Source organism: Sphingomonas sp. NCPPB 2930, from assembly GCF_042867205.1.
In the GTDB taxonomy this organism is placed as follows: Bacteria; Pseudomonadota; Alphaproteobacteria; order Sphingomonadales; family Sphingomonadaceae; genus Sphingomonas.
In genome coordinates, this window is record NZ_JBHZQU010000011.1 from 1 (window position 1) to 57,671 (window position 57,671).

General features: G+C 67.6%; 46 protein-coding genes and 1 tRNA gene (1 of these 47 running past the window's edge). 28 read left to right on the forward strand and 19 right to left on the reverse strand.

Annotated elements, in window-relative coordinates:
* Positions 1-344: 344 nt before the first annotated feature.
* Positions 345-863: a metallophosphoesterase gene (locus tag ACFX59_RS12965; protein WP_387432692.1), complete on the reverse strand. Its 519-nt coding sequence runs from the start codon at positions 861-863 to the stop codon at positions 345-347.
* The gene (locus ACFX59_RS12970) at positions 860-1,948 is read right to left on the reverse strand and encodes a radical SAM protein (protein ID WP_387432693.1); all 1,089 of its coding nucleotides are present in this window, start codon (positions 1,946-1,948) and stop codon (positions 860-862) included. Before ACFX59_RS12970 ends, ACFX59_RS12965 begins: the two co-directional genes overlap by 4 nt.
* A gap of 118 nt (positions 1,949-2,066) precedes the next feature.
* Here ACFX59_RS12970 and ACFX59_RS12975 point away from each other — a divergent pair, with 118 nt between their 5' ends.
* On the forward strand, positions 2,067-2,909 hold the full coding sequence (locus ACFX59_RS12975; RefSeq protein ID WP_387432694.1) for a type 1 glutamine amidotransferase: 843 nt from the start codon (positions 2,067-2,069) through the stop codon (positions 2,907-2,909).
* A 13-nt stretch (positions 2,910-2,922) separates the two neighbouring features.
* Here the strand turns inward: ACFX59_RS12975 and ACFX59_RS12980 are convergent, their stop codons facing one another.
* Together ACFX59_RS12980 and ACFX59_RS12985 are read right to left on the reverse strand one after the other, a co-directional pair.
* Positions 2,923-3,843 (reverse strand): DUF1080 domain-containing protein, encoded by a 921-nt coding sequence (locus ACFX59_RS12980; protein WP_387432696.1) that lies wholly within the window; start codon positions 3,841-3,843, stop codon positions 2,923-2,925.
* A gap of 136 nt (positions 3,844-3,979) precedes the next feature.
* Entirely contained in the window at positions 3,980-5,410 is a 1,431-nt protein-coding gene (locus ACFX59_RS12985) for a L,D-transpeptidase family protein (RefSeq protein ID WP_387432697.1), read from the reverse strand.
* Positions 5,411-5,609: 199 nt separating this feature from the next.
* Here ACFX59_RS12985 and ACFX59_RS12990 point away from each other — a divergent pair, with 199 nt between their 5' ends.
* From ACFX59_RS12990 to ACFX59_RS13010, 5 genes are all read left to right on the forward strand, one after another.
* Positions 5,610-6,125: a DUF882 domain-containing protein gene (locus ACFX59_RS12990; protein ID WP_373424649.1), complete on the forward strand. Its 516-nt coding sequence runs from the start codon at positions 5,610-5,612 to the stop codon at positions 6,123-6,125.
* Positions 6,126-6,284: 159 nt separating this feature from the next.
* A complete protein-coding gene (locus ACFX59_RS12995) occupies positions 6,285-6,998 on the forward strand; it encodes a bacteriorhodopsin (protein WP_387432698.1) in 714 nt (237 codons plus the stop codon).
* Positions 6,995-7,906, forward strand: coding sequence for a Brp/Blh family beta-carotene 15,15'-dioxygenase (locus ACFX59_RS13000; protein ID WP_387432699.1), 912 nt, complete (start codon positions 6,995-6,997; stop codon positions 7,904-7,906). Before ACFX59_RS12995 ends, ACFX59_RS13000 begins: the two co-directional genes overlap by 4 nt.
* On the forward strand, positions 7,903-8,676 hold the full coding sequence (locus ACFX59_RS13005) for an SDR family oxidoreductase (RefSeq protein WP_387432701.1): 774 nt from the start codon (positions 7,903-7,905) through the stop codon (positions 8,674-8,676). The genes ACFX59_RS13000 and ACFX59_RS13005 overlap by 4 nt, the downstream gene beginning before the upstream one ends.
* A gap of 68 nt (positions 8,677-8,744) precedes the next feature.
* Positions 8,745-9,731, forward strand: coding sequence for an amidohydrolase family protein (locus tag ACFX59_RS13010; protein ID WP_387432702.1), 987 nt, complete (start codon positions 8,745-8,747; stop codon positions 9,729-9,731).
* A gap of 48 nt (positions 9,732-9,779) precedes the next feature.
* Here ACFX59_RS13010 and ACFX59_RS13015 read toward each other — a convergent pair whose 3' ends face one another.
* Entirely contained in the window at positions 9,780-12,149 is a 2,370-nt protein-coding gene (locus ACFX59_RS13015; RefSeq protein ID WP_387432704.1) for a membrane-bound PQQ-dependent dehydrogenase, glucose/quinate/shikimate family, read from the reverse strand.
* A gap of 182 nt (positions 12,150-12,331) precedes the next feature.
* Here ACFX59_RS13015 and ACFX59_RS13020 point away from each other — a divergent pair, with 182 nt between their 5' ends.
* Together ACFX59_RS13020 and ACFX59_RS13025 are read left to right on the forward strand one after the other, a co-directional pair.
* Positions 12,332-12,577: a hypothetical protein gene (locus ACFX59_RS13020; protein ID WP_387432705.1), complete on the forward strand. Its 246-nt coding sequence runs from the start codon at positions 12,332-12,334 to the stop codon at positions 12,575-12,577.
* 118 nt (positions 12,578-12,695) lie between these two features.
* Positions 12,696-14,657 (forward strand): putative bifunctional diguanylate cyclase/phosphodiesterase, encoded by a 1,962-nt coding sequence (locus ACFX59_RS13025; protein WP_387432706.1) that lies wholly within the window; start codon positions 12,696-12,698, stop codon positions 14,655-14,657.
* On the opposite strand, the gene ACFX59_RS13030 is transcribed toward ACFX59_RS13025, so the two are convergent.
* Complete coding sequence (locus tag ACFX59_RS13030; protein WP_387432708.1) at positions 14,658-15,569, reverse strand: crotonase/enoyl-CoA hydratase family protein; 912 nt, start codon at positions 15,567-15,569, stop codon at positions 14,658-14,660. It abuts the gene before it with no gap.
* A gap of 194 nt (positions 15,570-15,763) precedes the next feature.
* Here ACFX59_RS13030 and ACFX59_RS13035 point away from each other — a divergent pair, with 194 nt between their 5' ends.
* A complete protein-coding gene (locus ACFX59_RS13035) occupies positions 15,764-16,135 on the forward strand; it encodes a hypothetical protein (protein ID WP_387432709.1) in 372 nt (123 codons plus the stop codon).
* 21 nt (positions 16,136-16,156) lie between these two features.
* Here the strand turns inward: ACFX59_RS13035 and ACFX59_RS13040 are convergent, their stop codons facing one another.
* A complete protein-coding gene (locus ACFX59_RS13040) occupies positions 16,157-16,477 on the reverse strand; it encodes a hypothetical protein (protein WP_307100931.1) in 321 nt (106 codons plus the stop codon).
* A gap of 10 nt (positions 16,478-16,487) precedes the next feature.
* Complete coding sequence (locus tag ACFX59_RS13045) at positions 16,488-17,309, reverse strand: DUF2779 domain-containing protein (protein WP_387432710.1); 822 nt, start codon at positions 17,307-17,309, stop codon at positions 16,488-16,490.
* 43 nt (positions 17,310-17,352) lie between these two features.
* Here ACFX59_RS13045 and ACFX59_RS13050 point away from each other — a divergent pair, with 43 nt between their 5' ends.
* From ACFX59_RS13050 to ACFX59_RS13070, 5 genes are all read left to right on the forward strand, one after another.
* Positions 17,353-17,850: a hypothetical protein gene (locus tag ACFX59_RS13050; RefSeq protein ID WP_387432711.1), complete on the forward strand. Its 498-nt coding sequence runs from the start codon at positions 17,353-17,355 to the stop codon at positions 17,848-17,850.
* Positions 17,847-18,158 (forward strand): hypothetical protein, encoded by a 312-nt coding sequence (locus tag ACFX59_RS13055; RefSeq protein WP_387432712.1) that lies wholly within the window; start codon positions 17,847-17,849, stop codon positions 18,156-18,158. The genes ACFX59_RS13050 and ACFX59_RS13055 overlap by 4 nt, the downstream gene beginning before the upstream one ends.
* Positions 18,159-18,734: 576 nt before the next feature.
* Complete coding sequence (locus ACFX59_RS13060) at positions 18,735-21,491, forward strand: TonB-dependent receptor (protein WP_387432714.1); 2,757 nt, start codon at positions 18,735-18,737, stop codon at positions 21,489-21,491.
* Positions 21,492-21,572: 81 nt separating this feature from the next.
* On the forward strand, positions 21,573-23,855 hold the full coding sequence (locus tag ACFX59_RS13065) for an alpha-N-acetylglucosaminidase (RefSeq protein ID WP_387432715.1): 2,283 nt from the start codon (positions 21,573-21,575) through the stop codon (positions 23,853-23,855).
* Positions 23,852-24,973, forward strand: coding sequence for an acyltransferase family protein (locus ACFX59_RS13070; protein ID WP_387432716.1), 1,122 nt, complete (start codon positions 23,852-23,854; stop codon positions 24,971-24,973). Before ACFX59_RS13065 ends, ACFX59_RS13070 begins: the two co-directional genes overlap by 4 nt.
* Positions 24,974-25,064: 91 nt before the next feature.
* On the opposite strand, the gene galA is transcribed toward ACFX59_RS13070, so the two are convergent.
* The 3 genes from galA to ACFX59_RS13085 all read right to left on the reverse strand — a co-directional run bounded on the left by galA (position 25,065) and on the right by ACFX59_RS13085 (position 30,116).
* The gene (gene galA / locus ACFX59_RS13075) at positions 25,065-28,040 is read right to left on the reverse strand and encodes a beta-galactosidase GalA (protein WP_387432717.1); all 2,976 of its coding nucleotides are present in this window, start codon (positions 28,038-28,040) and stop codon (positions 25,065-25,067) included.
* Between the two features lie 295 nt (positions 28,041-28,335).
* A complete protein-coding gene (locus ACFX59_RS13080; RefSeq protein WP_387432719.1) occupies positions 28,336-28,929 on the reverse strand; it encodes a hypothetical protein in 594 nt (197 codons plus the stop codon).
* 11 nt (positions 28,930-28,940) lie between these two features.
* The gene (locus ACFX59_RS13085) at positions 28,941-30,116 is read right to left on the reverse strand and encodes a zinc-dependent alcohol dehydrogenase (RefSeq protein WP_307100948.1); all 1,176 of its coding nucleotides are present in this window, start codon (positions 30,114-30,116) and stop codon (positions 28,941-28,943) included.
* A gap of 135 nt (positions 30,117-30,251) precedes the next feature.
* Between ACFX59_RS13085 and ACFX59_RS13090 the strand changes: the two genes are divergently transcribed.
* Positions 30,252-31,739 carry a PAS domain-containing protein gene (locus ACFX59_RS13090; RefSeq protein WP_387432721.1) on the forward strand — a complete coding sequence of 496 codons (1,488 nt, stop codon included), beginning with the start codon at positions 30,252-30,254 and terminating at the stop codon, positions 31,737-31,739.
* Here ACFX59_RS13090 and ACFX59_RS13095 read toward each other — a convergent pair.
* The gene (locus ACFX59_RS13095) at positions 31,736-34,162 is read right to left on the reverse strand and encodes an ABC transporter permease (RefSeq protein WP_387432722.1); all 2,427 of its coding nucleotides are present in this window, start codon (positions 34,160-34,162) and stop codon (positions 31,736-31,738) included. The two genes, ACFX59_RS13090 and ACFX59_RS13095, sit on opposite strands and share 4 nt — an antisense overlap.
* Before the next feature lie 15 nt (positions 34,163-34,177).
* Positions 34,178-34,855, reverse strand: a complete 678-nt coding sequence (locus ACFX59_RS13100; protein WP_387432724.1) for an ABC transporter ATP-binding protein — start codon at positions 34,853-34,855, stop codon at positions 34,178-34,180.
* A gap of 30 nt (positions 34,856-34,885) precedes the next feature.
* Between ACFX59_RS13100 and ACFX59_RS13105 the strand changes: the two genes are divergently transcribed.
* The 3 genes from ACFX59_RS13105 to ACFX59_RS13115 all read left to right on the forward strand — a co-directional run bounded on the left by ACFX59_RS13105 (position 34,886) and on the right by ACFX59_RS13115 (position 36,724).
* The gene (locus ACFX59_RS13105) at positions 34,886-35,026 is read left to right on the forward strand and encodes a hypothetical protein (protein WP_387432726.1); all 141 of its coding nucleotides are present in this window, start codon (positions 34,886-34,888) and stop codon (positions 35,024-35,026) included.
* Between the two features lie 250 nt (positions 35,027-35,276).
* Positions 35,277-36,467 carry a Na+/H+ antiporter NhaA gene (gene nhaA, locus ACFX59_RS13110; RefSeq protein ID WP_387432728.1) on the forward strand — a complete coding sequence of 397 codons (1,191 nt, stop codon included), beginning with the start codon at positions 35,277-35,279 and terminating at the stop codon, positions 36,465-36,467.
* 56 nt (positions 36,468-36,523) lie between these two features.
* Complete coding sequence (locus tag ACFX59_RS13115; protein ID WP_307100957.1) at positions 36,524-36,724, forward strand: DUF3606 domain-containing protein; 201 nt, start codon at positions 36,524-36,526, stop codon at positions 36,722-36,724.
* Between the two features lie 25 nt (positions 36,725-36,749).
* Here ACFX59_RS13115 and ACFX59_RS13120 read toward each other — a convergent pair whose 3' ends face one another.
* The 3 genes from ACFX59_RS13120 to ACFX59_RS13130 all read right to left on the reverse strand — a co-directional run bounded on the left by ACFX59_RS13120 (position 36,750) and on the right by ACFX59_RS13130 (position 42,435).
* Entirely contained in the window at positions 36,750-38,495 is a 1,746-nt protein-coding gene (locus ACFX59_RS13120; protein WP_387432729.1) for a methyl-accepting chemotaxis protein, read from the reverse strand.
* Between the two features lie 442 nt (positions 38,496-38,937).
* Positions 38,938-41,637 (reverse strand): TonB-dependent receptor, encoded by a 2,700-nt coding sequence (locus tag ACFX59_RS13125; protein ID WP_387432730.1) that lies wholly within the window; start codon positions 41,635-41,637, stop codon positions 38,938-38,940.
* Positions 41,638-42,344: 707 nt separating this feature from the next.
* Positions 42,345-42,435: transfer RNA gene (locus ACFX59_RS13130), tRNA-Ser, on the reverse strand.
* A 96-nt stretch (positions 42,436-42,531) separates the two neighbouring features.
* Here ACFX59_RS13130 and ACFX59_RS13135 point away from each other — a divergent pair.
* Positions 42,532-43,401 carry a peptidylprolyl isomerase gene (locus ACFX59_RS13135; RefSeq protein ID WP_387432732.1) on the forward strand — a complete coding sequence of 290 codons (870 nt, stop codon included), beginning with the start codon at positions 42,532-42,534 and terminating at the stop codon, positions 43,399-43,401.
* Positions 43,402-43,570: 169 nt separating this feature from the next.
* Here the strand turns inward: ACFX59_RS13135 and acs are convergent, their stop codons facing one another.
* Positions 43,571-45,523 (reverse strand): acetate--CoA ligase, encoded by a 1,953-nt coding sequence (gene acs / locus ACFX59_RS13140; protein ID WP_387432733.1) that lies wholly within the window; start codon positions 45,521-45,523, stop codon positions 43,571-43,573.
* Positions 45,524-45,818: 295 nt separating this feature from the next.
* Here acs and ACFX59_RS13145 point away from each other — a divergent pair, with 295 nt between their 5' ends.
* Complete coding sequence (locus tag ACFX59_RS13145; protein WP_387432734.1) at positions 45,819-48,347, forward strand: PAS domain-containing protein; 2,529 nt, start codon at positions 45,819-45,821, stop codon at positions 48,345-48,347.
* 58 nt (positions 48,348-48,405) lie between these two features.
* Here ACFX59_RS13145 and ACFX59_RS13150 read toward each other — a convergent pair whose 3' ends face one another.
* Together ACFX59_RS13150 and ACFX59_RS13155 are read right to left on the reverse strand one after the other, a co-directional pair.
* A complete protein-coding gene (locus ACFX59_RS13150) occupies positions 48,406-48,576 on the reverse strand; it encodes a metallothionein (RefSeq protein ID WP_307100993.1) in 171 nt (56 codons plus the stop codon).
* A gap of 6 nt (positions 48,577-48,582) precedes the next feature.
* Positions 48,583-48,885 carry a helix-turn-helix transcriptional regulator gene (locus tag ACFX59_RS13155; RefSeq protein WP_307100995.1) on the reverse strand — a complete coding sequence of 101 codons (303 nt, stop codon included), beginning with the start codon at positions 48,883-48,885 and terminating at the stop codon, positions 48,583-48,585.
* Positions 48,886-49,111: 226 nt separating this feature from the next.
* Here ACFX59_RS13155 and ACFX59_RS13160 point away from each other — a divergent pair, with 226 nt between their 5' ends.
* The 8 genes from ACFX59_RS13160 to ACFX59_RS13195 all read left to right on the forward strand — a co-directional run.
* Entirely contained in the window at positions 49,112-50,764 is a 1,653-nt protein-coding gene (locus tag ACFX59_RS13160; RefSeq protein ID WP_387432735.1) for an MFS transporter, read from the forward strand.
* A complete protein-coding gene (locus ACFX59_RS13165; protein ID WP_387432736.1) occupies positions 50,761-51,939 on the forward strand; it encodes an HlyD family secretion protein in 1,179 nt (392 codons plus the stop codon). The genes ACFX59_RS13160 and ACFX59_RS13165 overlap by 4 nt, the downstream gene beginning before the upstream one ends.
* Entirely contained in the window at positions 51,936-53,321 is a 1,386-nt protein-coding gene (locus ACFX59_RS13170) for an efflux transporter outer membrane subunit (protein WP_387432738.1), read from the forward strand. Before ACFX59_RS13165 ends, ACFX59_RS13170 begins: the two co-directional genes overlap by 4 nt.
* Before the next feature lie 115 nt (positions 53,322-53,436).
* The gene (locus ACFX59_RS13175) at positions 53,437-53,862 is read left to right on the forward strand and encodes an organic hydroperoxide resistance protein (protein ID WP_309697684.1); all 426 of its coding nucleotides are present in this window, start codon (positions 53,437-53,439) and stop codon (positions 53,860-53,862) included.
* Between the two features lie 100 nt (positions 53,863-53,962).
* Positions 53,963-54,475: a lactoylglutathione lyase gene (gloA, locus tag ACFX59_RS13180; protein ID WP_387432739.1), complete on the forward strand. Its 513-nt coding sequence runs from the start codon at positions 53,963-53,965 to the stop codon at positions 54,473-54,475.
* A gap of 159 nt (positions 54,476-54,634) precedes the next feature.
* Positions 54,635-56,095, forward strand: a complete 1,461-nt coding sequence (locus ACFX59_RS13185; RefSeq protein WP_387432740.1) for a methyl-accepting chemotaxis protein — start codon at positions 54,635-54,637, stop codon at positions 56,093-56,095.
* Positions 56,096-56,184: 89 nt separating this feature from the next.
* Positions 56,185-56,454 (forward strand): lipid asymmetry maintenance protein MlaB, encoded by a 270-nt coding sequence (locus tag ACFX59_RS13190; protein ID WP_307101010.1) that lies wholly within the window; start codon positions 56,185-56,187, stop codon positions 56,452-56,454.
* A gap of 13 nt (positions 56,455-56,467) precedes the next feature.
* On the forward strand, positions 56,468-57,671 hold the 5' portion of the coding sequence (locus tag ACFX59_RS13195; protein WP_387432741.1) for a chemotaxis protein CheA. It continues 992 nt past the right edge of the window; only the first 1,204 of its 2,196 coding nucleotides appear in the window; its start codon is at positions 56,468-56,470; its stop codon lies beyond the right edge, outside the window.

Below are 57,671 nucleotides of genomic sequence, written 5' to 3' on the forward strand. Positions count from 1 at the left end.
GAGTGACCGCCAAGCCGCCGCCCGCATGTCCCTTCATCTAACCTACAATGTCAAAGAGCCGACAACAAATACCGGCAACACTCCATGAACCCCGTTCCCAGGGCCTCAAGTGCGCCGATCTGTCGTGACTGCATCGGTCGACCGTGTCGGCCACCGCTGCGGTGAAACCCCTCTAGGCGGGGTTGCCCCGAACCGTCAACAACAGATTTTCACTTTTCTTAAAAAATCCGAGAAAAAGGCACAAAAACAACGCTTTGTGCCACACCGCCAGCCCCGCACCAGCCGGAACCTTATCCCGCCCCATACGTCACAACACCGAATCACCGCCCAGAATCACTCATGCATCATCCCGGTCGGACGGTGCGTCCCGGCTCCCCACGCGTGGCGAGCAGGCGTTCGAGGGTGACCGGCGTGAAATCATGCACATCCACGCCGACATCATATTGACGGAGCAGAGGCTTCAACCGCCCATGGCTGTGGCCGTGGAGATTGAGTGCCCGCTTGTGCTGGCCGTTCCAGCTGCGAAAGGGATAGTGGCAGAGGACGAGCCGATGGCCGTCGACCTCCATCTCGGCATAATCCCCCACGCTGGCCCAACCCTGGGCCATGAGGGTGGCGTCGGGATCGTTATTGCCGCGCAGCAGATGCTTGGTGCCGTGAAGCCGGGCCAGCAGGTCGGGCACGTCGGCGGGTCGCCTGGCGACATCGCCCAGACGCCAGACGCTATCCTCCGGCCCGACGACCGCATTCCAGCGATCGATCAGGAGCGCGTCCATCTCCGCGACGCTGGCGAAGGGGCGCTTCCAGATGTTGATCGTGCGGTGATCGCCGAAATGCGTGTCCGCGGTGAAGAAGATCGTCATGTCCAGTAGAGTATCCGGGCCGAAGGAAGCGCCGATGCGATCTCCGCTTCGAAAAAGGCCCGCAGCGCCCGCATCGTCGCGCTATCATAGACCTGTTTCTCCGTCCCGAACTTCGTCCGCTTGGTCACGCGGTTGGCGGCCCCCATGTCGAGCGACGATCCCGGATACCAGCTGTCCAGCACCGCCTTGGACCCGGCGGTGAAGCGGTGGGTAATCAACTCGATAGTCAGGTCGAGATCGGGCACATCCCGGAGCGCCGCCCCGGCATCGGCCAGCAGCTCGGCATAGGCCTGCTGCCAGCCCGCCGCCGCGATGATCGGCGCGATGGTCAGCCCGACCGGATAGCCCGCCATCGCCATCCGCCGCAGCGCCGCCAGCCGGTCGGCGACCGGCGAGGTGCCGCCTTCGAACCGCGCGAACATCCGGGGATTGATCGAAGCGCGCATCCGGGTGCGTCGCTGGTGATCGATATCCAGCAGCGGCCCCACATCGGCGAACTTGCTGGTAAAGCGCAACTGCACGGGCGCGTCCCAGCGCCCGAACCAGCCGATCGCCGTCGACAACGAGCCGGTGATCGGCTCCAGCGCCAGGGGGTCGGTATAGCAGGACGCCTCGAACGTCGTCCCCTCACCCATCCGGTCGCGGTTGCGCGAGGTGATCTGCCCCTGCCCCAGATAGGGCGGAAGGCCGTCGAGGATCTCGTCCAGATTGGCATAGACGCGGGTGATCGGCGGGCCCTTCAGCGACCCGGCGAGATAGCAATAGCTGCAATGCGCCGGGCATCCTTCGGCCAGATCGACCCGCCAGTCCGCGCTGGGGGCGATCGGCTGGAGCCGGCGCTTGGACGGCGGGGCGACGACGACGGCCAGCGTCGTCTTGGCGGCGGCATAGGCGCGGCGCGGATCGTCGGGCAGGTCGAGCGACAGGCGGTCGCCCGGCAGCGCCTCGACCGCCACCCCCAGCGCGGCGGCGCGCTCGGCGATGGCGCGGCCATGGGGGAAGGTCAGCGCGGAGCGGGTGACCAGCAACCGGCGCGGTCGCCATGGTGCCGGTCGGGCTGTCTGGGAGTCTGCGGCAGGGGCCATCCTCCGCTCAACGATCCGGGCCTTCCGATGGTCCACCGGAATTTTCGTGCCGGGTGGGCCATTTGCGCAGCCACCCGCCGGACCGGGCGTTACCCCTGCTCACCATCGAAAGCCGCATGTGCCCCATTATCTGATTGCCCAGAGCGAATTGCCCGACGAACGCCAGGCACGGCGGAAGCGGGCCGGCAAGAGTTCGGGCGAAACCTATGCCGCGACCCTGAAGCAAATGCAGCCGGGGGTCGAGACTAGCATCCTCTCGCCCGCCGATGACGACGGGGCGATGCCCTCGGTCGAGCGGCTGGCGGCGTTCGATGCCATATTCCTGACCGGGTCGCCGATGCACGTCTATGACGACGGGCCCGAGGTGCGCCGCCAGCTCGACTTCATGACGCGGGTCTTTGCCGCAGGCGTTCCCTCCTTCGGGTCGTGCGCGGGGTTGCAGATCGCCGTCGCCGCTGCGGGCGGGCGGGTGCGCAAGATGCCCGAGCGGATGGAGGCGGGGATCGCCCGCCGGATCAGCGCCACCGAGGCTGGGCGGGCGCATCCGCTGCTCGCGGGCCGCCCGGCCAGTTGGGACGCCCCGGCGGTCCATGGCGACGAGGTGCTGGAGCTGCCGCCCGGCGCCACGCTGTTGGCGAGCAATGCGGTGACCCGGGTGCAGGCCGCCGAGATACGCTTCGACCGGGGCGTCTTCTGGGGCGTGCAATATCATCCCGAACTCGCCCTGCGCGAGATCGCCATCGCGATCGCGGCACAGGCGGCCGACTTGGTCGAGGCAGGGCTGGCCGAGCAGAAAGACCAGGTCCGGGCCCGCGCCGCCGAGATCGATGCGCTGCACGACGCCCCCAACAGCCGCGCCCTTCGCTGGCGGCTGGGGGTCGATGGGGAATTTGCCGAGGAAGGGCTGCGCCGCCGGGAAATCGCCAATTTCCTCGACAATTTGCCTGGCTTGCGGGGTTAGACCCCTCCGGCGCCTATGGCTTTGCCGTGACGATCCGGGGCAGCGTCCTGATCGGCTCGACCGTGATCGCCCGGAACCAGGTTTCGGCGCCCTCGGACTGAAGCTGGATATGGCCATGGGTCAGCGGCTGGCGGGAGCCGTTCGGGGCGATCATCGCCAGGTCGCGCACCTCGGCGACCGGCACGCCGTTGACCACATGCACCGCACGATCGCCCACGACATAGAGGTCGAGCGTGTTCCAGGCACCGACCGGACGCTCGGCATCGGTCGCCGCCTCGACATTCCAGGTCGGCGTCCCGTTGACGATATCGACCTGTCGCCCGCCCAGGCGATAGCGCAGATGCGGCGCGATCAGCCTGGGGTCGAAGGCGACATCGGTATGCCCGCGCACCTTGCCCCCGACCGCGACGATCATCCCGGTCGATCCGGTCATGATCTCGAATTCGGCCGAAGGTCGCCAGGTGCCGAACACCTCACCGGGCACGCCATGGCTGTGATAGAGAAGGCCGTTGTTGCGCGGCTGATCCGCGCGCGGTGCCCAGGTCCTGGCGCCCCATTTGAACTGCAACCGCAGATGATAGTCGCGCAGATCGGCGCGGTGGACCAGGCTGCCCCAGGTCTGCCCCTTCACCCAGATGGCCGGTGCGCCGTCCACCTGCCGGACCGCGAAGTCGCCGCCGGTATCGCGGCCCGCGCCGATCGGGCGCGCACCGGGGTCGGCGCGATAGGTGATCGACGGATCGGCATAGCCCAGCCAGGGGGCCCAGCCCGTCAGGCTGCGTCCGTCGAACAGCGCGACCCGCTTGCCCGTCGCCTTGGGCAGATCGACCAGCCGCAGCCTTTGCGGCGCGGTCACCGGCTCGCCCGCCATAACGCGGGCCTGTTCCTTGGAATCCTGCGCCAGCGCCGGTGTGGCCATGACGGCCAGCGCCATCCATGCTCGATCGAACCGCATCATCGCTCCCCTCTCCCACCCGTTCGGTGATTGTCGAGCGATCATAGCGCGTTATCGCTAACAGGCGAGCCTGATTTCGTGGCGCTGAATCAAAGTTGCGACGCGGTCGGCCCGATCAGGGACCGACATCGGCCGCGCCGCTCTGGACCCGCAGGGCCTTGCCCGCCTTGAAGCCCAGCGCGGCACCGACCCGGTCGTCCCAGCCATAGGGATCGTTGCGCACGATCGGTTCGCCGTCATCGTCGAACAAGACCGTCTGATAGAGCAGCCGGACAGGAATCTGGTGCGGCAGCTTGACGAACGTCTCCTTGCCGGTCTCGCGCGCCTTGTGCCATTCGTCGAGCACGCCCTCGTCCCTGGCCAGCATCTCGGCAAAACCCAGCGCGTCCTCGACCCGGACGCAGCCATGGCTGCGCTGTCGCTGAACCATGCCGAACAGTGCCTTGGCGGGGGTGTCGTGCAGATAGATGGCATGGTCGTTCTGCATGTCGAACTTGACCAGCCCCAGCGAGTTCTTGGGTCCGGACTGCTGGACGATCCAGCCGTCCTTCCACACCATGTTGTTCGCGCGGAGATAGCCGGGGCCCTTCTTCGCCAGCTCCTTCTTCTCGATCGAGCGGGGCACCGTCCAGGTCGGGTTGGCGACCAGCCGGAAGATCGGCGATCCCAGCTGCGGCGTCTCGGTATCCGGCTCGCCGACCACCACCTTGCGGGCATCGACGATCTTGCCGTCGCGCCAATAGGTCAGGCGCGCGGCGGCAATGTTGACGTCGATCCGGGTCGCGGGCGGGCGGCGCTCCAGCCAGCGGAGCCGCTCCATCGCGACCGCCACCGCGCGCGCGCGGTCCGCATCGGACATGTTGAGGATGGCGAGCGCCTCGCTGCCGATGATGCCGTCGGGCTTCATGCCGTAATCGGCCTGCATCCGGCGCACCGCATCGACCATGGCGGGCGCATAGCTGTCGCCCCGCGCGGCGTCGGGCGCCAGATAGTCGAGCACGACCAGTTCGCGCGCGATCGCCGGAAGGCGGGGATCGGTCGCACCGGGCTTGATCGCCTCGCCATTGCCCTCGATCCGGGTGTCGGGATTTTGCGGCTGGCGGACCAGCTTCCCATAGGCGTCGGACAGACGCTTGTAATTGGCATCCTGCGGCGCAAGGCCGTCGAGCCACTGGGTCAGGTTACCGGCACGCAACGCGGCGGCCAGCCCGGCTTTCAGATCGGGCGAGGGCCGGGGCACGGTATAGACCTCGTACAGCTTGGTCGGGTCGGTCGCGCCGCGCGCCAGCGCCGCGGCATAGCGCAGCGCCTGTTCGTTCAGCGCGGCGTCGTTGCTGGCCGTCGCATCGAACGCCATGTGGTCGAGCCCATGCGCCACGCGTCCCTCGATCGCCTGACGAAGCTGCGACCGAGTCCGGTCGCTCCAGGTCGCGGGGCCCGCCGGCTGGTCCGCCTGCGCGGAGGCATTCTGATCCGAAGCGACCTGGCCACCGCATGCCGACAGTATCAGGCCCAATGCCAGTGACGTCCCCATCCGTTTATGCACGTGCAACTCCCTCATTCCGCTCCTGAAACGCACGGGGAGCGAAGCGGCTCCCGAGCCTGCGGATCGGGCGAATGGTGGCGTCGGTGCGACAAGGGGCAGGCGGCCGGGCGACGGTGTTAAGCCCTGTGCGGTAGAAGCGGCCATCCCTCTTCGACGGAATCGAACCTTGCCCAACTCCTTGTTTTCACGCCGAGACCTGATGAGCGGCGGCACCGCCGCGCTGGTGATGGCGGCCCTGTCGGAACGCGTGTCGGCGCGCACGCCGGAGCGTCGGCTGGCGCTGGTCAACGCTAATACCCGCGAACGCTGTGACGTGTGCTTCTTCGCCAATGGCCGCTACCGCGCCGATGGGCTGGCCGAGCTGAACCATGCCATGCGCGACTGGCGGACCGGTGCGACGCGGACGATGGATCCCCGGCTGCTCGACCTGCTGGTCCATCTGCGCGACCGGCTCGACATCGCGCCGAACAAGCCGTTGCGGCTGGTGTCGGGCTATCGCAGCCCCAAGACCAACGGCGCGATGCATGCCCGCTCGCACGGCGTCGCCAGCAAGAGCCAGCACATGCTGGGCAAGGCGACCGACATCGCCATTCCGGGCGTGCCGCTCAACCGGCTGCGCGACGCGGCGCTGTCGCTGCGTGGCGGCGGGGTCGGCTATTATCCGCATGACGGCTTCGTCCATGTCGACACCGGCCCCTTGCGCCACTGGAGCTGACCGGGGCGACCGCCGGTTCGGGCCCATGACGCGATCCTCGCGCAAGCCAGTGCGGGGCCGCCGCCGATTAACATTTTCGTCATGCCGGATCGACAGCGCCAAACCTCGGTTAAGTCGACAGGGTCGGCCTGCCGTCGTCCCGTAACGGGAGAGTGGTCGATGGATTGGATCGCATTTCTGGTCGGCTTTACGATCATGTCGCTGGGCTCGCTCGCCATCTATGCCAAGGGCAGCAAGGCGCCCCCCGCCCTGCACCACACCATGCTGCACGCGACGGTGCCCTTCATCGCCGCCACCGCCTATCTCGCCATGACGTTCGGGATCGGTACGCTGGTCCATATCGACGGATCGGTGGTCTATCTGGCGCGCTATGCCGACTGGTCGGTGACGACGCCGATCCTGCTGGCGGGGCTGGTGCTGCTGGCCTTTCACGATCGCGGGCAGACGGGGGAAGTCGGCGGCTATCTGACCGCGATCATCGTCCTCGACGTGCTGATGATCGCGACCGGGCTGATCTCGTCGCTGGCGATGGTGCCGGTGCTGAAATGGGTCTGGTATCTCTGGTCCTGCGCCGCCTTTGCGGGTGTCCTCTATCTGCTCTGGGGGCCGCTGCGCGCCATGGCGGTCGAACGCGGCGCGGCGATGGGGGCCGCCTATCGCAAGAATGTCGCGTTCCTGACGGTGATCTGGTTCCTCTATCCGATCGTCTTCCTGATCGGGCCGGAGGGGCTGAAGATCATTTCCGATCCGACCTCGGTCTGGGCGATCCTGATCATGGATGTCGTCGCGAAGGTCGTCTATGCCTTCTACGCGGCCCGCAATCTGGACGACGCGCTGCGGTCCGGGACCGACCACCGCGACGCGCGCGCGTGACGCGCCCTGCCCTGGCGCTCGGCCGGGGCGTGCTGGCGGGGGCGGCCCTGGCCGCCTCCTTCGGTTCGCTGGGCGTGCAGCTCGGCTTTGCGATCCTGGCGATCGGCGTCATCGGCATGGCGCATGGAGCGAGCGACCTGGCGGTCGTGCCCCCCTCAAGGCGACGATCCTTCCTGGCGCTGTACGGCGGCGTGTCGCTGATCTGCCTGGCCTGGTGGAGCGCCTTTCCCGCCATCGCGCTGCCCCTGTTCCTGATCGCCTCCGCGCTGCACTTCGCGGCGGAAGAGGACGCCGCCATTTCGCGGCTCCAGCGCGGGGCGCTCGGGATCGGGCTGATCGCGATACCGGCGGTGCTCCATCCCCGGGGCTATGAAGCGCTGCTGACGCTGGCGGGCGGCATGCCGGTCCCCTCCCCCGTCCTGGCCGCGCTGATCGCCGCAGGGGGCGTCGCCGGCGGGTTGCTGTTCTTCCGCGCGGGTCGGCGATGCGATCCGTTGCTGGCGATCACCACCGCCGCGCTGTTTTTCCTGCCGCCGCTGGTCGGGTTTTCGGTCGGCTTCCTTCTTCTCCACGCGCTGCCGCAGACCGACGAGCGGCGACGGCGGATGGGCTGTGCCAGCCACCGCGCCTATCTGTGCCGGACGGGCCCGATCCTGATCGCGGCGGTGCTGCTCGCCGGGCTGGTCGTGTCGCTGTTCCTGCATGTCGAGGCGAGCGGTATTCGCGGCCTGTTCGCCGCGATCGCGGCGCTGGCCATGCCGCATCTGCTGGTCACCCCCGCCTTTGGCCGCGATCGGACGCATGGCCGCCCGCTTTGGCCCCGGAACAGGCATGGATCGTATCGAGTTCCCCTGCCGAGGATTCCCCCGACCATGATCCCGCCCCGGCGGGAAGGAGCAACCCCATGAAGACCAACGGCAATACGATCCTGATGACCGGCGGCGGCAGCGGCATCGGCGAAGCGCTGGCGCACCGGTTCCACGATCGCGGCGATACCGTCATCATCGCCGGGCGGCGACAGGACGCGCTGGACCGCGCGGCGGCGGGACGGGAGCGTATCCATACCGCCGTCCTGGACGTCGAGGACGATGCCGCCGTCCAGACCTTTGCGCGGCAGGTCGTCGCCGACTTCCCCGCGCTGAACATCCTGTTCAACAATGCCGGGATCATGCGGTTCGAGGACCTGACCGGCCGACGCGACCTGTCCGATGCCGAGGCGACGGTGACGACCAACCTGCTCGGCCCGATCCGGCTGACCAACGCGCTGATCGATCATCTGGTCGCCCAGCCCGATGCGGCGATCGTCAACGTCACCTCGGGCCTGGCCTTCGTGCCGCTGGTGGCCACGCCGACCTATTCGGCGACCAAGGCGGCGATCCATTCCTACACCGTGTCGCTACGCACCCAGCTGGCGGGCAAGGTCGAGGTCATCGAGCTGGCCCCGCCGGGCGTCCAGACCGACCTGACGCCGGGTCAGGCCAGGCGTCCGGGCTATATGCCGCTGGAGGCCTTTGCCGATGCCGTCGCCGCGCAGTTCGCGCAAGACCCGACCCCGTCCGAGATCCTGGTCGACGAGGTGCAGTTCCTGCGTCAGGCGGAACGCGAGGGTCGGTTCGACGAAACGCTCAAGACGCTGACCGAACGCGCCGCCGCCCAGCGCAAGGCGGGCGATGCCTGACCCGTGCCGCCGCGCTTCCCGCGCGCCGCGCGCAGGGCTATAAATGCCTTCTTCGTAAGGACCTGCCGATGCGTCTGATTGCGATCGAGGAACATATCCTTCCCCAGGAGGTGCGCGACGCGTGGCAGGCGGCCCCGCCGCCGCACGACCCCGTCTCGGCCTTTGCCGATGGCGGTGAGAATGGGCGGCGGCTGGCCGATCTCGGCGAAGCGCGGATCGCGCTGATGTACGAGCAGGGCGTCGACGTGCAGGTCCTGTCGCTCACCACGCCGGGGCTCCACAATCTGGCGCCCGGCGTCGCGGTCGACATGGCGCGGCGGGTCAACGACCGGATCGCCGAGGCCTGCGCGCGGCATCCCGACCGCTTCCAGGGGTTGGCCGCGCTGCCGACGCCCGATGCGGACGCCGCGCCGCGCGAGCTGGAGCGCGCGGTGCGCGAGCTGGGGCTGAAGGGCGCGCTACTGTGCGGGCGGACGCGCGAGCGCCATCTGGATCATCCCGACTTCCGCCCGCTTCTGGCCCGCGCGGCGGCGCTCGGCGTGCCGCTGTTCATCCATCCGCAGACACCGCTGGCCGAGGTGCGCCAGGCCAATTATTCGGGGATCGGCGAGACGGCGGACCTCGCGCTCGCCGCCTTCGGGCTGGGCTGGCATTACGAGGCCGGACTGCAATGGATCCGGCTGGCGGCGGCCGGCGTCTTTGATGCGCTGCCCGACCTCCAGATCATCCTGGGTCATTGGGGCGAGGTGGTGCTGTTCTATCTGGAGCGGACCGCCGCCGTCTTCGAACGCGCGCTGACCCTGCAACGCCCGTTGGCGGACTATGCCCGGCGCAATCTCTATGTCACCGCCAGCGGCATGTGGAGCGAGACCTATCTGCAACGCTGCCTCGAGATCGTCGGGCCGGAGCGGCTGCTCTTCTCGACCGACTTTCCCTATCAGTACCGGCCCGGCGGAGCCCCGCGCCGGTTCCTCGATACCGTCCCGCTCGACGAGGCGGCACGGCGGGGGCTGGCGCATGGCAATTGGGAAAGGCTGACAGGCGCGGTCGGATAGAGCGGCCCGCCCGGCGGCGGCAGGCGATCCCGCCGCCGCCCCGCCTCCTCAACTCGCCTTGGGCAGCGCATAGGCCAGCGTATAGTCTCCATAGCGCGTGCCTAGCGCGCCATGGCCACCGGCGGTGATGACGACATATTGGCGACCGTCGCGCCCGCGATAGGTCATCGGCGTCGCCTGCGCCCCGGCGGGCAGCCGCGCCCGCCACACCACCTTGCCGGTATTCAGGTCATAGGCGCGCAGATACTGATCGGTCGTCGCGCCGATGAACGCCAGCCCGCCCGCGGTGATGATCGAGCCGCCCAGATTGGGCACCCCGGTCTTCAACGGCACGCCCAGATGCGATCCGAACAGCCCGGTATCCTGTGCGGTGCCCAGCACCTTCTTCCACAGTATGCGCCGGGTGCCCAGATCGACCGCAGTCAGATGGCCCCAGGGCGGCGCGACGCAGGGCGCGCCGAAGATTCCCACCCACGCCTTCACCACCGCGACATAGGGGGTGTTGTACTGGGTCTGGAGCTGCGCCTGCTTGGCATTCTCGCCGCCCTGTTTCTGCTTCATCAGCGATGCGACGCGCGGGTCGTCGCGGCGCATCAGCCACAGCTTGAACGGCATCTCCATCGTGTTGACCGTCATGATGCCCCGCACCGGATCGACGGCGGCCCCGCCCCAGTCGGTGACGCCGTCAAAGGCGGGGTGGCCGATGATCGGCCGCAGGCCCATCGGCTGATAGATGCCCGTCCCCTGCGCGCGGCGGATGTCGATGCGGCAGAAGAGCTGGTCGATCGGCGTCGCGCCCCAGGTCGCGACCTCTGTCGGCGCGGGCGGGGTGAAGCTGGGCATCCCGGTCGAGAAGGGCTGGGTCGGCGACACGCGCACGCCCGGCGTCGCGCCGTCGGTGCGCACCGGCTTTTCGGTGATCGCCGCGATCGGGGCGCCGGTCAGCCGGTTGAGGAAATAGACCTGCCCCATCTTGGTCGTCTGGATCAGCGCCGGGATCACGCGGCCGTCGGGCGCGCGATAGTCGAACAGCGAGGGACCGATCGGCAGGTCCATGTCCCACATGTCGCGGTGGACCAGCTGCCGCGTCCAGCGCAGCTTGCCGGTGGCGATGTCGAGCGCGACGATCGACGAGCCGAACCGGTCGTCGAACGGACGGCGATAGCCGATCCAGTAATCGGGCGAGGCATTGCCCGTCCCCAGATAGACGATGCCGTTGGCCGCATCAGCGGTGATCGCCCCCCACACATTGGGGGTGCCGCGCGTATAGGTCTGGCCTTCGGGCAGCGGCGCGATCGCATCCTGCGACCGGCCCACGTCCCAGGCCCAGACCGGCGCGCCCGATACCGGATCATAAGCGCGCACCACGCCCGAGGGGATGTCGCGATTGACGTTGTCGATGATCCGCTCGCCGATGATCAGCCGGCCATTGACCACGACCGGCGGCGTCGTGCCGATCTGGTCGGACGGCCGCGACGTGCCCATATTGGTGCGCAGGTCGATCGCGCCGTTGTTCGCAAAGCCGGTGCAGGGCCGCCCCGTATCCGCATCGAGCGCGACGAGCCGCGCGTTGAAGGTCGGCGCGAAGATACGATGCGGGCAAGGCGTCCCCGCAGGCGCCTCGAAATAGGTGACGCCACGGCACACCAGATAGTTGTTGCCCTGGATCGGCGCGTCCTCGTGCCAGCTCCATTTCGTCTTGCCGGTCGTCGCGTCGATCGCCTGGACGAAGGAATGCGGCGTACAGGTATAGAGCGTGTCGCCGATATGGATCGGCGTCGCTTCCGAATGATATTCGCGCTTGTGCGTCTGGCTCTCCGCCGCCATCGGCAGATCGCCGGTCCGCTGGGTCCAGGCGAGTTCGAGCCGCCCGACATTCTGCGGCGTGATGTCCGCCAGCGCCGAGTAACGCCGCCCCGACAGGGTGCCGCCATAATCGCGCCAGTCGCCATCCGCTTCCCCGGTCGGCGCGGCGGGCATCGCGACGCCGGTCGGCGCCTGCTGCGCCTCGACGCCCTGCCCTCGCAGCCCCCAGGCGCCGATCCCCAGCGCGACCAGCCCTGCCGCCAGCGCGGGCACCGCACGCGCGCGCGACCGCCAGGATCGGCCATGCAGTCCCGTCAGCAGTACGAGGCCGAGCAGCACGGTCGGTGCGACCAGCCGCGGGACGAGCTGGAGCCCGTCCAGCCCCACCTCCCAGAGCGACCAGATCAGCGTGCCGCCCCAGATGGCGACGAACAGCCAGCGGCCCAGCGGGCTCCCCCGTCCGAGCAGCGCCCCGCTCGCGACCAACGCGACACCGACGACCAGATAATAGGGCGATCCGCCCAGCGATGCGAGCACGCCCCCGGCCACCGCAAAGAAGCCGCCCAGGATCGCCACGCACCATGCGAGGACCAGCCGGTATATCCGCGCCATCGTCTTGCCCCTTGTTTCTGTAAGCGCCTCAACGCGCCAAGGGTCTTGAAGTCCCAAGATAAATTGATTTTCATCAAAGGCGCGGCGGCGTCGATGCGATACGCGTCACGAAATGTCCGATGGCCGACCGATCATGGTACCGATCCCAATCTGCCGCGTTGGGGCCTTTTCGGAGAGCCAGCATGATCGACCCCAGCACAACCCGGATCGGCATCCGCCGCACAGGCGAGATGGCGGCGGTCTTCATGATCGGCGACGGAATGCTGGGCCTGTTGCAGCCGACACGGCATGTCGCGCTGTGGCGGTCGCGGGTCGGCGCGGTGGACGGGATGGTCCGCCCCTTCGCCGGGCACCCGATGCGGCGACGCGCCTATGGCCTGCTCCAGATCGCGGCGGGTCTGGCCCTGGCCGCCCGGCTGAAGCGATAGGGACCACGGCGTTCCGGCGAACCGGGCGCCCCGTCGCCCGCATCCGCAGATATAGGGGAGGAGCGAAGCCCTATCGACACCCGGAAAAGATGCGTTAGTCACCGGTCAGGAGATTGATATGAAACGCATAATCCTCCGGATGAAGCGATTGCGGCAGGCCGATCACCAAATCTCGTCGCAGGTTCGCGCCGTGTTGGTGGACTCGCTCTATGCGTCTCCCCGCTCCTTGGTCATCGGGGCGCTGACCAGCAGCGCGATCGCGGCGGTGGTCGCCTGGTATAGCGACGACCATTGGCTGATCGCCTGTGCGATCGGCATCGGCCTGGTCGGGCTGGGCCGTATCATCGACACGCTGTCGACGCGCGGATCGATCACGGTGCGCGAGCAGGAACGCGGCTATCGCCTGGGGGCCCTCAGCTATTCCGCGCTGCTGGGTCTGTTCGGGCTGCTGACGCTGACCCGGACAGAGGACGGCGTCCTCCATCTCCTGTCCGTCACGACCGCGATCGGCTATGCGGCGGGGATTGCGGGGCGCAATGCCGGGCGGCCGCTGATCGCGCTATCGCAACTCTGCTGCGCCTCGCTGCCGCTGGCGCTGGGGCTGCTGATCCCGCTGCATCCGCTCAAGGCGCTGATGGCGGCGGTCATCCTGCTCTTCGTCATCGCGATGCTGGACATCACCCAGCAGACCTATGCCGTGATCCTGCGCGCCACCGTCGCCTCCGAGGAAAAGGCCGCGCTGGCCGAGCATCATGCGCGCATGGCGCGGCGCGACGACCTGACCGGCGTGGCCAACCGCACCGCCTTTCGCGAGCATTTCGAGGAGCGGCTCGGCGGGCTGTCCGCATCGGGCGGCAAGCTGGCGCTGCTCTGGCTCGACCTCGACCGGTTCAAGGAGGTGAATGATTCCTTCGGCCATCTGGCGGGCAACGAGTTGCTGGTCGCCGTCGCGCGGCGGCTGGACGCGCGGTTCGGCGACAGCGGCATCGTCGCGCGGCTGGGCGGCGACGAATTCGCGGTGCTGTGCCATATCGCCCAGACCGAGACGGCCGAGAGCATCGGCATGACGATCCTCGATCTGGTGCGACAGCCGGTGCCGTTCGGCGGCCACAGGCTGCGCAGCTCCGCCTCGATCGGCGCGGCCGTCGCGCCCGACGATGGCTGCGACGCCGACACCCTGTTGAAGAATGCCGATCTGGCGCTGTACCGCGCCAAGGAAAGCGGGCGCGGGCGCTTCCACCTCTATGAGCCGCTGATGGACGAGAAGATCGAACGCCGTCGCCAGCTCGACGCGGCGATGGAGGGCGCGCTGGAGCGGGGCGAGTTCCACCTGCTCTTCCAGCCGATCTACGGGCTGGCGCAGGGCGGCATCACCTCCTGCGAGGCGCTGTTGCGGTGGGACAGCCCGGAATTCGGCCCGATCTCGCCGGGCGAGTTCATCCCGATCGCCGAGGAGAACGGCCTGATCGTCGCGATCGGCGACCGGGTCCTGCACCAGGCCTGTCGCACCGCCAGCGCATGGCCCCCCGAGGTCACGGTCGCGGTCAACCTGTCGCCCGTCCAGCTGCGCACGCCCGACCTGACCGCCACGGTCGTGAGCGCGCTCCGCACCAGCGGCCTGCCCCCGAAGCGATTGACGCTGGAGGTGACCGAGACGGTCCTGCTCGACGATGTCGAACGCTCGCTGGCGGCGCTGACCGAACTCAACCGGATCGACGTGTGCACCACGCTGGACGATTTCGGGACGGGCTATTCCTCGCTCAGTTACCTCACCCAGTTTCCGTTCCAGACGCTGAAGATCGACCGGTCCTTCGTCGTCGACCTGGAACATAATCCCGCCTCGATCGCGATCATCCAGACGATCGTCGACCTCGCCGCCAAGCTGGGGATGCGGACCGTGGTCGAGGGGGTGGAGACGCCCGCCCAGCTCGACCAGTTGCGCCGGACGCGGTGCAATGCGGTGCAGGGGTTCCTGCTCGCCCGGCCGATGACCGCCGAGCAGATGGCCGGGCTGTTCGCCGACCGCGCGGTCGGAGCGCATGACCCCGGGCAGGAGCATCCCCTGCCCGAGGCCAGTTGATCAGCGCGCCGCCTTGTCCCGCAGGCGGGTCTGCGCGGCGACCAGCCGCTCCATCCGTTTCAGATCGCCCTCGGTCAGCCGGAGCGCCGCATCCGCCCACAGGTCGACGACCGCCTCCAGCTCCTCGAGCGGCAACGGATTGACCGCGCGCGACGCCTCATAGATGGCGCAATGCGCGCTGTGCCGCCTCTGGTTCTGGCGGATATAGTCGGCGACCATCCGCCGCCCCTCGCCCGGCGCGGCGAGGCCATGGACCAGCCCCATCTCGTACAGTTCCTCGGCGCTATAGGTCCGGCCGCTGAGGATCATCTGCTCCGCCCGCGCCGCGCCCAGCCGCCGCGACAGGAAGCAATGCGCCCCCATGCCGGGGAACAAGCCGAACATGGTCTCGGGCAATCCGAAACTCGCACCGCGCTCGGCGATGACGACGTGGAAGGACAGGAGCGCCTCGAACCCGCCGCCCAGCGCATCGCCCTCGGCCAGCGCGATGGTGACGATCGGGCGGTCCAGCCCGCGCATGTTGCGGTAGAGGATCTGCACGCAGCGATGGCCGTAGCGGACCAGCGCGGCATGGTCGCGGGTGCGGATGGCGTGCGCGAACAGGTGCAAGTCGCCGCCCAACGAGAAGACGCCGGGGAAGCGCGAACCGAGCACCAGATAGCGGATCGGCATCGCCCCCGTATCGACGAGTTGGGTGATGTCGTCCTGCCACCGGACGAAATCCTGCAACAGCTCGGGGTTGAAGCTGGGCCGGGTCCGCGCCCGCATATCGGTCCACAGGGTCTGTGTGTCCGGGTCATAGTCGGTGTCGAGTTGCTCGAAGCGAAGCATGGCGCTGGCCGTCGGCACCGCGGCCGTGGCGGTTGGCCGATCGCGACGGTCGGCGGCCAGTTTGATGTCGTAAGCGGTCATGGATCATACTCTCTGTCGTGCAGCCCATTGCTGCACGACGGAGATAAGCCCGGCGGGCCAGCCTCTACCCTTGGCAAAATGCCGCGGTGGCAAAGACTTAACACAGCATATTCTCGCACCGCCCGGATAGCGGCGGGCCGCCCCAGGGGCCGATGCCATGTTGATCCCGCCCATGGCTTGTGTCAGGCAAAGCCATGCAACCCCATATCCGCGCGATCGTCGCTGCCTCGGTCCATGCCTTCGTCACCGGCCGCAAGGTGGCCGGGCTCTACGACCAGTCCACGGCCCGGCATCTTCGGATCGCGGCGGAGGCGCGGGGGCCGCATCTCCAGGGCTATGACGGAGAGCGCAACGCGAAGTTCGGCGGCACCCTGCCCGAACTGCGCGACACCGGCGCCGACGCCGCGATCCATATGGAGATCGAAGACGACACGGCGCGGGGCTATGACAGGAGCAGCGCCAGCCACTTCACCGCCAAGGTGGCCGACCAGATGGTGCAGCTATACGATCACGCCGACGGGGCGTGGTTCACCTTCGAGATGCAGAGCGCCCCGCCCAGCCCGTGACGGGCGCGCCCCGCCCCCGGATCAATTGCCGTCGGAGTCGACCACGACCACCACCGGCCGCCCGCGCGACGTCGGTTCCCAGCCCGCGGACAGGGCCGCGCGGACGCAGCGCGTGATCGTCGCATCGTCGAGTTGAAGGCGGCCGCGCGGCAACCCCTTCAACAGCCGCTTCGGCGGCGGGAATTCGACCAGGGCTTCGCGCTTGGCATCGTGCTGGAGAAGCCCGATCGTCATGCCCTTCCACCCCTCGTCATCCGACTGATGGGGTTCGCTGTGCAGGTGCCAGTCATATCGGGCGCCATCGACTTCGACCGTACCGGCATTGTTTCGGGATTTCGACATGGTGCGCGCCCTAGCATGCCGACCCGGCCTTCGCCCAGACCGCCGCCCCGCCGGTCGGGGGCACGGGTTCGATCAGGCGGCGATGGATCACCCGCATCGCCTCCACATCCCGCCCGCAATAGAGCCGCAAGGCCCGGTCGAGCGCCATGCGGCGACCCGGCGAGCAGTCGGGCGCACTGGCCTCCAGATAGGCTTCGACCGCATCGCCGCCCTGCTTCACCGCCAGCCCGGCATAGTCGAGATGCGGCGCGATCGTCGGCAGCACCGCCTTGATCGACCAGCTGCCGCGCTGGTCGCGGTGATACCAGTGATCGCGCGCGACGGGCAGCAGGTCGACGATCCGGTCCGCCAGGCTGGTCAGCGGTGCCGCCAGATCGGGGAAGCCCAGCACGAGCCGTTCGATCACCCCGCGCTCGAAGCTGGCATGCCAGGCGATCACCGCGCCGGTGGCGGGTAGCGCGGCCAGCGCCTCGGCACAGGCACGACGCGGATCGCGGCCGTCGAGCGACAGGAATTCGCGGCGGGCGATGCGGCCATCGGCCTCCTCGATATCGGCGACGAACTGGAACGGCACCTGTTCATAGGGACGGCTGCCCGGCCAGACCGGCAGCGCGCGCGACACGGTTTCGAAATCGAGCCAGATGCGGGGATAGGCCCAGTCGCGGGTCGCCGCCGCCGCGCCCGCCGGATCATGCTCGACGGCGCCCGTCATCGTCGCCCGCTGGATCCGGCGGTCGGTATCGGACCGGAGTTCGTCCACGGGCACGCGGGTCAGATCCTCGACGCCGCGTGCCGCGAACCGCTTTCCCGCGCCACGCGGCAGGATCGACACCGGCCATTCGGGACCCGGCGGCAAACCGGCACCGCAAGCGGCGATGGCGGCGGCGTTGCCGCAGGAGCTTGCCGCCTTCCAGCGCACCGAATTCGAACAGCGCAACGCACAGCACGCCCCTGCCCCCGCCGGCGTCGTCGACGCCTATCTCGATACGTCCGATGCCGAGACGCTTGAAATCGCAGAAGAGGAAGGACTGAGTTTGAGCGAGCTTACATTCCGCAACGGGTTGAGCCCGGCGGGGAGCCAATTCATCAATACCTTGATCGATGCCTCCCCGGCCGGTCTGGAACTCTATTTCACCGAAATTCCGGATCTGCGCATGCGCATCAAGGGGCAACGGACCATCGCGGTCCGCCTGACGACAGCAGGTGAGCGTCTGCGCTGCTATACCCGCGTCGATCCCGAAAAATGCCGGAAGCTGGGCTTCGAAGACGTCGTGGTCCTCGCGAACGACCCCATGTCGACCAGCTTCTATATCGATCCCGCAAAGATCGATCCCGGCATCCTCCTCGTCCTAGTTGGAGCCAGCCTGAAGTGACCTGGGACCCGCCCGGTAATTTCGTCAGCAGCGATCCCGGGCGGGCAGTACGCGGTATCTGGCGCCAGCCCGATGGCAGCGTCATCGTCTGGGAGCAGGAGATCGAACCGCGCCGATGGCGGAACCGGCTGACGCGGCCGCTCGGCATCCTGCTGATCCTCGCGGCGATCGCATGGCCGCTGGTCCTGCTGGCGAATGGATGGCCGCGCCTGGGCCTCGGCTTTGCGGTCGCCGACCTCTGCCTCGTCTCGACGGGGCGCGATCTGATGCGCTGGGGCGCGAAGCGATGGCGCGGGGAAGGCGACTGATCCGGTCGCCCTCCCGTCCCCATGGCCGGACAGGCCAATTGGCCAAGCCAGCGATGGCAGTACCAATTTAGACTCGATGGACCGTCCGGTTCGCTCCGACACCCCGCGCGCTTTTCGGGACGGGCGACGAACGACGGCGATGCGGTCCGCCCAGGGATCATGACGAAAAATTCATGACCCCATCCCTCTGTAATATAGACACAATCCCCGATGGGCCATGCCCCATGCCGATTTTGGGGCGAAACCGGTTGTCACCATGTTGACAGGCATGACCATTCCATGTCACCGATAAGACCATAAGATTACAAGAACGTGATGCAGGAAGACATTTTCGGTCCAATGCCGCGATTCGCCGTACACGGCCCATAGGCCGGACGACGGACGCGACGATGGACACCGGACAGGCTTCGCGTCCCAGCGCAGCAGATGAGACCGTCGATCCCGGTTCGTGAACGCTTCTCGCGTTCCGGTCGATGACGCCTCCTGCCTCCCGCCGATTGCCGATGCCCTTTCCGGCACAGTCTCGGGGAAGCCCGGCACGACGAGCGCGCGTCGGGATCAGAGGAGGGAAAATGCATGATTACGTCACCGCGTAACGGCGTGTCGCGTCCGGGCCGCAAACGCCTGCTTCAGACGACGGCGTTCACCGCCGCCGGGCTGGCCTCGGCGATGATCGCCGCGCCCGCCCTGGCGCAGACGAGCGGCCCCGCCGCCGGGGCAGGCCAGACCGCCGCCCAGGCCGATACCGCCGGGGATGGCGGGCAGGACGAGATCACCGTCACCGGCTATCGTCAGAGCATCGCCTCCGCGCTGGCCGCCAAGCGCAACGACATCCGCATCACCGACGGCATCTCGTCGGAGGATATCGGCAAGTTCCCCGCCCAGAACATCACCGAGGCGATCCAGCGTATCGCGGGCGTCCAGATGTCCAACATCAACGGACGCGGCTCGACGATCAGCATCCGTGGCCTGGGTCCGCAATATGCGCGCACCACGATCAACGGCCAGACCTTCGCCAGCGCCGACTTCAAGGACGGCTTCCGCTACGACATCATCCAGACCGACCTGGCCAGCGCGATCCAGGTCATCAAGTCGCCGACCGCCGACATGGATACGGGCGGCCTGGCGGGCACGGTCAACATCGATACGGTCAAGCCGCTCGCCTATAAGGGCCCCAGCTTCATCGCAGGCGTGAAGGGCTATTATTCCGACTATCGCGGCGACGTCACGCCCAAGGTCAACGCCGCCTATATCAAGCGGTTCGCCAATGACACGATCGGCGTCATGCTGGACGTCGGCTATCAGAAGCTGAAGGATCGCGGCGACTATCTGTTCATCAAGAACTGGTATCAGCCCGGCGCCGTGGCGGGCGCGTCGGACGTGCAGGTGCCGGGCAATCTGCGCTATCGCCGGATCGAGCGCGACACCGAGCAGCTGATGGGCAGCGGCGCGATCCAGTGGAAGCCGCAGGACAATTTCGAGGTGCTGCTCCAGGGCGAATATTCGCGCGACCATACCCGTTACGACACGCGCCAGATGGTCTTCGGCCGCTGGGCCGCCTCGGCGGTGAAGGTCAACAGCTCGGCCAACGGCGTCGCGAACAACATCTCGATCGGCAGCTTCAACGTCGACAACAACGACCAGCCCGAACTGCGCAAGCTCCAGACCCAGGCCTATACCGGCACGGTCAGCTGGAGCCCGACCGACACCACCCATATCCGCGCGATCGGCCATTATACCCAAGGCGATGCCAAGCTGTACGAATGGGCGACGATCGACGAGGTGCGCTTCGCGAATGGCGGCACGCTCGACATCTCCGATCCGTTCAACGTCAAGTGGAACACCGCCAGCCTGACCGACGGCTCGATCTACAATATGGGCAACCGCACCTGGTACGCCTTTGTCGACGGCGCGACGCATATCCAGTCGGCGCGCGACCGCGCGGTGCAGACCGACCTGACCCAGGATCTCGACTGGCACGGGATCAAGGCGTTGGTGTTCGGTGCGAAATATCACCACGAGAGTTTCGATACCAAGGCCTATCGCCACGACCGCGACGCCGATGTCAGCGATCCGGTGACCTATCCCGAATATGCCTGGATCCCCGACCTGTCGAAGACGGGCGTGCTGGTGAACGACTTTCTGGGCGGGTCGATGGCGATCCCGCACAGCTTCCTGTCGGTCAATGCGCCGCTGTGGCAGCAGATCCTGCGCGACAAGGGCATCAGCGTGCCCGACACGCCCGACTGGCCCAACACCTATAAGGTCGACCGCTATATCCCGGCAGTCTATGCCATGGCCAATATCGACGGCACGCTGTTCGATCTGCCGGTGCGCGGCAATGTCGGCGTGCGGTACGAACATACCCATCAGAACGTCACCAGCAGCCTGACCAACGGCACCGGCAGCGACGCGACCCTGCTCGGCCAGCAGCATGTCGTGCAGGATTATGGCAATGTCCTGCCCAGCGCCAGCTTCGCGCTGGACGTGACGCCGCATCTGGTCGCGCGCATCGCAGCGGCCAAGGTACTGGTCCGCCCGCTGCTCAACAGCCAGACGCAGATGGCCGACACCATCACCCGCGTGACCACCAGCCTGCGCCCCAGCGTATCGGTGGCGCAGGGCGAGAGCCGCCTGAAACCGCTGACCGCCAACCAGCTGGACCTCAGCCTGGAATATTATCACGGCAAGGGCAATTCGATCACCCTGGCCGGTTTCTACAAGGCGGTGAAGAACGGCACCTTCACCCAATTCTATTGCCCGTCCTCCTATGACGGCGTGGCGCTGAACGGCGTGGTCAGCGATTGCCAGTCGGCCGACCTCAAGACCGACTATAGCTTCAGCCGGGTGCTGAACGACGACCGGGTCATCCATATCAAGGGCCTGGAACTGGGCGCGTCGCAGAATTTCGATGCGATCCTTCCCGTGAAGGGCTTCGGCGCGGTCGGCAACGTCACCGTGGTCGACACCGATGCCAGCGCGATCGGCACCGGATTCAACCTGCGCGACCTGTCGAAGCTGACCTGGAACCTGACGCCCTATTGGGAAGACGAGATGTTCAGCGTGCGGTTGTCGGTCAACCACCGCAGCTCCTATGTGCAGGATGCGGCGTCGAGCTTCTTCGTCAATAGCGGCCTGACCCATGTCGTGCGCCCACGTACCCAGATGGACCTGGCGCTGGGCTTCAATCCGACCAGCTATCTCAGCTTCACGGGCGGCATCATCAATCTGAACAACACCCATGAAGACGCCTATCAGACGAATGCGAACACCTTCCAGCTCGCCAGCCGGACGGGGCGCACCTTCTATCTGTCGGCGTCGACGAGGTTCTGATCTCCCCCCTGAAGGGCGGACGGCCGCACGGGTCGATCCGCCCTTCCCTTTCCGCCCTTTGCCGGGAACAAGACCTTCGTGATGACTTTCCCCAAGACGCTCGGCCTGATCGGCACCCTGTTGCTCACCGCCTCGATGGCCCATGCGCAGGGCGATGGCGGGCAGGCCGCGCGCGACGCGCTCCGGCGGCTCGGCGTGCCCGAGCGTCAGCTTTCCGTGGCGATCCAGCCTTCGCCCGATTCCCGCTACCGCGTCCGGATCGATCACGACCGGCTGCGGGTCGAGGCATCCTCGCCGGTCGCGGCGGTGCGCGGCGCGGCGGCGGCCCTGACCGCGCAAGGACGGCTGTCAGTCAGCTGGGAGGGCAATCGCGTCGGGCCGATGACCCGCCTGACGCCCGGTGACAGCGGCTGGGTCGCCTCGCCCTTTGGCTTTCGCGCCTATCTGAACACCTGCACCTATGGCTACACCACCCCCTGGTGGGGCTGGCCGCGATGGGAGCGCGAGATCGACGCGATGGCGGTCCAGGGCGTCGACATGCCGCTCGCCATGGAGGGGCAGGATTATGTCTGGCGCCAGCTCTGGCGCGAACAGGGGCTGAGCGAGGCGCAACTGGCGCAGCATTTCTCCGGCCCGGCCTTCCTGCCCTGGCAGCGCATGGGCAATATCGAGGGCTATCGCGCGCCGCTGCCGACCGGGTGGATCGACAAGAAGCGCGATCTGCAAAAGCGCATCCTGGCGCGGATGCGCGAACTGGGCATGACGCCGATCCTGCCCGCCTTTGCCGGTTACGTGCCCAAGGCCTTTGCCGAAGCGCATCCCAAGGCGCGCATCTACAAGATGCGGTCCTGGGAGGGGTTCGAGGGCACCTATTGGCTCGACCCGTCCGACCCGCTGTTCGCGCCGCTCGCCAAGCGGTTCCTGGACCTCTACACCGCCGAATATGGGCCGGGGCAATATTACCTGGCCGACGCCTTCAACGAGATGGTGCCGCCGATCGCCGAGGACGGCAGCGACACCGCCCATGCCTCTTATGGCGATGCGACCGCCAACACGCCCGCGCTCGATGCCGCGACCCGGGCGGCGGCGCTGCCCCGCGAGGTCCGCGACGCGCGGCTGGCCGCCTATGGCCAGCGGCTCTACGCCGCGATCGCGGCGGCGCGGCCCGATGCGACCTGGGTGATGCAGGGCTGGCTGTTCGGCGCGGACAAGAAATTCTGGACGCCCGATGCCATCGCCGCCTTCCTCCGCGACGTGCCGGACCGGAAGATGCTGATCCTCGACATCGGCAACGACCGCTATCCCGGCATCTGGAAGACGACGAACGGGTTCGACGGCAAGAGCTGGGTCTATGGCTATGTCCATAATTATGGCGGCAGCAACCCGGTCTATGGCGCGCCCGATTTCTACCGCCGCGACGTGGCCGCGCTGTTCGCCGACGGCGCGCGCGGGAATGTCCGCGGGTTCGGCCTGTTCCCGGAGGGGCTGCACAGCAACAGCCTGGTCTACGACTATGCCTATGACGTGGCCTGGCCCGGCGGCGACATGGCGATGGCGCCGTGGCTGAGCCGCTATACCGCCGCGCGTTACGGCCGGAGCGACCCGGCGATGGTCGCGGCGTGGCAGGATGTAATCGCGGGCGCCTATGACGTGCGCTACTGGACCCCGCGCTGGTGGAACGAGCGCGCGGGCGCCTATCTGTTCTTCAAGCGCCCGGCGGCCGATGCGCCGACCTATCCCGCCGAGCCCGGCGACCGCGCGAAGCTGCGCGCCGGGATCGCGGCGATGCTCGAGCTCGCCCCCGCTTATGGCGCGAGCCCGCTCTATCGCTACGATCTGGTCGATCTGACCCGTCATGCCGCCAGCCTGTCGCTGGACGACACGGTCAAGGCCGCCGTCGCCGCCTATCAGCGGGGCGATGTCGCCGCCGGAGACCGGGAAACGGCGCGGATGAAGGCGCTGGCGCTCGCCATCGATCACCTGATCGGCGGGCAACAGGAAAGCCTGGCCAGCTGGATCGCCGATGCGCGCGGCTATGGCGACACGCCCGCCGAGAAGACCGCCTATGCGCAGAATGCCAAGGCGCAGGTGACGATCTGGGGAGGGCGCGGGCATCTGGGCGACTATGCGTCCAAGGCCTGGGCGGGCATGTATGCCGATTATTACCTGCCGCGCTGGACCGCCTACCTGACCGAAGCACGCGCCGCGGCGCTCGCCAAGCGGCCGGTCGACGATGCGGCCTTCACCGCGAAGCTGCTCGACTGGGAAAGGGCCTGGGTCGCCGATCCCCGCCCCTATAAGGCCAGCGCCCCCGCCGACCCGGTGGCCGAGGCCCGCGCGCTGATGACGGAGACGGCCCGATGACGACGATGCCCAAGCCCGAGCGCTTCGCCTCGCTCGACATGTTCCGGGGCGCGACCATCTTCCTGATGATCGTGGTCAACACGGCGGGCGCGGGCGGGGCCTTCACCCAGTTGCAGCATGCGCCGTGGTTCGGCTTCACGCTGGCCGACCTGATCTATCCCAGCTTCCTGTTCGCGGTCGGCAATGCGATGAGCTTCGCGCTGACCCGGCCGATGCCCGAGCCCGTCTTCCTGCGCCGCATATTCAAGCGGGCCGCGCTGATCTTCCTGCTCGGCGTGCTGATGTACTGGTTCCCCTTCGTCACGCACCAGGCGGACGGCGACTGGGTCGCCAAGCCCTTCGCCGACACGCGGCTGACCGGCGTGCTGCAACGCATCGCGCTCTGCTATCTGCTGGGGGCGCTCCTCGCCCGCTATCTGCGGCCCAGCCATCTGGTGGTGGTCGCGGTCGGGCTGGTCGTCGCGCACTGGGCGATTCTGACGGGCCTGAGCCCGGCGGGCGAGGCGTTCGGGCGGTACAAGAATGCGGGCACGTTGTTCGACCTGTGGCTGATCGGGCCGGAGCATCTGTACGAGAAGGACCATGGCTTCGATCCCGAGGGGCTGCTCGGCACGCTGCCCGCGACCGCCAATGTGATCGCGGGCTATCTGACCGGCCTGGCCATCCAGCGCTGGGGCAAGCATGCCGCCACGGTCGCACGGCTGGCGGCGATCGGGGCGGGGCTGGTCGTCGTCGCGCTATTGCTGTCGCCCATCCTGCCGATCGGCAAGAAGCTATGGACCGGATCGTTCGTCGCGCTGACCGTCGGGCTCGACCTGATCCTGCTGGGCGTGGTTCTCTGGCTGGTCGAGGTTCGGGGGGTGACGCTCGGGCGGTCCTTCCTCCAGATGCTGGGGCGCAATCCGCTGGCCATCTATCTGTTTTCCGAACTGCTGGTCGTCGTGCTGGAGCTGGTCCATGTCGACGGCGTCGGGCTCTATACCTGGATCGGGCTGAACGGGTTCCAGCCGATCGCGCCGGGGCCGGTCGGCTCGCTGCTCTGCGCGCTGGCCTATACGCTGGTCTGCTGCGCGTTCGGGTGGGTGCTGGATCGCAAGGGGATCATTCTGAAGGTCTGACCCATACGCTTCGACTTCGCTCAGCGCGAACGGAGGTCGGGACCAATATCGCCCACCCGTTCAGCCTGAGCGAAGTCGAAGGCCAAGGGAATCACCGCTCCCGCACCGACACCGTCCGCCCCAGGCCGGACGCCTTGCCCGGCTCCGCCTCGACGACCAGCACCACCTGCCGCTCCCCCGCCCCGGCCGGGAACGGCACCACCAGCGGCGCGCCCGCAAAGTCCGTCTTCCCGGCCCGCTTCACCCCGTCGACCCACGCTTCCGCGCGCCCGACCACCTCGGCGAAGACCACCGCCCCGCCCTGTTCCGCCACCCGGCGGCGCGGCTTGATGCTCGTGCGATAGGTCGACCAGACCCCCTCGCCCGGTCCCTCCAGCCGTCCGGGACGCGCATAGACCAGGCTGTTCATGTCGTTGCCCGCATAGCGGCGCAGCGGATCGGGCCGGGTCGCAGTGAAATCGCTCCGCTTCCAGTCGGTCAGCATCGCGACCGGCCGCGTCGCGGGCAGCGCGGGCAGAGGCTGGGCCGCGATCACCCGTACCGATGCCCGCGCCGGCTTCAGGCCCGGTGCGCTCGCCTCCAGGGTCAGCGTGCCCGCCCCCGCCTCGGCTCGGACCAGTGCCTGTGCGAGGCCATGGAACAAGCGGCGCGCGGGCAGAACCTCGGAGTCATGGTCGTTGGGGTCGCCATTGCCGACCCCGATCACCGCGCCCTTCGTCACACGCAAGGCGACCTGCGCCGCCGCATCCGGCACGATCCGTCCCTGCGCATCGACCGCCATCACGGTGAAGGGCTGAACGTCGCTACCCGTCCCCAGCATCCCGCCGCGATCGGCGACCAGCCGCAGCGCGACCGGCGCCCCCGCCGTCTCGACAAAGGTCCGCGACACCGCCCGCCCGGCGCGATAGCCGATCGCCTCCAGCAGTCCGGGCCGATAGGGCACCTGCCATTCGGGCATCGCCAGCCGGTCGACCGTCTTCGTCCCCAGGCTCCGGCCGTTCAGGCGCAGTTCCACCGTCTCGGCATTGGTCAGCGCGATCACCCGGATCGCCTCCCCCTCGCGCCCCGGCCAGGTCCAGTGCGGCGCGATGGCGAGGGCCGGGGCATCGTCCACCCATTGCGCCCGGCGCAGGTGAAAGGCCATCTTGGCGAAACCGCACAGGTCCATGATGCCGAACACGCTGCTGGTCGTCGGCCATTCGAACGGCGTCGGCTCGCCATGATAGTCGAAGCCGGTCCACACGAACGTCCCCACGACGAACGGCCGCGTGTCGATCATCCGCCAGCTTTCATGATGAGTCAGGCCCCATTCGGCGGCGTCGGTGTCATAGGAACTGACCTCATGCCGCGCCATGTCGGTCTTCCACACGCCCCGCGTCATGAAGGCGCTGGTATCCTCCGAGCTGGTCATCGGCTTGGTCGGATGCGCGGCGTGGAATTTGTCGTAGCGCCGATGCTGGTAGTTGAAGCCCATGACGTCGACCGCGTCGGAGACGTTGAGCGGGGAGAACATCCCGTCGTTCATCGCCGCCGTGACGGGGCGCGAGCTGTCGAGTTCCTTCACCGCCTCGGCCATGCGGCGGACCATCTCGTAACCCTGTTCGGTGCCCTGCATCGGCTCTTCGTTGAAGACGGACCACAGGAAGACGCTCGGCCGGTTGCGGTCGCGGCGCACCAGCCATTGCAACTGGCGCAGATAGTCCGGGCTGGGGTTGAAGTTGCGGTTCTCGCCCATGACCAGCATCCCCAGCCGGTCGCACGCATCGAGCAATTCGGGTGCGGGCGCATGGTGCGAACAGCGCAGCGCGTTGCACCCCATCGCCTTCAGCCGCCGGATACGCCATTCCCACATCGCATCGGGCATGGCGATGCCGACCCCGGCATGATCCTGGTGGACGCACACGCCCTTGATCTTGGTCGCCACGCCGTTGAGATAAAAGCCGGTGGCGGCCTCGAAGCGGATCTCGCGAAAGCCGATCCGGGTGGCGCGGGCATCGATGGCCTTGCCGTCGCGCAGCAGCCGTGTCTCCACCCGATAGAGCGTCGGATGGTCCACCGACCAACGCTGTGGATCGGCGACCGGGATCGTCATGCTCGCTTCGGCAGTCTTCAGGGGATCGACGCTTATGTCCGTCTCGGCACGGCCGATGGTGCGGCCTGCCGGATCGATCAGCACCGCCTCCGCCCGGACGGTTGCCGCCGTCTTCTGGATATTGGAGACGGTCAGCGCGACCGGCACCGTCCAGCCGCCATCCCCCTTGCGCGGATCGGCATGAAGCCCATCGGTGACGATGCTGACCCCGTCACGCACCGCCAGCCAGTTGTGGCGATAGAGCCCGGCGCCCTCATACCACCATCCCTCCATCGTCTCGGCATCGACGCGGACGGCCAGCGTGTTCAGCTCCTCGCCGAACCGGGCATAGGGGGTGATGTCGATCAGGATCGCGGTGTAGCCGCTGAAGCTGTGCGCGACCAGGACGCCGTTGAACCAGACCTTGGCGTTGGTCGCCGCCGCGCCGAGCTGTACCTCCAGATAGCGGCCGCGCCATTCGACGGGCAGTTTGAGCGTGCGGCGATACCAGCCGATGCCGCGCCGCCGATAGCCCTGCGCGACATTGGCGTTCGGGTCGACCACCTCCTCCATCGCCCAGTCATGCGGCAGTTCGACCGCGCGCCAGTCGCTATCGTCATAGCCGACCGCCGCCGCGCCCTGCGCGATCCCGGCCTTGGCGTTCTGATAGCTTTCCTCATGCCCCAGGATCGGCGGCACGACGATGTCGCCCTTGTGGAACAGCCAGCCGTCATCGAGGCGGAGGAGGCTCGGATCGGCGATGAAGGGCGGCTCGGGCATCGCGTCGAACGGCGCGGGCGCATCGCCGCTGTCGAGTTCGAGCGGACGGCCCGCCGCAAGGCCGGGGGCACCGAGCGCCGGGGCGGTGAGCCCCGTCGTCAGTCCGCTGGCCAGGAGAGTGCGGCGGGTCACGGTCATCGGGCGGTCTCCGGCGGGGAAGGTCTTGGGCGATAGGGTGGCGCGGGCCATGCCGGGCGCGGCATCATCCGGCGGCACGGCGTGCGTCCTGTCGGACGGGCGAATCAAAAAAGGCGGCGCCCCACAGGCACGCCGCCATTTCGTTGATGATCCAGAAAAGCCAGAGGGCGAAGGCGTCGCGCATGGTCGAGGCGCGGGTCGGTGAGGCCATGCCCCCTGTCGAGGCAAGGCCCGCACCCATGACGCCGATCCCAGCCCGCTTCATCCCCCGCACCCCATGGTCGAGGGATCAGTCTACCCCGGCGAGGCGAGCTGTAAAGACGATTTGTCTGACCAATTCAGCACCGCCATGGTGCCGCTTCGGTTTCGGGGGTCAGGCCTGGGACGGCAGCAACGGCACCGCATCGGCCACGCTGCCCTCGGCGCGATAGTCGGGGGGAATGTCGAAGTCCTTGCGGGCCAGCCCGCGCGAGGCTTCCCTCCCCTTGGGCAGTCCCGACCGGTCGGAATAGTCCCGACCGCCGCCGGGTTCGCGCCGATGGGCGGCCTTCACGCCCTTCAACGCCGCGATGTCGAGCAGCGTGATCCCCGCGACCAGCGCGGTCGCGATCGCGGCGTTGCGCCATTTGGGGTTTTCGCGGTGCAGCCCGGTCGCCAGTGTGCCCAGATCGAGCGCGTCGCCCGCGATCCGCGCGGCCAGCCCGACCGGCTTGTCGATCGACAGCGTCGGGACGGCGCTCGCCAGTTCGCGGGCACCATAGGCACGGATCAGCCCTTCCTTGTCCTCAAGCCCCAGCGTGCGGGCCAGGCGGCCGGGGACGACCAGTTCGGCAATGCCCAGCCCGACCGAGAACCAGCCGAGCGCGCGCGCCAGACGGTCGGCACCCGACAGCGAACTCGGCCCTTTATGCTCGACGCGCGGGTCGCCCTCCGAACGGGCGATGCCGGTGATGTTGGTGAGTGGCATGACGCCCTCCTTCAGGGTTGGAGCATGACCTTGACGCACCCGTCCGCCTTGTCGCGGAAGGTGGCGTACATTTCGGGGCCCTTGGACAGATCGACCTTGTGGGTGATGACGAAGGACGGGTCGATCTGCCCGTCCTCGATCCGGCGGAGCAGGTCGCCCGTCCAGCGCGGGACATGCGCCTGCGCCATGCGGAAGGTCAGCCCCTTGTTCATCGCCTGACCCATCGGGATCTTGTCGACCAGCCCCAGATAGACGCCGATGATCGAGATGACGCCGCCGGGGCGGCAGACATAGATCATCTCGCGCAGCACATGCGGGCGGTCATTCTCCGCCATCAGCATCTGCTTGGCGCGGTCGAGCACGGTGTCGGGCTGGGCGAAATGGACATGGCTCTCGGTGCCGACCGCGTCGATGCACTTTTCGGGCCCCTTGCCGTCGGTGAGTTCGTTCAGCCGCTCGACGACGCTCTCCTGCTCGAAGTCGATCGTGATCGCGCCCGCCGCCGCCGCCATCGACAGGCGTTCGGGCAGCCGGTCGATCGCGACCACCTGTTCGGCACCCAGCAGGATCGCCGCGCGGATCGCCATCTGGCCGACCGGGCCACAGCCCCAGATGGCGACCGTGTCGCCGGGCTGGATGTCCGCCTGGACCGCCGCCTGCCAGCCGGTCGGCAGGATATCGGACAGGAACAGCAGCTTCTCGTCGTCGATGCCGTCCGGCACCTTGATGTGCGTGGTGTCTGCAAAGGGCACGCGCAGATATTCGGCCTGCCCGCCGGGATAGCCGCCGGTCAGGTGGGTATAGCCGAACAGACCCGCCGTCGCATGGCCGAACGCCTTGTCGCCCAGTTCCTTCTTGCGGTTGGTCCGCTCGCAGACCGAGAAGTTGCCGCGACGGCACTGGTCGCACTCGCCGCACTGGATGGTGAAGGGGATGACGACGCGGTCGCCCTTCTTCAACGTTCCCCCGGCGGCGCTGCCGACCTCGACGACTTCGCCCATCGTCTCGTGCCCCATGATGTCGCCGGGCAGCATCGCGGGCACCAGATTGTGAAAGAGATGCAGGTCCGACCCGCAGATCGCACAACTCGTAACCTTGATTATGGCGTCGCGCGGATGTTCGATCGCAGGGTCGGACACCGTGTCGTACCGGATGTCCTCCTTGCCGTGCCAGACCAGGGCCTTCATGCCGCTCTCCTCGATTGCGTGGGGCAGAGTTATGGACGGCAAGGCGCCAGGCCCATCCGGGCGATCCCTAGGGAACCTTACCCGGTCGCGGACGCTTGCCGGTAGGACCGGCAAAGCCTGAGGAGAGCCGGCCCGATGGACGAAGTTTCACACGACACGTCCATCCGGAACGCGGTGTTCCGCCGGGGGCCCGAGGCGGCGTGGCGCAGGGGCGAAGCACGCCTGCGCGCCGCGACCGAACTGGTCGGCATCGGCATCTATGCCTGGGACCCGCGCACCGGCGCGCTCGAATGGGATGCGCGGCTCTGCGCGATGTGGGGCATCCCGCCCGGCACCGCGATCAATGAGGAACTGTTCGAAGCGGGCATCCATCCCGACGACCGGGAACGGGTCCGCGCGGCGATCGCGGCCTGTGTCGATCCGTCAGGCGATGGACGCTACCGGATCGAATATCGCGTCATCGGCCGCGACGACGGCATCGTCCGCCACATCGCGACGTCGGGCCGGACGACATTCGCCCATGGCCATCCGATCGCCTTCATCGGCGCGGCGATCGACATGACCGAGCAGCGCCATGCCGAAGCCGCGATCCGCGCCAGCGAGGCGCAGTTCAGCAGCTTTGCCGCGCATAGCAGCAACCTCCTCTGGATCGCCGATCCGCGGACCGGGGACATACTCTATCGAAGCGCCGCCTTCGATCGCATCTGGGGCATCCCACGCGACGGCGCCTCGCCTTCGATCGCGTGCTGGCTGGACGATGTGCATCCCGACGACCGGGTACAGGTAGAACATGCCCTGGCCAGCGTCATGGCCGGGGACGTCACCCAATATGCGTATCGCATCGTCCGCCCCGGCGACGGGGCCGTCCGCCGCCTGCGCGACACCAGCTTTCCCATTCCCGACGCGCAGGGCGCGATCACCCGCATCGGCGGCATCGCGGAGGATCTGACGCAGGAGGATAGCGGCCAGGTCTATATCGTCAGCCCCAGGACGACCGAGGCCCGTCGCCTCGCGGCGCTGGTGCGGGCGATGGGGTATCGCGCGCGCCTGTTCGAGAGCGCGGCGGCGTTCCTCGACATCGCCGCCGTCCTGGCGCCCGGCTGCGTGCTGGTCGATCTTCGCCATGCCAAGCCCGAAGGGTTGTCGGTCGCCCGCGAGCTCAAGGCCCGCTCGATCGCCTTGCCGAGCATCGTGCTGGACGGGGCGGGCACGAACCTGATGTCCGCCGTCGCCGCGATGAAGGCGGGGGCGGCCGACTATATCGTCGCGCAGGACGACGCGGCGCTGCACCCCGGCCTGTCGAACGCGATCGCCGACTGCCTGGCAGCGGTCCGCCCCGTCTCCCGCGACGAGACCGCCAGCGCGCGCATCGCCCGGCTGACCCCGCGCGAGCGCGAGGTGCTGCTGGGGCTGGTCGGGGGCAATACCAACAAGCTGCTCGGCAAGAAGCTGGGCATCAGCCCGCGCACCGTCGAGCTGCACCGCGCCCAGGTCATGAACCGGCTGGACGCGGGCAATCTGGCCGAACTCATCCAGATCGCGCTCGCGGCGGGGGTCGCTCCGCCCGGCGAGGGCCATGCGACCCGCAGGCCGGTCCCGCCCCCGCCGGGGTCGGACGCCTAGTCATGACGAAGCGCCCAGGCCGGCTCCATTCGGCTGGCGCGAACGGCCTGCCCCGCGACGGTCAGCACCGCGATGCCGAGCGCCAGCGCGGTCGCGCCGAGGAAATGAAGCGGTGACAACGCGATCCGGTCGTCAAATCCCGCCAGCCATGTCCGCATCGCCACGAACGCCAGCGGCCATGCGATCAGATTGGCCAGCAGCACCGGCCGCAGGAACTGACCGACCAGCAGCCGCATGATGTCGACCGAGGATGCGCCCAGCGTCTTCCGGATGCCGATCTCCTTCACCCGCCGCTGCGTGTTGAACGAGGCGAGCCCCCACAGGCCGACGCAGCCGATCAGGACGGCCAGGCCCGCGCCGATGCCGAACAGACGCGTGGCGCGATCGTCGTCGTCATAGAAATTCTGGAGCAGCCGGTCGCCGGTATCCGCGCGGAAGGGCGCTTCGGGGGCGATCCGGATCCAGGCCGCACGAACGGCCTCCTTCACCGCGCGCGGGTCGCCTGTGAAACGCATCGTCGCGACGGGATAGGGCACGATACCCTGGGTATAGGTGTAATAGACCGGCGTTGCAGGCAGGCGCGGCGAGAAGAAGCGCAGATCCTCGACGACGCCGACGATGGTCATCGGCCGGGGCTCCACCACCCTCCTGCCGATCGCCTCGGCGGGCGTGCGGAATCCCAGCGCCGCGGCGGCCGTGCGCGAGATCACGATGTTGCCGGGCACGCCTTTTTCGCTGTTCTCCCGGTCGTCCATCCGGTGCGCGTCGTCCAGCAATCGCCCGGCGATCGGCCGGACGCCGAACAGCCGGAAGAAGTCGGACCCGACATGGATGTGGCGGACCGCCGGTCCCGGAGCGGGGCGACCGGGCAGCAGGAGATTGTCGCCATTGTTGTTACCGACATTGCCGACCCCGGTGTCCGACGTCGTCACCATCGACACCCCCGGCACGGTCCGGAACGCCGCGATCAATGCCGGCTGCTTGGCCTGGTCCACATAGCCGAGCCAGGGCGCGACGAGCAGCCCTTCGCGCCGAAAGCCCAGATCGGCGTTACGGACATGGCGGGTCTGCGCCACGAGGACCGCCGTGCCGATCAGAAAGGCGATCACCACCGCGAACTGCGCCATCACCAGCGCCTCGCGCACCCTCGCCCCCGCACGCCCGCCGCCCGGCGTACGCGCCGAGGCCAGCACCGCCGCCGCGGGAAAGCGCGATAGCAACATCGCCGGGTAGCAGCCGGCCAGAACCCCGATGCCGATCGCCAGCACCAGCAGCACCGGGACGATCACGGCATAGGGCATGGTCAGCGACAGTCCACCGGCGGCATTGATCATCGGCAGGCCGATTTCCGCCAGCATCAGCCCCAACAGCGCCGCCAGCGCGGCGGCGAGCACCGCCTCGCCCATGAACTGGCGGACCAGCATGCCACGGCTCGCGCCCAGCACCTTGCGCATCGCCACTTCGCGGGCACGCAGGCCCGCCCGTGCGCTCGCCAGATTCACATAGTTGACGATCGCGATGAAGAGGGTCAGCACCCCGACCAGCCCCAGCGTGGCGATGGTCATCTTCCGGGTCGCGCTCGCCTGGCCGGCGGGTTGCAGATGCGCCTTGACCAGCGGGAGAAGCGGCAGCGCCATCCGCGTCGCCGCATCCTTCCCCAGATCGCGGGCACCGCGGCACGCCACGAACCCCGGCATCTTCCGCTCGAAGGCCCTTGCCGCATCCTCGTCGGGGAAACGCAGATAGGTCTTGAGCGAGGTGCTGCCCCAATGATCCCACCAGTCGCCCAGATCGGTGGTGGGCAGGCGGGCGAGGATGGAGAATTTGAAGTCGCTGGTCCTCGGCAAATCCTCGAATACGCCCGTCACGCGGTAAGGGGCGACTTTGTCGAGGGAGAGCGTCATCGTCTGCCCGATCGGATCGGCATCGCCGAAATATTTCCTGGCCGCCGATCGATTGAGGATGACGCTGGTCGGATCGGCCAGCGCCGACGCCTTGTCACCCGCCACCCATGGCAGGTCGAACACTTGCAGGAAGCTCGCATCCACCTGGCCGATATCGTCGAAGGTCGCGACACCGTTGCGCACGACGCTTCCGCCGTCCTTGCCGTCCATGTCGGCGCCGCCCATGAACCGCGTGCCGACGATGCCGGGCAGATCCTGGCGCAGCGCGTCGAGCAGGCCGCCCATGGTATACGGATAGGTGCCGGTGAACGGACCGTCCGCGCGTTTCCACTCGGTCTGGACGAGATAGACCTGGTCATGGTGCGGCAGCCACCGTTCGAAGCTGGTCTCGAACCGCACATAGAGGGCGAGGACGAAGAAGACTGCGATCCCGACCGCCAGCCCACCGATATTGAGCGCGGCATAGAGCGGGTGGCGGGTGAGCGAGCGGTAGAGCGAGGTAAGCGCAAGGCCGTTCATCGGGTCTGCTCCTTTTCAGATCGCGCGCATGGCGCTGGCGACGATGCGGCCGTCGAGCATGTCGATGCGGCGCTTGGCGAGGTCGGCATGGCTGGGCGAGTGGGTGACCATGACGATGGTCGCGCCCGCATCATTGAGGCCGGTGAGGATATTCATCACCTGCTCGCCATTGGCGGTGTCGAGATTGCCGGTCGGCTCGTCCGCCAGGATCAGCTTGGGGTCGCCGACGATGGCGCGGGCGATGGCGGCGCGCTGCTGCTGGCCGCCCGACAGCTGGTGGGGGAAGTGGCGCGCGCGGTGGGCGATGCCGACCTTGTCCATCGCCGCCGCCACCCGGCCGCGACGATCCCCCGCATCGCTGCGGTACGCGAGGCCGAGCGCGACATTCTCCTCAATGGTCAGCTCGTCGATCAGGTTGAAGCTCTGGAAGACGAAGCCCAGCGTCTCGGCGCGGAACTTCGCCAGTTCCCTTTCGTCCATCGCCGCCAGATCGCGGTCGCCGAACAGGTATCGCCCGCCCGTCGGCCGGTCGACCGTGCCCAGCGTGTTGAGCAAGGTCGACTTGCCGCAGCCCGAGGGGCCCATGATGGCCAGGAACTCGCCCGCCGCGACATGCAGGTCGATATCGTGCAGCGCGGTCGTCTCCACCTCGTCGGAGATATAGCGGCGCTGGATGTTCTGAAGACGGATCACGGATAGTGTCCCTGTCACCGGATGTTGAGGATGTCGCCCTTCGCAAGTGACGGCGGGCTGGTGACGATGCGCGCGCTGGCGGTGTGCGGTGCGGAGCTTCGCGCGGATGGTCGGTTCATCGTCATGGACCGAGCGTCGCCGTCCAAGGCGGAAAAGGCCAATGCCCTGTGATGGGGCGTTTTTCGGGGCGGCGGCCACACCGTGGCGAACCGGCCTTGAACATTATGACCGGAACCGGACAGTCGCATGCCGTGTCAACCGGCCCGAAGCCTCCCGGCGACAAGCCCATACACACATGCGTTGCCCCGCCCGTCCGCCAATGCGATAGGGGCCGTGGGTGTCTGCGGTCGATGCGCCGTCCCGGACAGGGTGTCGCGTTGGTCGGGCCGCCAGCGCGGCCGACCCGCGTCAGGAACACGACATGACGAACCCCGACCGCCCCTGCCCCAACATCATCCGGCGCTTCCTGGGCTCCCCATCCTCCGCCGGCCTCGTCCTGATCGCGGCGGCCATCGGGGCGCTCGCCCTCGCCAATTCGCCGATCGGACCGGGCTATGCGACGATGCTGCATACCCGGTTCGGTCCGCTCTCGCTGGAGCAATGGATCAACGATGGCCTGATGACCTTGTTCTTCCTGCTCGTCGGGCTGGAGATCAAGGGCGAGATGCTGGAGGGCGAGCTTTCGACATGGCCTCGGCGCATCCTGCCCGGAATCGCCGCGGCGGGCGGGATGATCGTTCCCGCGCTGATCTATCTTGCGCTCAATCGCGGCCCGACCGCCGCCGGATGGGCGATACCCATGGCGACCGACATCGCCTTTGCACTCGGCGTCACCGCTTTGCTGGGTCGGCGGGTGCCCGCCTCGCTACGCATCTTCCTGGCGGCGCTGGCGATTATCGACGATCTGGGCGCGGTGCTGATCATCGCCCTGTTCTATACCACCCACCTGTCCCTGCCCGACCTCGCCGGCGCGGGCGTCGCGCTGGCCGCGTTGATCGGCCTCAACCGGCTCGGCGTCGGGCGCCTTTCGCCCTATATGCTGGTCGGGCTGGTCCTTTGGGGGCTGATGCTGCGTTCGGGCATCCATGCGACGCTGGCCGGGGTGATACTGGCCTTCACCATTCCGCTGGACCGCACGCCCGGCCGATCCGACGGGAACGGGAACGGGGACGGCACCAGTCCGCTCCGCACGCTCGAACACCGGCTGGATCGGCCGGTCGCCTTTCTCGTCGTGCCGATCTTCGCGCTGGCGAATGCGGCGGTCCCGGTCCTGGGGTTGCCGCCCGGTGCTCTGGCCGCGCCGGTCACGCTAGGCGTCGCGGCCGGGCTGTTGATCGGCAAGATCATGGGCGTCTTCGGCTTTGCGACCATCGCGGTCCGCCTCGGGCTGGCGGCCATGCCCGCAGGGGCGGGCAGGCTCCAGATGCTGGGCATGGCCTGTCTGTGCGGGATCGGGTTCACGATGAGCATCTTCATCACGCTGCTCGCCTTCCCGGACAGCCCGTTGCTCCAGGCGGAGGCGAAGATCGGCGTGCTGGCGGGATCGCTGGCGGCCGGGATGCTGGGCTATGCGATCCTGCGCCGGGCCGGCCGCGGCCCCGCCATCGGCTAATCCCCGGGAGCGATCGCGGCGCCGATACGTTGCGCTCCTGACCATAGGAGAGCATCATGCCCGACGATAAAACCAAGCAAGGTCAACAGGATCGAAGCCGCGTTGCCGGTGGCGAGACCTATGAGGTCGCCTATTTCGCCTCTAAGCATGGTCTGACGCAGGAACAGGCCCGCGACCTGATCGCCCGCATCGGCAATGACCGCGCCAAGCTGGATGCCGCCGCCGAGGCGATGAAGGGCCGGAAGGACGCCCGGTAGAGGACCGCCCCCAGGCGATCCGCTCCTATCCGACAGCCGCGCGCCGATAGCGATGATCGTCGAGGCTGGCGACCGGGTTGGGGCTGCGCCCCATCGTCCGCGCGATCGAAAAGCGCGCCATCTGGCGGGACAGCTCGTCGGCCTCGCCCGCCAGACTCCGCGCCGCCGCCGTCGCCTCTTCGACCATGGCGGCGTTCTGCTGCGTGACCATGTCCATCTGGCCGACCGCCAGATTGACCTGCTGCAGCCCGGTGCTCTGATTTTCCGCCGAGACGGCGATATCGTTGATCAGCTGATTGATCTCCGCGATGCGCGTCACGATCCGGCCGAGCGCCTTGCCGGTCTCGTTGACCAGCGCCACGCCCGCCTCCACCTGCTCGGCCGAGACCGAGATGCGCGCCTTCACGTCCTTGGCAGCATCGGCGGACCGCTGGGCCAGTGCGCGCACCTCGGACGCGACGACGGCAAAGCCCTTGCCCGCATCCCCGGCGCGCGCGGCCTCCACCCCGGCGTTCAGCGCCAGCAAATTGGTCTGGAAGGCGATGCCGTCGATCACCGAGATGATGTCGGAGATTTCGGTCGAGGCCCGCTCGATCCCGTTCATGGCGGTCACCGCATCCTCCATGATCCGGCCCGAATGCTGCACCTCGTCCTTGGCCTGGCCCACCATCTGCCGGGCCAGCCCCGCCTGTTCGGCGGTCTTGCGGACGGTCACGGTGATCTCGTCCATCGCGGCGGCGGTTTCCTCCAGGCTGGCGGCCTGTTGTTCGGTGCGCTGCGACAGATCGTCCGAAGCCTGTCGAATGTCCGATGCGCCGTTGATGATGCCGCCGGTCGAGACCGAAACCTGCGCCATCGCACTTTGAAGCGCATCCGCGGCGCGATTGAAGTCGCGCTTGATCGTGGCGAACGGCCCCTGGAGATCGCTGTCCAGGCGGGACAGCAGATCGCCTTCCGCCAGTCGGGACAAAGCGGCGCCCACGCTGTCGACGATCAGGATGGTCTGCGCCGTCTTGGCCTCGTCGGCGGCCAGCAGCTGCCCGCGCAGATTGTTGAGCGCCTCCGCCAGCCGCCCGACTTCGTCGCGGCGATCCTCGGCGATCGTCGTGACCGCCATATCCCCGCTCGCCAGCGCGGTCAGGCCGGTGGTGACCGCGTTCACCGGACGGGCGATCTGCCGGACCAGCAGGACCAGGATGGCGATCGCCAGCATGAGGCTGAGCAGCATCCCGCCGAAGATGGCCTTGGAGATCGTACCGAACGCCGCCTCCTGCGACGCCTGTCGCTGGGCCAGCAGCAGGTTTTCCGCGCCTATCACCGCGCCGGCCTGGGCCCGCAGCTGATCCATCAACGCCTTGCCCTTGCCCCCCGCCGCGCTCGCGCGGGCCGCGGCCTGCGTTGCGGCGGCGTTCATCAGCGCGATATTGGGTTCGGCCACCGAACCGCGCCAACGCTGCGCCAGCGCGCCGATCTTGGTCAGGCGGCCCTGCTGTTCGGGATTGTCGGCGGTCAGTCGTCTCGCCTCGGCCATCGCCCGGGCGAAGTCGGCCGCGCCATGGACATAGGGGGGCAGGAAATGTCGGTCGGCCGTCAGCAGATAGCCGCGAAGCCCCGTCTCCTGATTGACCATCGCCTCGACGAGTTTGTTCGAGGCGATGATGACCTTATACGTATGCTCATTGATGTTCGTCGTCTCGCGCACCTGGTTTTTCTTGGCGTAGATGACGAGGTTCGTCGTTACCGTCAGCGCCAGAATAATGCCCAGACACAAGGTAAGTTTTCTTACCATCGAAAGGTTATCAAAAAAGCGCATATACTCAGTTCCGGTAATGGGTCGCCTCATGCGCAAGCCTGGCAATCGGCGATAAGCTCACTGGGACTTGGCCTATTCCGGCCACAGGCATTGCGAATATCGCCCGATATCCGCGCCTACAGCCATCCAGCCCTCACACTCGAGCGCCAATAAATCCGGCCCCTTAACAAATCATAACCCCTCCCGCAGATGCGGAGAGAAAATGCCGCCCATATTTTTTGAATTGATTCCCGATTTTCAGGGAACCAATTTCAACTTCAAGCATTACTCGCGATCTCCAGTCAACATTCGCGCTGTTTTAGACAAATAGCGCGGACTCTATGCTTTCCATGATGCGAAGACGTCGCGACTGATATTAAGGCGAGCCGCCCCGTAGGCGACTCGCCTTCCCTGGATACGCTCAGAACCTCGACGAAACCGACAAGTAGAAGGAACGACCGTAGAAGCTCGTTTCCTGCCAGATCGCCGGATTGTTGTTGTAATAGGCCTGTTCGCGGCTGTTGTTCAGGTTGATGATGCCCGCCGCGAAGCTGAGCGTCTCATTCGGCGTATAGCCTGCGCTCAAGTCGAACTGGGTTCGCCCGCGCACCGTATGCCCCTCGGTCGCGAAGAAGCTGTCGGCGCCGTTCTGGACATAGGAACTGCGATAATTGGCCGACAGGCGCAGGCTGAAATGCCGGTTTTCCCAATAGGGCGTGACGTTGACCGTATCCTTGGACAGGTTCCGCACGGTAAAGCCCGTCCCGATCGCGACACGGGTGGGGATGACGCGGGTGTAATTGGCCATGAAGCCGAACCCGTCGACCGGCAGGATGGGATCGAGCGACTGATTCCAGCTGACTTCCACACCGCGAATGCGGATGACGCGCGGGTCGTTCGACGTCTGGGTGACGTTGTAGATATTGCCCGAGCCGTCGACGCAATCGCCGCTGCTCGCCCGGTTGAGCGCCGTGCCGCGGAACGACGCGGGGCAGACCAGCGACGAGAAGGTGCCGTTCTTCACCCATTTGTAGAAGCCGTTGACCGACAGCGCACTGGCCGCGCCATAATACCATTCGGCGCCCAGATCGATCTGATCGGCGGTCAGCGGCTTCAGCCCCGCCTGGCCCAGATCGACGGTGACGGTATTGGTGCCCGCCGGGAAGGTGTTGGCCACCGATGACGTCGTCTGCGCCATCGAGGTGTTGGCGTCGAGGATCGGACGGACCAGGACCTTGGCGGCGGCGAAGCGGAGTTGCAGCTTGGCGGTCGGCTCCAGCACGAGGTTCAGGCTGGGCAGGACATTCTGATAGTCCTGGCGCGCCGCATAGTCGCCGATCTTGGTGGTGACATTGGTGTAGGAGCCGGTGCGCGGTGCGGTGACATTGCCCTTCACCACCTGCAACGTATGCTCGTATCGCACCCCCAGATTGCCGCGCAGCGGCATGGCGAAGACCATGGTGTCGATATTCGCCATCGCATAGACCGCCGGGATATAGCGGTCGACGGTATAGCTGGATTCCGGTGCGGGCAGGTCGGGGACGCTGATCCCGGCACCGGCCAAGGCCTGTCGATAGGCGCCGATGTCGGGCGCGATCCAGGCGGTCGGGATACCGCTTACGCCGTTCAGGAAGCCACCCACCGCATAGCTGCTCGTCGACAGGGCGGGAAAGACGGCCGCGGTCGCCGAGGGACGGTTGGCGAGCGAAGCCAGATCGTGGCGACCGACATCGCGCACGAAGCTCTCATGCCGATATTTCGCACCGACCGCGAATTGCGAAATCGGCCCCAGCGAAACATCCCTGGTGATGTCGCCCTGACCCGATATTTCCTTGCCCGTGGTATTGCGCGTCGCCCCGACCGGAAACTCGTTCCGGACCAGGCTCGACCGGGTGTAGAGCGACGGATTGTCCAGATTGGCCGCGACGTTGAACTTGACGTTGTACGGGTCGCTGATGTCGAGCGTCGCCGACGGGATGGTGATGCCCAGGATCGCGGCATCTTCGCGCGAATAGGCATGCCCCCGCGTATAATTGCCGACGGCACGCGCGGTCCAGCCATCCTCGCCCTTCCACCGGGCATTGAGCGTATAGCCCTGGCTCGACAGTTTGCGCGTCTCCTCCTGCCGGTTGTTCTCCATGGTGAAATTGGTCGCGGTGGTCACCATGGACGCGGTGTTGGCGACACTGACCGGGGTCAGCCGCGCGGTGTTGAACAGGAACACCTGCTGGTTGACGTCGTAACGCGTGTCGTCGCGCGCATAGATGGCGGTGGCGTCGACCTCCCACTGGTCGTTCGGCCGCCATTGCACACCGCCGCTGCCCATGACCTGGTCGATCGAACGGTCGATCCGGCGATAGCGCGGACGACGCGGCACGGCGATCGTCGCGCCGCCCACGTTCTGCGTCGCCCAGCGGTCCTGAAAGAGATAGTCGGCGCGGTCCTTCAGCTTCTGATAGCCGAGGTTCAGATAGACACCCAGCGTCCCGCCGAGAAACTGGTCGACATAGCTGACCCCGAATTTCGGGGTGACGGCACGGCCCGCATAGCCCGAATTCTGCGCCTTGGCCGACACCACGATCTTGCGGGTCGCATAGTCGAGCGGCCTGACCGTATTGATGTTGACCGTACCCGACAGTCCTCCGCTATCCATGTCGGCGGTCGGCGACTTGATGACCTGCACCGCATTGGCGAGTTCGGTCTGGATGATGTCGTAACGAAAGCCATCGGTGAAATCGGCGCTTTTGAAGGTCTGGCCGTTGATCGTCGTCAGCGCATATTGCGGACCCAGCCCCCGGATGCTGATCGTGGCGCCTCGCCCGTTGATATTCTGCATCTGCACGCCCGAGATGCGCTGGATCGACTCGGTGATGTTCTGCGCGGGGAATTTGCCGATATCCTCCGCGGAGATGCCGTCGCTGACCCGGATATCCTTGCGCTTGGTGGCAAGGGCGGATGCGATGCTCTGGCGATAGCCCGTGACGACGACATCGCCTTGCCCCGCATCGGCCGCATCTTCCGACCCCACCTGGGCCGGACCGGCAGACGCCATGGTCTGCGCCATGGCGGGCATGGCCCCGGCCGCCATTACCAGCCAGGTTGCCGTATGAAACAATGCCACCCGTCGCAAACGTCGTTCGTCGATACGCCGAAACCGAGTCATGATCTTCCCCCTCGCCGCCCGGCTGCGACAGGATGCAGCCGGCTTTGCCCAAAAACGGCAGGGTCTTCGTCGTCCGCAGGCAAGGAACAGCATCGGCCGTGACGGCCATGCCGCGCACGAGCATCTTCACCCGATCCTATGCTGCGCTAAACTGCGAAGCCCCTGTATCGACCATCGACACGGCCCCAGCCGGATCTGTCCGGTCTGTTCGGCATGCACGATCGATCGAATATGTCTTCCTGCGGAGGGATATTGTTATCTTATAGTTCCAATGCTGACCCATATTGGTAATGTCTGTCAACGTAAAATATGGGCTGCGAGCCGGAGTATTCCTTCGCCCGAAAGGTCGAACATTATCTCACAGCGTCAATAACTTGGTCCGCCCTGCGGCGTCCTTGCAACACACCTGGCCGATATTTGCGAACGACTTTCAAAACAAAGTCCACTGTGCTGCCGGGTCATGAACAGGATCACTCGATGGGTCCGACATGATCGGTCGTCCCGTGCGGAAACCAGCGAGGCTACTGGCGGGGGAGGATCGAACGGCTCGCACAAGAGGCGGCATGATCACCTGACTGCGCCCCCCTGCCGCGAGGCACGGCCATCACCCGCATGACCCGGCGACACAAACTGTCTCGGATTCTCAGAGCTTTGCTGGAAGGTAATGGCGGAGCGGGAGGGATTCGAACCCTCGATACGGTTTTGCCGTATACTCACTTTCCAGGCGAGCGCCTTCGACCACTCGGCCACCGCTCCGCATGAGTTCATGCCTGGAACACGCGCCCCTAATGCGCTTCGCGGCGGCGCGCAAGCGATTGCGTGGGGCGGCGGGCTCGTGCAGTCTTTGCGGCGATGACGATCGCGCTCTTTCTGGCCGCGCTGCTGGCGCAGGCTTCGCCCTCTCCCGCTCCCCCCGCGACGCAGGCCAGCGATCCGCTGCCCGGTGACTGGATCGCCGTGCCCGATGACGAAGTGCTGATCTTCACCCTGTCGAACGGGCGGACGGTGACGGTGCGGCTGGCCGCCGGGCAGGCGCCGGTCCATGTCGCCAATATCCGCGCACTGGCGCGGGCGCATTGGTGGGATGCGGGGACCAGCGTCTATCGCGTGCAGGAAAATTATGTCGCCCAATGGGGCGATGCGACCGAGAAGAAACCGCTGCCCTCCGGCATCGTCGCCAATCCCCCGGCCGAATATGTCCGCGCGGGCAACAGCGCGGTCGCGCGGCTGAGCCGGCCCGATCCCTATGCCGCCTGGGCGGGCTATAGCCGCGATGGCTGGCCGCTGGCGGGGGATGCGGCGTCGGAGTGGATTCCGCATTGCTATGGCATGGTCGGCGTGGCGCGCGATCTGGCGCCCAGCACCGGGACCGGGGCCGAGCTCTACACGATCATCGGCCACTCGCCGCGCGGGCTGGACCGCAATATCGCGGTGGCGGGGCGGGTGATCGACGGGATGGAGGCGCTGTCCACCCTGCCGCGCGGGACGGGCGATCTGGGCTTCTACAAGGACGAGGCCCAGCGCCTGCCGATCGTGTCGGCCCGGCTGGCGAGCGAACTGCCCGCCGCCCAGCGGCCGCATTACCAGTATCGCGAGACGGCTTCGCCTCGCTTTGCCGCCTGGATCAAGGGGCGGGAGAATCGGAAGAACGACTTCTTCACCGTGCCCGCGGGGGGCGTGGATATCTGCGCGGCCTTGCCGCCGGTTCGGAAGGCGCCTTGATCGGTTTGGGTTGAGGGGGTGGGCGTGGCCTTCGACTTCGCTCAGGCTGAACGGAGCGGGGGACAAGGACTTCCACAACCTCCGTTCAGCCTGAGCGAAGTCGAAGGCCAGGCTGCAAAGCGCCACGGGCAAAACGGGGCCGCTTACCGAGAAGCGGCCCCATCCGGCATCACGCCGCCTTCTTCCCCGGCTCGATCCGGTGGGCGACCAGATGATCCACCACCGCCGGATCGGCCAGCGTCGAGGTGTCGCCCAGCGCATCGACCTGATTCTCGGCGATCTTGCGCAGGATGCGGCGCATGATCTTGCCCGAACGGGTCTTGGGCAGAGCGGGCGCGAATTGCAGTGCGTCGGGGGTGGCGATCGGGCCGATCTCGCGGCGGACCCACTGGACCAGCTCGGCTCGCAGCGCCTCGTCCTCCTCGACGCCCGCGTTCAGCGTGACGAAGGCGTAGATGCCCTGCCCCTTCACGTCGTGCGGCATGCCGACCACCGCCGCCTCGGCGACCTTGGCGTGCGCGACCAGCGCGGACTCGACCTCGGCGGTGCCCATGCGGTGGCCCGAGACGTTGATGACGTCATCGACCCGGCCGGTGATCCAGTAATAGCCGTCCTCGTCGCGGCGGCATCCGTCGCCGGTGAAATATTTGCCGGGATAGGTGGTGAAATAGGTCTGGAAGAAGCGGTCGTGATCGCCCCAGACGGTGCGCATCTGGCCGGGCCAGCTGTCGGCGATGACCAGATTGCCCTCGACCGCGCCGTCCAGCACCTTGCCCTCGGCATCGACGATCTGCGGCAGGATACCGGGCAGCGGCAGGGTGGCCGAGCCGGGCTTGAGCGCCACGGCGCCGGGAATCGGCGCGATCATGTGGCCGCCGGTCTCGGTCTGCCACCAGGTGTCGACGATCGGGCAGCGCCCCTCGCCCACGACATGATAATACCATTCCCAGGCTTCCGGGTTGATCGGCTCGCCGACCGAGCCCAGCACGCGCAAGGACGAGCGGTCGGTCTTCTTCACCCAGCCATCGCCCTCGCGCATCAGCGCGCGCAGCGCGGTCGGCGCGGCATAGAAGGTCGCGACCTGATATTTGTCGACGATCTGCCAGAAGCGGCTGAAATCGGGATAATTGGGCACGCCCTCATACATCAGGGTCGTCGCACCGTTGGCGAGCGCGCCATAGACGACATAGCTGTGCCCGGTGACCCAGCCGACATCGGCCGCGCACCAGAAGACCTCGCCCTCGCGATAATCGAACACATGCTGATGGGTATAGGACGCCCAGAGCAGATAGCCGCCGCTGCTGTGCAGCACGCCCTTGGGCTTGCCGGTCGAACCGCTGGTGTAGAGGATGAACAGCGGGTCCTCGGCCCCCATCGCCTCGGGCGGGCAGTCGGTCGCGGCGGCCTCGACCAGATCGCCATACCAGAGGTCGCGACCGTCCTTCATCGTCACATCGGCCCCGCTGTGGCGGACGACGACGACATGGTCGACCGCGACGCCGTCATGATCGAGCGCGGCGTCGACATTGGCCTTTAGCGGCACCGACTTGCCCCCGCGACAGCCGCCGTCCGCAGTGATGACGATGCGCGAGTCGCAATCGACGATCCGGTTGGCGAGGCTTTCGGGCGAGAAGCCGCCGAACACGATCGAGTGGATCGCCCCGATCCGCGCACAGGCGAGCATGGCGAACGCCGCCTCGGGAATCATCGGCAGATAGATGGTGACCCGGTCGCCCCTGGCCACACCCAGATCCTTCAGCGCATTGGCGAGGCGGCAGACCTGTTCATGGAGATCGCGATAGGTGATGCGGCGATCGGTGCCGGGCGTGTCGCCTTCCCACAGGATCGCGACCTGATCGGCGCGGGTGGCGAGGTGGCGGTCGATGCAATTGGCCGCGACGTTCAGCTGGCCGTCGGCGAACCAGTTGATGCGGAAATCGGCCTCGTCGAAACTGGTGTCCTTCACCGTCGCGAACGGCACGATCCAGTCGAGCCGCCTGGCCTGTTCGCCCCAATAGCCGTCGGGATCGCGCCGCGCCGCGTCATAGGCGGCGCGATAGGCGTCGGCATCCATCGACGCGCTGTCGGCCCATTCCGGCACCGGATGAAGATGTGCGGTCATGCCTGTCTCTCCTATTTTGACCGATCTTTAGCAGTCGAACATGGCAGATGCCTATCGGGTCCATGACAAAGTATGGCACGGCGGCGACGCGGCCCGATACCGGATCGCCCCCGGCTTTCGTGGCCAAGCGTAATCGGCGCCGCGACCGAAAAACAAGGGGATCGGCAAATGCTTTGCGAAGTCCCCGAATAAATTACATCCACACAGGGCAAGATATCGGCAATCCCTCTGTTCCTCGTGAAAAAGCAACGCTACAGCAGCTATTGCATTGTCTATGGAGGGAGGTGGACAGAGCATGGCCGCGACTGCCTATCACCCCATCGACATTCCCGCTGGATTCGCCGCTGTTCTGGCGCGGAACGGCGAGATGGGGCGGCTGATCGCGACATTCGACTGGGCCGCCACCCCGTTGGGGCCGATCGCCGCATGGCCGCAAAGCCGCCGGACCGCGATCGGCATCATGCTGGCCTCCACCATCCCGATGGCGACGATCTGGGGCCCGGAGGCGATCCTGATCTACAATGCCGGCTATGCCGAAATGGCGGGCGACCGGCATCCGGCGATCCTGGGCAGCCCGTTGATCCAGGCCTGGCCCGAGTCGTCGGCCTTCCATGCGGAGGTCGTCGCGGCGGGCCTGAGCGGCCGGGCGCTGGCCTTTCGCGACCAGGCGATGCTGCTGGGCCACCGGGACGCCCCCGCCCAGCATTGGCTGGACCTCGACTATATCCCGATCCCCGACGAGGACGGGGCCCCTGCGGGCATCATGGCGACCCTGATCGACAGCAGCACGCGGATGCGCGACCGCCAGGAGCGCGAGGCCGCCAGCGCCGCCGCGCGCGAGAGCGAGGGGCGGTTCCGCAACGTGGCGGATCACGCCCCGATCATCATGTGGCTGACCGATGCCGAGGGTCACTGCACCTATCTCAACCGCGCCTGGACCGCCCAGACGGGGCTGACGGTCGAGCAGGGCCTGGACTTTCAGTGGCTGAAGGCGCTGCATCCCGACGACCGCGCGGCGGTGGAGGGGGCGTTCCGCAGCGCGACGCAGGATCGGACGGCGTTCAGCCTGGAGTTCCGACTGCTCCGCGCCGATGGCGAACATCGCTGGGCGATGGTCACCGCCATTCCCCGGATCGACGACGACGGCACCTATATGGGCATGGTCGGATCGGTGTTCGACACCGACGAACGCCGCCGCGCAGAGGCGACGCTGCGCGATGTCAACGCCGTGCTGGAACGCCGCGTGGTCGAGGCGCTGGCCGAGCGCAAGCTGTTCGCCGACATCATCGATTCGACCGGCACGATGGTCCAGGTGCTGGGGTTCGACCACCGCTATCTGGCGATCAACCGCGCCGCCGCCGAGGATCTGGAGCGCATCTTCGGCACCCGCCCGCAGATCGGCCAGAACAAGAGCGATGCGATGGCCGCGCGTCCCGAAATCCTGTCGATCATGCGCGACTATTGGACCCGCGCGCTGGCGGGCGAGGATTTCTCCGTCATCCAGGCGCTGGAGGACATGGCCGGCGAGCGGCGGCATTACGAGCTGCGCTTCAGCCCGCTGATCGCGGCCGACGGCACGCCGATCGGCGCCTATCAGTTCGCCACCGACGTGTCCGAGCGGCTGGCCGCGCAGGAAAGGCTGGCCGATATGGAGGCGCAGCTGCGCCAGAGCCAGAAGATGGAGGCGGTCGGCCAGCTGACCGGCGGCATCGCGCACGACTTCAACAATCTGCTCCAGGTGGTGGTCGGCAATCTGGAGATGCTCGACCGCTTCCTGCCGATCGACGAGCATCCCCGCGCCAGGCGGGCGGCGACCAACGCGATGACCGGCGCGAAGCGGGCCGCGACGCTGACCCAGCGGCTGCTCGCCTTTTCGCGGCGGCAACCGCTGGCGCCGCAATCGGTGGACGCCGTCCGGCTGGTCGACGGGCTGTCCGACCTGCTGACCCGGACGCTGGGCGAACAGGTGTCGCTGGTGATCGAGGCCGCGCCCGACCTCTGGCCCGCCGAGGCGGACACCAACCAGTTGGAAAGCGCGATCCTGAACCTGGCGGTCAATGCGCGCGACGCGATGCCGCATGGCGGCACCCTGTCGATCACGCTGCGCAACGCCACGCTGGACGGGATGACGTCGATGGTCGCGGGGCCGGTCCCCTATCCCACCGATCCGGGCGATTATGTCGCGATCGACGTCAGCGACACCGGCATCGGCATGGACCGCGCGACGCTGGGTCGCGTGTTCGAGCCGTTCTTCACGACCAAGGAGGTGGGCAAGGGCACCGGGCTGGGCCTGTCGATGGTCTATGGCTTCGCCAAACAGTCGGGCGGTCAGGTGCAAATCGAATCGCGCCCCGGCCAGGGCACCTGCGTCTCGCTGTTCCTGCCGCGATTCTGTGGCGATGTCGCGTCGGTCGATGCGCCGCCCGCCCCCGCCATCCGCCCCGACCGCGGGTCCGAGACGATCCTGGTGGTCGAGGACGATCCCGATGTCCGCGCCTATTCGACCGAGGCATTGCGCGAACTGGGCTATGACGTGCTGGAGGCGGAGGATGGCGGCTCCGCGCTGGCGCTGCTCGACGCGCCGGAGGCGTCGCGGATCGCGCTGCTGTTTTCCGATGTGGTGCTGCCCGGCGGGATGACGGGCGCCGACCTGGCGTCGGCGGCGCGCTCGCTCCACCCCGATCTGAAGGTGCTGTTCACCACCGGCTATGCCCGCGACGTGATCGTCCATGGCGGGCGGCTGGACGCAGGCGTCGCGCTGATCACCAAGCCGTTCGACTTTGCCGATCTGGCGGCGCGCATCCGGGCAATGCTGGACGGATAGGCGAAGGCCGCGAGGGGGGAGATGGAGCCGGATGCACGATCACCCGGCTCCGATCCGGTCAGCCGTGGCAGGCGCAACCGGCATGGTCGCAGCCGGTACCGCCCGAATGATGCTGCGCGCAGGCATCGCTGCAGAAGGTGCGGCCTTCGGCCTCGACGGCCTTGCCGACGCTGACGATGCAGACGCAGTCGGTGCAGGCGCACTTCACTTGTTCGACGGTAACGGTCATTTCGACTTACTCCTCAAGGGCGTGATCGGGTTCGAGCACATGGTCCATCATGTTGGTCAGCATGGTGCGGATATGGCAGTCGGGCAGCTCGTAGAACACGTTCCGGCCCTGACGGCTCTGCTTGAGCAACCGTCCGGCCCGCAGCAGCCGCAGATGCTGCGAGACCAGGCTCTGGCTGATCCCCACTTCCTCGGTCAGATCGCCGACCGTGCGCGGACCGTCCAGGCATCCCACCACCAGCCGAAGCCGGTTGGGTTCGCCCAGCAGGCGGAACACGTCGGCGAGCAAAACGCCTTCATCCGGTGTCATGCAAACATCAACATATGAACACATCCTAATATATATACATCAATACTGATGTCAAGCGGGCGGCTTGGCAAGCATTTCCCATGGAACACAGGCTGTTGGTGAATCCGGGTGCGGGTCCGCCCCGGCATGGACGCTTCGCCGGGCGCGGTTCTCGTTCTGCACCCGATTCGATACGTTGCGCGTTGGGTGGCCGGGTCCGAAAGATCGGGGGCACGAAAGGACGGGGATGGCATCACGGTTTCGGCAATTCTGGAGCGAGGAGGAATGGTCCTTCGCGCCCCATGAACGGCCGACCATCCCCGGATCACCCGGCAATTTCAGCCACCCCAACCGACGCCGTATCGCCTATGGCCTGATCGCGGTGCTGATCGGACTGACCGGCGGGCTGGGCAATGCGCTGGTGTCGGTCAACACCCTGCAATTGCAGGGCGCATTGGGGCTGGACCCGACCGAGATCGCGTGGCTGCCCATCGTCTATGTGATGACCAACGCGTCGATCAACCTGTTGCTCATCAAGTTCCGCCAGCAATTCGGCCTGCGTCCCTTCGCGCTGCTGTTCGCGGGGCTCTATACCGTCCTGGCCTTCGGGCATCTGTTCGTGCGCGACTTCTCGACCGCGATCGCGGTGCGCGCGGCCAGCGGCATGGCGGCGGCGGCGCTGTCGTCGCTGGGCCTCTATTACATGATGCAGGCGCTGCCCGCGAAATGGCGGTTGAAGGCGATCGTGCTGGGCATCGGCGTGCCGCAATGCGCGACGCCGCTGGCGCGGCTCTTCTCGCCCGAGCTGCTCGCCATGTCGCAGTGGCGGACGCTCTATTTGTTCGAGTTCGGGCTGGCGGCGGTCAGCCTGGCGGCGATCATCGGCTTGCGCCTGCCACCCACCCAAAGGGTCAAGGCGTTCGAGCCGCTCGATTTCCTGACCTTCGCCCTCTATGCGCCCGCCATCGGGCTGTTCTGTGCGGTGCTGGGCCAGGGGCGGCTGGCCTGGTGGACGCAGGCGGCCTGGATCGGCTGGGCGCTGGCCTTCGCCATCCCGCTGCTCGCCGCCGCGCTGTGGATCGAGCATCACCGCACCAATCCGCTGCTCAACACGCGCTGGCTGGGATCGATGGACATCATCCGCTTCGCCATCGTCACGCTGATGGCGCGGATCGTCCTGTCCGAACAGAATTACGGCGCGGTCGGGCTGCTGACCACGCTGGGCCAGAATAACGACCAGTTCCGGACGCTGTTCACCATCGTCTTCGTCGCTTCGGTCGCGGGCGTGGTGGCGAGCGCGGTGACGCTGGACGTGACGCGGCTGACCCATCCGATCATGTTCGCCATCGGACTGGTTGCCATCGCCGCCTTTGCCGACAGCTTCTCGACCAACCTGACCCGCGCGCCCGAGCTCTACGCGACGCAGGCGCTGATCGCCTTTTCGACGACCTTCTTCCTCGGCCCGTCGCTGCTCTTCGGCATGACCCGCGCGCTGCAACAGGGGGCGGGCCATGTCATCAGCTTCATCGCGCTGTTCGGGATGCTCAATTCGGTCGGCAGCCTGGGTGGCACCGCGCTGCTCGGCACCTATCAGACCATCCGCGAAAAGGCGCACAGCGCCGCCATCGTCCAGAATATCGACCCCACCGACCCGCAGGTGACGCAGCGTATCGCGGCGGGCGGCGCGCGCGTGTCGGGGGTGGTCGGCGACCCAACGCTCGCCCGCGCCGAGGGCAGCGCGCTGCTGTCGCAGGCGGCCACGCGCGAGGCCAATATCCGCGCCTATAATGACGTCTTCCGGCTGGTCGCCGCGCTGGCGGCCGCCGTCACCCTCTTCCTCGCGCTGCTGACCTGGCGGCGCGCCCGCCGCGCCCGCGTCGCGGCCAGGGGACAGCCATGACCGACACCCGCTCGCCCGTATCGCCCACCCCCATGACCGAGCAGGCCGCCGCCGAGGCCGGGGTGCCGCCCCCCGCCCCGGCGCCCGTGCCCCCGCCCGCTCCGCCCCCCTCGTCCGCCTGGCGACCGCCTTCGGGCGGATGGCGTTCGCGCGCGCTGATCGCGCTGCTGGTCATCGGCGGCGTCGCGGCGGTGCTGGCGGCGTGGCGGCTGCCGCCCTTCGCAAGCGACACCCAGGCGACCGACAATGCCTATGTCCGCGGCCGCACCACGGTGATCGCGCCGCAGGTCAGCGGCTATGTCACCGCCGTACTGGTCAAGGATTTCGAGACGGTGCGCGCGGGCCAGCCGCTGGTGCGGATCGACGACCGCATCTATCGCCAGCGGGTCGATCAGGCGCGGGCGCAGGTCGCGGCGCAGGCGGCGACGCTGGCCAATAGCCGCCAGGCCCAGGCGTCGCGGGTCGCCAGCCTATCGGCGCAGGACGCCGCCGTCGCCAATGCCGAGGCGCAGCTGATGCGCGCACAGGCGGACATGGCGCGGGTCAACGACCTCGTCACCGACGGATCGGTCTCCTTGCGCGAACGCGACCAGACGCTGGCCGCGCTGCGCCAGGCCCAGGCCGGGTTGCGCCAGGCGCAGGCGGCGCGCGCCATCGCGCAACAGGATGTGCGCGCCGTCGTCGTCGGGCGCGGCGGGCAGCAGGCGGGCGTCTCGGGCGCCGAGGCCGCGCTCCGGCTGGCGCAGATCGACCTCGCCAACACCGTCATCCGCGCCCCCGAAAATGGCCGCCTGTCCGAAGTCGGCGTCCGGCTGGGCCAATATGTGACGGCGGGGTCGCAGCTCATGTTCCTGGTACCCCCCGAAACCTGGGTCATCGCCAACTTCAAGGAAGGCCAGACCGCGCGGATGGCGGTCGGACAGCCCGCCAGCTTCACCGTGGACGGGCTGAACAATGCGCGGCTGACCGGCCATGTCGAGCGCATCTCGCCCGCCGCCGGCTCCGAATTCGCGGTGCTGAAGTCGGACAATGCCACCGGCAACTTCACCAAGGTGCCGCAGCGTATCGCGGTGCGCATCCGCGTCGATCCGGGCCAGCCCCTCAGCCAGCGACTCCGCCCCGGCATGTCGGTACAGGCGCGGGTCGACACGTCGGGCGGGCCGGTGGTGCGATGAGGGCCGCGCCGCCCCTCGCCGCCGCGCTGATGCTGACCGCCTGTATCGGCCCGCGTCCCCAGGCCCCGGCGACCAGCGCGGTGGTCCCGCCCCCCGCCTGGCGCACCGCGCTCGGCCCCAACAGCCCGATCGCGGCGGACTGGTGGCAGGCGTTCGGCGATCCGCAGCTGACCGCGCTCGTCGCCCGCGCGCTGGCCGACAGCCCCGATCTGGGCAGCGCCGCCGCGCGGGTCGAGGAAGCGCGCGCGCAGGAACGACTGGCGCGTGCGCAGCTGTCGCCCAACGTCACGGCGGGCCTCCCGCTGAGCGAGGGACGCAGCGTCACCGCCTTCGGCACCGGGCTCGACCAGTTCGGCGCGCAGCCGCTGGTCCAGGCCAGCTATGACTTCGACCTGTTCGGCCGGTTGCGGAGCGCCCGCGCCGCCGCACGCGCGCAGCTGCTGGCGACCGAGGCGGCGCGCGACACCGTGCGGCTGGCGCTCGCCGCCGGGGTGGCCAGCGGCTATGTCTCCTTACGCGCGCTCGACCACCGGCTGCACATCGCCGAGGAGACGCTGGACGCGCGGACCGAGGCGCTGCGCATCGCGCGGCGGCGGGCGACGACCGGCTATACCTCCCACCTCGAACTGCGGCAGGCCGAGAGCGAGTTTCGCTCGACCCAGCAGCTGGTCGCCGCCGCGCGGCTGGCCGTCACGCGACAGGAAAATGCGCTGAGCGTACTGGTCGGCGGTACGCCGGGGCCGATCCCGCGCGGGCTGGCGATCGACCGGCTGGTCCGTCCCGCCATTCCCGACGGGCTGCCCGCCGACCTGCTGCGCCGCCGCCCCGACCTGTTCCAGGCCGAGCAGGCGCTGGTCGCCGCCGACCGCTCGCTCGACAGTGCGCGCGCGGCGATGCTGCCCAACCTGGGGCTGACGGGCACGGCGGGGGTGGTGCTGTCCAGCGCGCTGGCCGATCCGGTGACGATCTTCTCGATCGGGGGCAGCGTGCTCGCCCCGATCTTCGACGCAGGACGGCTGCGCGCCCAGGCGGATGCCAGCGCCGCGCGGCGCGACCAGGCCGCCTTCGCCTATCGCCGCACCGCGCTGACCGCGTTTCGCGAGGTGGACGACAGCCTCGCCTCGGTCCGCCGATCGGGCGAGCAGGCGGTGGCGCTCGCCGGACAGCGGGCCGCGCTGGCGGACGCGCTTCGCATCGCCTCCAACCGCTACCGCGCGGGCTATTCCTCCTATCTGGAACAGCTGGATGCGCAGCGCGGGCTGCTGAACGCCGAACTGGCGCTGGCCGAGGCGCAGGCCAGCCAGCTGACCGCCTATATCACGCTGTATCAGGCGATGGGCGGCGGCTGGTCGGACGCGGCGATCCGCGCGACCCGGCAATAGGGGCCGGGCCTTACGCGGTTGCCGCCATCGGTTTCGCGGGTCATGATCGGTCATGGAACGCAGGTCGGCGTGGCGCGCTAATGCCGCGAACCGATGGACCAATGGGAGATCCGATATGGGCGTGAATGTGATCTACAAGACCAGGGCGACGGCCACCGGCGGCCGCGACGGCGCGGCGCGGTCGGAGGACGGCTCGGTCGACGTCAAGCTGGTGGTCCCCAAGGAAATGGGCGGTCCGGGCGGCGATGGCGCCAATCCGGAAAAGCTGTTCGCCGCCGGATACTCGGCCTGTTTCCTGGGCGCGATGAAGGCGGTTTCGGGCAAGGAAGGCGTCAAGGTGCCGCAGGATGCCACCGTCACCGCCGAGGTCGGCTTCGGCCCGCGCGAGGAAGGCGGTTACGGCATTACCGTCGACCTGCTCGTCAACCTGCCCGGCGTCGAGCCCGCCGATGGCGAGCGGCTGATGCACGCGGCGCATCAGGTCTGCCCCTATTCCAACGCGACCCGCGGCAATGTGGATGTCGGCCTGACCCTCGCCTGAGCCCCGTTCGCCATCTCTATCCCAAGGCCCTTCGCCCCGGTGGCGGGGGGCCTTGGTCGTTTCACCCTTCCCTCTCGCCCCCTTTCGACAAGGACCAACCATGCCCCGCCCCGCCGGCACCGAATCCTTCACGCTCAACCAGACGATGCTGCGCATCCGCGATCCAAAGCCCTCGCTCGCCTTCTACCGGGACGTGCTAGGCATGACCCTGTTGCAGCAGCTCGATTTCGAGGAGATGCGCTTCTCGCTCTATTTCCTGGCCTATCTGGCCGATGGCGAAACCGTGCCCGAGGACCCCGCCGAGCGCGCGCGCTTCATCTTCAACCGCGAGACGACGCTCGAGCTGACGCACAATTGGGGAACCGAGTCGGACGCGGCGTTCCAGGGCTATCATGACGGCAATGCCGAACCGCGCGGCTTCGGCCATATCGGGATCAGCGTCGCCGATGTCGCCCAGGCCTGTGCACGATTCGAGTCGCTGGGCGTAACGTTCAAGAAGCGTCCCCAGGACGGCAAGATGAAGGATATCGCCTTCATCACCGATCCCGATGGCTATTGGATCGAAATCCTTTCTGCATCCGGAATGACGCGAACTCTTGATCCTAATCAATAATAGAGCGGATTGCTCCGGCTTTACTGACCATATCGAAACGGGATTTTTACCGGTCCTGTCCAATATGGCCATATAGGCCGGAGGAGCCGGGACAGGGCCCCTATCCTCCGTACCCCAGGCGCAGCTCCCTGCGCATGAGTTTTTGGAGGGTGTACCCCGATGTTGTCCTGGTTTGAAAAGACGGCGCCGATCCGTCTCAAGTTCGACGTGCTGACCATTGTCTATGGCGGGCTTGGTGCCGTCGGGCTGGGCGCGACCATCGCGGCGAATGGCGGCTTTTCGTTCACGCTGCCCGTCATCGCCGCGACTTTGGCGCTGGCCGCGTCGATCCTGGTGATGCGGATCAGCCGCAAGCTGATCTGCGATCCCTATGTCGGCTCGGTCGTCGCCATGGAGGCGCTGGCCGCGGGCGATGTCCATCGCGAGATCCGGTACACCGATTACCGCGACTGCATCGGGCGGATCGCCAAGGCCATGCAGGTCTTTCAGCGCAATGCCGCCAATGTCCAGCAGGCCGCCGAGGCGCAGCAGATCGTGGTCGGCGCGCTGGGCAAGGGGCTGGGCGAGCTGGCCGAGGGCAATCTGACCGTGGCGATCCAGGCGCCCTTCCCCGCCGATTACGAACGGCTGCGCAGCGACTTCAACCGCGCGGTCGAGGCGCTGTCGCGCGCGATGAGCGCGGTGACCGTGGCCACCCATGGCATCAATTCGGGCGCCAGCGACATCCGCCAGGCCTCCGACGACCTGTCGCAGCGCACCGAGCAGCAGGCCGCCAGCCTGGAGGAAACCGCCGCCGCGATGGACGAGATCAACTCGACCGTCCGCCAGACCGCGGAGGGCGCCACCCGTGCCAACCGCGCCGTCGCCGATGCCCGGATCGAGGCCGAACAATCGGGTGCCGTCGTCCGCCGCGCGGTCGAGGCCATGGCCGGGATCGAACGCGCGTCGACCGAAATCTCCGAGATCATCAGCGTCATCGACGGCATCGCCTTCCAGACCAACCTGCTGGCGCTGAACGCCGGGGTCGAGGCGGCGCGCGCGGGCGACGCGGGCAAGGGCTTCGCGGTCGTCGCGTCGGAAGTCCGCGCGCTGGCGCAGCGTTCGGCCGACGCGGCCAAGGACGTGAAGTCGCGCATCCTCGCCAGCTCCGAACAGGTCGAGGCGGGCGTCAGCCTGGTCAGCGAGACCGGCAAGGCGCTGGAGCGGATCATCGGCCAGATCGCCGAGATCAGCACGCTGGTTGAGAATATCGCCGGATCGGCGGAGAAACAGGCCAACGGGCTGCAGGAGGTCAACATCGCCGTGTCCGCGATGGACGGCGTGACCCAGCAGAATGCCGCGATGGTCGAACAGGCGACCGCCGCCGCCCGCTCGCTGGCGGTCGAGGCCGACAGCCTGGCCCGCGAGATCGCGCGCTTCCGGGTCAATGCCCATTCGGGCGAAGGCTTTGCGCCCCCGGCACCCGCGCCCCGGCCGCAGCCGCAACCCCAGCCGGTCCACCAGATGCAGGAACGCGCCGCCGCCGCCGGACGCCGCATCGTCCAGACGGCGCGCACGTCCGCCCCGTCCACCGGCAATGCCGCGCTGGCGGTCAACGAGGACGACTGGACCGAGTTCTGACCGGCGCGCGCCTGAATATGGCGCAACCCACGCTTTTTTAACGACCTCTGATCCATTCTGTCATCGAACCCCGCGTCTGGAGTCTTCCCGTGACCGCTCTGTCCCTCGCCCCCGTGCTCGACACCACCGCCGCCGCCCCGTTGCGCCAGGCGCTGCTCGATCTGATCGCATCGGGCGATGCCATCGCGCTCGACGGCGCACAGGTGACCCAGGCGGGGCAGGCCTGCCTCCAGGTGCTGGCCAGCGCGCAGGCGATGGCGGCCTCGATCCGGACCGACTTCGAACTCCAGAACCCCTCCGAAGCGCTGGCTTCGATGATCGCACTGGCGGGGCTCGACACCCTCGTCGCCGCTGCCTGAAAGGCCCGACTCGATGAATCTCGATGAGATCCAGCAGATCTTCTTCCAGGAATGCGAAGAAGGCCTCGGCGCGCTGGAAACCGCCTTTGCCGATCTGAAGCGCGGCCGTCACGACGACGAGACGATCAACACCGTCTTTCGCGCGGTCCACTCGATCAAGGGCGGCGCGGGCGCCTTCGGGCATGAACGGCTCCAGCATTTCTCGCACCATTACGAGACGGTGCTCGACCTGATCCGCAACGGCACCCTGCCGCTGGGCGAGTCGCTGATCGACCTGATCGTCGCCGCGTTCGACACGCTGGCCGACCATGTCGCCGCCGCGCGCGGCGAGGGCGGCGTGCCCGCCGACGAGGCGATGCTGGAACGGCTGGACGCCGCCGCAAAGGGCGAGATCGCCAGCAGCGCGGCCGAGCCGGTGATCGAGCCGGCCGCCGCCCCCGAGTCGCCCGCCGCCGCCGCCGCACTGGACGATTTCGACGCGCTGTTCGCGATGCTGGAGGAGCCCGCCGCCCCGGTCGAGGCGGCTGCCCCCGAGTGGATCGTCACCGTCTATCCCGGCCCGCGCGCCTTCGACCACGGGGCCGAGCCGATGCTCGCGCTGCGTGAACTGGCGCGCATGGGCGGCCGCACCCTGTCCGCCGACCTGTCCGAGCTGCCGCTGCTCGACGGAATGGATGCCGAGCGCGCCTATATCGGCGTCACCATGGCGCTGCCCGGCGCGATCGACGAGGACGACATCCGCGCGGTATTCGACTTTGCCGATCCGCAATGCCGCCTGACCGTCACCCGCAGCGACGCCGTATCGGCCGAGCCCGAAGCGGTCGCCGAACCCGTGGACGCGCCCGAACCGCTCCCCATCGCCCCGGTCGAGGCGGCCGCCCCCGCAAAGCCGGTCGTGATCGAGCCCGCCGCGCCGGTGGTGGTCGCCGCCCCCGCCGCCCCGCCGCCGCCCGAGGCCGCCCCCGTCGTGTCGGTGACCGAGGCCGCCAACAGCCCGCGCGTCGCCGCCGCCGCCGCACAGACGATCCGCGTCGATCTCGACAAGCTGGACCGGCTGGTCAATCTGGTCGGCGAGTTGGTCATCACCCAGGCGATGCTGGCGCAGCGCCTGTCCGAGAACGACATGGGTTCGATCTCCGAACTCTCCGATCTCGACCACCTGACGCGCGAGCTTCAGGACTCGACCATGGCGATCCGCGCGCAGCCGATGAAGACGG

Bases quoted from the DNA above. Each gene is read 5' to 3' on its own strand.
- ACFX59_RS12965 (WP_387432692.1), bottom strand. From the start codon at position 863: ATGACGATCTTCTTCACCGCGGACACGCATTTCGGCGATCACCGCACG.
- ACFX59_RS12970 (WP_387432693.1), bottom strand. From the start codon at position 1,948: ATGGCCCCTGCCGCAGACTCCCAGACAGCCCGACCGGCACCATGGCGA.
- ACFX59_RS12980 (WP_387432696.1), bottom strand. From the start codon at position 3,843: ATGGCGCTGGCCGTCATGGCCACACCGGCGCTGGCGCAGGATTCCAAG.
- ACFX59_RS12990 (WP_373424649.1), top strand. From the start codon at position 5,610: ATGAGCGGCGGCACCGCCGCGCTGGTGATGGCGGCCCTGTCGGAACGC.
- ACFX59_RS12995 (WP_387432698.1), top strand. From the start codon at position 6,285: ATGGATTGGATCGCATTTCTGGTCGGCTTTACGATCATGTCGCTGGGC.
- ACFX59_RS13005 (WP_387432701.1), top strand. From the start codon at position 7,903: ATGAAGACCAACGGCAATACGATCCTGATGACCGGCGGCGGCAGCGGC.
- ACFX59_RS13010 (WP_387432702.1), top strand. From the start codon at position 8,745: ATGCGTCTGATTGCGATCGAGGAACATATCCTTCCCCAGGAGGTGCGC.
- ACFX59_RS13015 (WP_387432704.1), bottom strand. From the start codon at position 12,149: ATGGCGCGGATATACCGGCTGGTCCTCGCATGGTGCGTGGCGATCCTG.
- ACFX59_RS13020 (WP_387432705.1), top strand. From the start codon at position 12,332: ATGATCGACCCCAGCACAACCCGGATCGGCATCCGCCGCACAGGCGAG.
- ACFX59_RS13025 (WP_387432706.1), top strand. From the start codon at position 12,696: ATGAAACGCATAATCCTCCGGATGAAGCGATTGCGGCAGGCCGATCAC.
- ACFX59_RS13030 (WP_387432708.1), bottom strand. From the start codon at position 15,569: ATGACCGCTTACGACATCAAACTGGCCGCCGACCGTCGCGATCGGCCA.
- ACFX59_RS13035 (WP_387432709.1), top strand. From the start codon at position 15,764: ATGCAACCCCATATCCGCGCGATCGTCGCTGCCTCGGTCCATGCCTTC.
- ACFX59_RS13040 (WP_307100931.1), bottom strand. From the start codon at position 16,477: ATGTCGAAATCCCGAAACAATGCCGGTACGGTCGAAGTCGATGGCGCC.
- ACFX59_RS13050 (WP_387432711.1), top strand. From the start codon at position 17,353: ATGGCGGCGGCGTTGCCGCAGGAGCTTGCCGCCTTCCAGCGCACCGAA.
- ACFX59_RS13060 (WP_387432714.1), top strand. From the start codon at position 18,735: ATGATTACGTCACCGCGTAACGGCGTGTCGCGTCCGGGCCGCAAACGC.
- ACFX59_RS13065 (WP_387432715.1), top strand. From the start codon at position 21,573: ATGACTTTCCCCAAGACGCTCGGCCTGATCGGCACCCTGTTGCTCACC.
- ACFX59_RS13070 (WP_387432716.1), top strand. From the start codon at position 23,852: ATGACGACGATGCCCAAGCCCGAGCGCTTCGCCTCGCTCGACATGTTC.
- ACFX59_RS13080 (WP_387432719.1), bottom strand. From the start codon at position 28,929: ATGCCACTCACCAACATCACCGGCATCGCCCGTTCGGAGGGCGACCCG.
- ACFX59_RS13085 (WP_307100948.1), bottom strand. From the start codon at position 30,116: ATGAAGGCCCTGGTCTGGCACGGCAAGGAGGACATCCGGTACGACACG.
- ACFX59_RS13090 (WP_387432721.1), top strand. From the start codon at position 30,252: ATGGACGAAGTTTCACACGACACGTCCATCCGGAACGCGGTGTTCCGC.
- ACFX59_RS13095 (WP_387432722.1), bottom strand. From the start codon at position 34,162: ATGAACGGCCTTGCGCTTACCTCGCTCTACCGCTCGCTCACCCGCCAC.
- ACFX59_RS13105 (WP_387432726.1), top strand. From the start codon at position 34,886: ATGTCGCCCTTCGCAAGTGACGGCGGGCTGGTGACGATGCGCGCGCTG.
- nhaA (WP_387432728.1), top strand. From the start codon at position 35,277: ATGACGAACCCCGACCGCCCCTGCCCCAACATCATCCGGCGCTTCCTG.
- ACFX59_RS13115 (WP_307100957.1), top strand. From the start codon at position 36,524: ATGCCCGACGATAAAACCAAGCAAGGTCAACAGGATCGAAGCCGCGTT.
- ACFX59_RS13135 (WP_387432732.1), top strand. From the start codon at position 42,532: ATGACGATCGCGCTCTTTCTGGCCGCGCTGCTGGCGCAGGCTTCGCCC.
- acs (WP_387432733.1), bottom strand. From the start codon at position 45,523: ATGACCGCACATCTTCATCCGGTGCCGGAATGGGCCGACAGCGCGTCG.
- ACFX59_RS13145 (WP_387432734.1), top strand. From the start codon at position 45,819: ATGGCCGCGACTGCCTATCACCCCATCGACATTCCCGCTGGATTCGCC.
- ACFX59_RS13150 (WP_307100993.1), bottom strand. From the start codon at position 48,576: ATGACCGTTACCGTCGAACAAGTGAAGTGCGCCTGCACCGACTGCGTC.
- ACFX59_RS13155 (WP_307100995.1), bottom strand. From the start codon at position 48,885: ATGACACCGGATGAAGGCGTTTTGCTCGCCGACGTGTTCCGCCTGCTG.
- ACFX59_RS13160 (WP_387432735.1), top strand. From the start codon at position 49,112: ATGGCATCACGGTTTCGGCAATTCTGGAGCGAGGAGGAATGGTCCTTC.
- ACFX59_RS13165 (WP_387432736.1), top strand. From the start codon at position 50,761: ATGACCGACACCCGCTCGCCCGTATCGCCCACCCCCATGACCGAGCAG.
- ACFX59_RS13170 (WP_387432738.1), top strand. From the start codon at position 51,936: ATGAGGGCCGCGCCGCCCCTCGCCGCCGCGCTGATGCTGACCGCCTGT.
- ACFX59_RS13175 (WP_309697684.1), top strand. From the start codon at position 53,437: ATGGGCGTGAATGTGATCTACAAGACCAGGGCGACGGCCACCGGCGGC.
- gloA (WP_387432739.1), top strand. From the start codon at position 53,963: ATGCCCCGCCCCGCCGGCACCGAATCCTTCACGCTCAACCAGACGATG.
- ACFX59_RS13185 (WP_387432740.1), top strand. From the start codon at position 54,635: ATGTTGTCCTGGTTTGAAAAGACGGCGCCGATCCGTCTCAAGTTCGAC.